Origin of the sequence: Marinomonas sp. BSi20584 (assembly GCF_002792415.1) — a bacterium.
GTDB classification, from domain to species: Bacteria; Pseudomonadota; Gammaproteobacteria; order Pseudomonadales; family Marinomonadaceae; genus Marinomonas; species Marinomonas polaris.
The window spans coordinates 113433-170897 of record NZ_KZ454871.1 but is presented as its reverse complement, the minus strand read 5'-3'; the positions used below and the strand labels follow the sequence as shown (position 1 = coordinate 170897).

Sequence of the window (57465 nt, the reverse complement as noted above, 5' to 3'; positions counted from 1 at the left end):
CGTTAGAAGAGCAAGCGCTTAAAAATAGGGTGATAAATAATAGTCCTAAATACTTTGTCATGCTTTGTCCTTGGGCTGTTAGATCGTTTTAATGCTATTAACATACGCAAGTTTTGCTCTATTTGGGCCATTATTTTTTATCAAATATGTTTTATTTCATGGTTTTTGCCCAGTTCAAAAATTGGACATAAAAAACGCCAGAAGACTGACGTTTTAGGTTTGTTGTTTCAACGAAACAGCAAATTAGTTCATTTCAGTAAATCAGTTTATTTCAGTAATAAAGTCTTCTGCTGAACGACGTACTTTTTTCAGGCCTTTTAACCAGTCACCTTCATCTGCGCGGTAACCTAAAGGAAGTAGAATCACAGAGCGAAGTCCGCGTTCAGTTAGACCTAGAATTTCGTCTACTTTTGCAGGGTCAAAACCTTCCATTGGTGTGCTGTCTACGCCTTCTTCGGCGGCCGCGATCAATGCCGTTCCAAGACCGATGTATGCTTGACGAGCTGCGTGTTGGTAATTCACTTCGGCCTCGCGAGGAGGGTAAGCGCCTAAAATCATTTGACGGTAGTTTTCCCAGCCTTCGTTTTTAAAGCCACGTTCGTCGTTTACTAAGTCGAACATCTTGTTGATGCGTTCTTCTGTGTAGTTGTCCCATGCCGCAAAAACTAATAGATGAGAACCATCAGTAATTTGCGCTTGGTTCCAAGCGTGAGGCACGATGGCTTCACGCAATGCTTTGTTTTTTACTACGATGACTTCGTATGGCTGAAGTCCGCTTGACGTTGCTGTAAGACGAATCGCTTCTAGAATGCGGTCTACTTTTTCTTGCTCAACGGCTTTGCTTGAGTCCATTTTTTTAGTGGCATAGCGCCAGTTCAATTTATCTAACAAATTCGACATTTCAATTCCTTGGTAAGGTTTGTATATGGAAGCAATATGGGTCTAATGTTAGTTAAGTACAAGTGTTGTTTTAAGTAGAAAATGAGGAAGTTGAATGATCGGTTAAATGTCGAACTTTGTTGGTATCTTGCAATAGTTTCTTTAATAACGCCCTAAAATGGTTCATTTTTTTTGCGAGATGCAGTAAGGTGCGATTTCGTAAACTTCAATGGACCCCTTTTAAATGACGTTAAATCATAAATCATCAATATTACAGCGTTATTTGCGCGGTAGCTTAGTACTACAAATTGCTATCGGTATTATCTGTGGTGTCGTGTTGGCATACGTTTCACCTAACACCGCTTTATCGGCAAGTTTACTTGGTGATTTTTTTGTTAAAGCACTAAAAGCTATTGCTCCGATTTTGGTGTTTTTATTGGTAATGGCATCTATTGCTAATCATAAACAAGCTCAACAAAGTCATATTCGTCCGGTACTTGTCCTTTATTTGTTTGGTACGTTTGTTGCCGCTTTAACGGCAGTGGTGTTTAGTTTTGTGTTTCCAACACAGCTGCATTTGGTTGCTCCAGACTTAAGCCAAAGTGCGCCTCAGGGAGTAGGGGAAGTCCTGCGTACACTAGTATTTAAAATGGTTGATAACCCAGTAAATGCACTTGTTCAGGGGAATTATGTAGGCATATTGACTTGGGCTATTGGCTTTGGATTGGGTTTGCGTCATGCCTCCGAAGCTACAAAAGCATTGTTGCAGCATTTAGCGACCAGTGTGACAAGTATTGTGTCGGTGATTATTCGCTTGGCACCATTTGGGATCTTTGGCTTGGTTGCTAGTACAATCGCAGAAACTGGTTTTGATGCCTTATTTGGGTATTCTCATCTGTTAGCTGTATTAATTGGCGCTATGTTGTTTATTGCATTCGTTACCAATCCATTATTGGTGTTCTGGAAGATTCGTCGTAACCCTTACCCATTGGTTTTTAAGTGCTTAAAGGAAAGTGGCGTAACGGCATTTTTTACGCGTAGCTCTGCAGCTAACATTCCGGTCAACTTAGATCTGTGTAAGCGTTTAGACTTGGATGAAGATACCTATTCTGTGTCTATTCCATTAGGCGCGACCATTAATATGGCTGGCGCTGCGATTACCATTACGGTTTTAACTTTAGCGACGGTAAATACTTTAGGTATTACATTGGATTTTGGTACGGCGTTATTGCTTAGTGTGATAGCGGCTGTGTCTGCATGTGGCGCATCGGGCGTGGCTGGTGGTTCATTATTATTGATCCCATTGGCGTGTAGCTTATTTAATATTCCCAATGAGATTGCGATGCAGGTTGTTGCTGTCGGTTTCATTATCGGCGTATTGCAGGACTCCGCTGAGACTGCGCTGAATAGCTCGACGGATGTACTGTTTACCGCAGCGGCTTGTCTTGCTAACGAAAAAGCGAGTTGAAATTGAGGCTTGCTTGGTAAATAGGATCACAAAAAGAAAGGGAAGCATTTGGCTTCCCTTTTTTGTTTGTATGGTTTTCTTGTCAATTGGCTGTTTGTTTTAAAGCTTGAACTGGGTAACCAATTTATCAAGTTGAACAGACAGTTTTTGCAAGTTAGTACTTGATGCTGTCAGTTCATCAGCTATCTCAGAAGTTTCTGTTGTTAGTTGGTTAATCTCTTCGACGTTTTTGCTCATGTCATTTACCACAAGCGCTTGCTCTTCTGTGGCGGTAGCAACCTGTATGTTCATATCGCTAATCTGGCCAATATGTTTGGTGATTTGTTCAAGCGAGCTGTTTGCTTCGTTTGCTTGACCAACTACAGTAGTGCTTTGGTCTTGTCCAGATTGAATGGTCGCGACTGTTTTCGCTGATTGCTCTTGTAGCTTGTCGATCATTTTTTGAATTTCATCAGTGGAAGCGGCAGAGCGACTTGCAAGGTTTCGAACTTCATCGGCAACTACTGCAAATCCTCGACCTTGTTCGCCAGCACGAGCGGCTTCAATCGCAGCGTTTAAGGCTAACAGGTTAGTTTGTTCAGAGATGCTACGAATAGTGTCTAGGATGCTACCAATCGAATCTGTCTGCGTTGCTAATGAACCAATGTCTGAACTGATGTGCTGTATTTCTGTAGACAACGCCGTTACGCCTTGGCGGGCGCGTGCTACCAATCCTGCACCTTGATGGGCTTGTTTATCGGCTTCTTGTGCAGCTCTTGCAGCTTGAGAGGCATTTTCTGCGATGTTTTCTACCGTAGCCCCCATTTCATGAATTGCCGTGGCAATCTGAGTAGTACGATCGCGTTCATTTAGACAGTTAGTGTGCGTCGCCTTGGCTTTCGCTGCGACATCATTTGCGGTGTGAGCTAGCTGACGCGAGTTCTCGGCTACGTTTTCGATGGCGGTACGTACTTTGGTAATAAATTGGTTAAAGTGCTGAGCAATGTCGCTCAGTTCATCTTTGCCATCTAGTTTCATCACGGTGCCAAGGTCAAGTTTGTCACTGGCACTTGAAATGTGTTGCTGAAGATAAGAGACACGGCTATTAAGACGACGTAACATTAGCCAAGCTAAGATAATCGAAGCCGACAATGCTAAGATAATTAAGACAATCATGTTGTTGCGACTGTTTTCGTAATTTACTTGGCTTTGAGCATAGCCTTGCTGACCTTGTTCAAGTAAGTCATCAAGTATTTTGTTGACGGCTTTACGCATTACACCATAGCTGTCTGCGTATTTTGTTTTGTATATTTCTTGAGCTGTGGTCAGGTCATTGTTTTCTATTGCCGTTAGCATTGGAGCTAGTTCATCGCTTTTGACTTTAGCAAATATATCTATGACCTTTTGTACTTCTGCGCGCATTTTAGGGTTCACTTGAGAATCCAACGCTTGTTTAAGAGCTATATCCATCTCAGGAATATCTTCTGCGCGGGTTTCTTTTACGCGAGTGAGTGCGCCTCGTTTATCCTGCATAGCTGGAATTTCTTGCAGCAAAATAATATCGATACCAACACGCATGCGTGGAATGCGCGAAGCAACTTCCGCAAGAGATCTCATTGGTGCACTGGTGTTTTGGGCAAGCTGTTTTGTTTGTTCTTGCACGCTAGAAAGGCCGCGTAAACCAGCCCAACTGACAAGCAAGAGTACAAGGCAGGGGAGTGCGATCACAGATATAAATTGTGTTTTTAGAGACATTTTGTTGAAGATCACGATGTGTTACCTGCTGATTATTTTTTTGAATGTGGAATTACTGTGAAACTTTAAATCTACTGTCGTTTTACAGGATAGGATGTGCTTCGTTAATTGTACAAGAAAGTATCTTTAATAAATGTTTTTTTACTCTCTGTTATTAGTTTGTCTTATGTTATATCCAATAAATGACACTTTTTAAGTGATAAAAGGATATTTCGTTGAATAGTCAAAGGAGTTTGAATTGAGCAGTACATTTCGGTCTCTATCCAATCCGAATTATCGGCTTTGGTTTGGTGGCGCGGCGATTTCGAATATTGGCGCTTGGTTGCAACGTACTGCTCAGGACTGGATCGTCATTGCTGAGTTGTCGGATAAAAATGCTTCGGCTGTTGGTTTGGTGGTCTTTTTGCAATTCGCCCCGCAAATTCTTTTATTGCCGCTTACAGGTTGGACGGCAGACCGTATGGATCGACGTAAATTACTCTTTATTACTCAATCCTTAATGGCGCTACTGGCTTTAGTGCTGGGCGTGTTGGTTCTGAGTGGACAAGTGGTGTTGTGGCAAGTTTGCGTTTGTGCGTTTGCTTTGGGTTGTGTTGCTGCGTTTGATGCGCCTGCGCGCCACGCCTTTGTGTCTGATATTGTCAGTGAAAAAGAATTATCAAACGCGGTGGGGTTAAACTCGGTGGCGTTTAACTCGGCTCGTTTGGTTGGGCCTGCTATTGCTGGGATATTGATTGCGTTGATCGGCAGCGGTTGGGTATTTATGATCAATGTGTTGTCTTTTATTCCGTTATTAATTGCCCTCCATAAATTCAAAACGCGTCTGCCAGCTGTTGTTTCAGATAACGGCAAAGCAACACCTGATATGGCGAAATTTTTTGATGGTTTTCGTTATATTTGGCAGCATCGAGAAATGGCCGTCATATTGGTAATGTCTTTCTTGATTTGTAGCTTAGGGATGAATTTCTCTGTGTACCTATCTGCGATGACGGTGCATGTATTTCAAGGTCACGCGGATCAATATGGTTTCTTAATTTCAATGATGGCGATTGGTTCTATTTCTGGTGCTATGGTGACAGCGAGCCGTCGCTCTTCGCCGTCATTTCGCTTTATGATTTATGTGGCAGCCATGTTCGCTGTTAGCTGCTTTTTGGTTGCTATCAGTACGTCGTTTTGGGCGTTTGCTGTGCTGCTTATTTTCCTTGGGCTCAGTTTGCAGTTGTTTACCACTTCTACTGCGTCTTACATGCAGGTTACAACGGAAAAACGTTATCGAGGCCGAGTAATGGCTGTGGTTCTGGCAACTGCGTTAGGGAGTACCGCACTAGGCGCGCCTTTGGTTGGTTGGATTGCTGATGTATTTGGTGCCCGATGGGCGATTGGCATGGGCAGTATTTCGGGTATTGTCGCGGCTTCGTTAGGCTTTTGGTTTTTGCGTCGACAGGCTCAAACAGAGTTGAAAAACAAAATGCTTTAGTACGGCGTGAATAACTTAAATAAATTGCAGTCGTCTATAGTGATTATTTAGTGTACTTTTTATAAATAGCATCGCATGAAGTGATTCACTCTTTTGCATAATTCTAAAAATATTGATGGAGAAAGCCATGTCACAGCATCTTGTACTGAGTTTCATTGGAGAAGATCGCCCCGGTCTTGTTGAGCGTTTATCCGATACTATCGCTCGCCATAATGGTAATTGGCTGGAAAGCCGTATGGCACATCTAGCCGATAAATTTGCGGGTATTTTAACCGTGACTGTTCCGTTGGAGCATCAAGAAGCACTGGTTAACGCATTACGTAATTTCGAACAACTTGGTCTGCATGTCACGGTAGAAATGGCAAAACAGAGTGTGACGGAAGGATCGACTTTGTCGCTGTCTGTTGTTGGCAATGATCGTCCCGGCATTGTCAAAGAAGTATCTCAGGTGCTGCATTCCTTGATGGTTAACGTCAAAGAACTCACTACCACTTGCGAACCTGCGCCGATGAGTTCCGATATGCTGTTTAAAACCGACATGGTGTTGGCTGTGCCGAAAGATCTACCTTTATCAGAATTGGAAGCTGCACTAGAAAAAATTAGTAGTGATTTAATAGTGGAGCTATCCGTTAATCAGTTTGCCTAGTTACTTAATTTTTATGACATGTTTGTTGGTTTATAGCGGTTTTTCGTTAAACCGCTTAACCATAAAATCGATTAACAAGCGTAACCGAAAGGGCATGTTATCTCGGTCACGATAGAGCATTTGGCAACCGCGAGGTTGGTTGCTCCACTCAGGTAAAACTTGTTGAAGCTCTCCCGAATCGATCAATGGCTGCGCATGATAATCAGGCATAAAACCGATACCTAAGCCATCTTGTATGGCGCGCGTAAGTAAGCTGATGTCGTCTACTTTTAGGCGAATATTATGGTTTGGTTTATGGGTTTGCATCTCTCCAGAGATCGTGTGTTGCAGCTTCCAGGTGGACATGGGCGAGCATAAAACAGTAGGAAAACCTTCCAAATCACAAGGCGTTTTTAGGCTAGACATGTCTAAACGGACAGAACCACAAATAACAAAGCGAATGTTCGTTAAGTGTCTGCCAATCCAATGGTCTGCATTATGGTCACCGACACGAAACGCGATGTCGATGGCTTCTTCCTCAATATCGATGTTTTGATTTGAAAGTCGCAAATCCAAATGGATGTCAGGGTATTCGATCAAAAAAGCATTAAAATGCTGAGCTAAAACTTGCACGCCAAAATTCACCGGCGCAGAAATCCGAATAGTACCTTTGGCTTGGGTTTTGTCCTGCAGAAGGCACACAGCAACATCGTCTAATTCCTCAAAAAGAGACGCGCTCCTTTCGAAATATCTTTGCCCAGAATGGGTGAGCTGGACTCTATGAGCGTCACGGTTTAGCAATCTTATTGCCAAGTCTTCTTCTAATTTAGCGACTCGTCGACTCAATGTGGAAAGAGGAATCTCCAATGCCGCCGAAGCTTGTTTAAAACTGCCGTGTTGGGCAACCGCGCAAAAACAACGCATATCATCTAGTGAATAGTTAAATTTCATATTTGGGATCTATTGTCTCAATTTTGTCTATTCATTCCGTATTTAAAATCTATACACTGCGCCTTATATTTTCAAGTTTTCTTTTAATGGAGAAAGATATGAACCGTTCGGCGAGTACTAATGCCGTATTACTATTGTTGCTATGCACGTTTTTCTGGGGAGCGTGTTTTCCTGTGGGTAAGCATGCGTTGGGAGAAGTGCACGCGCTGACTTTGGTCATTTGGCGTTTTGCCATTGCTGCTGTTTGTTTGTTTATTTATGCCAAGTGGAAAAACATGCCAATGCCTAGCTTAACGGCAAAACAATGGGCGTGGGCTATTAGCGTTTCTATCATTGGTGTTGGTGGATTAAACCTGGGTTTGTTTACTGGTTTGGCGCAAACAGATGCCAGCAATGGCGCCTTGATCATGGCGCTTAGTCCATTGGCCACCTCTTTGATTGGCTCTTTGTTGCAACGTAAACTGCCAGCTCGCGGCGCGGTTTTTAGTTTGGTGGTTTGTTTATCCGGTGTGTTGCTGGTGTTAACCAATGGCGAGCTAAAACGCTTGTTGGGTTTTGAGTTTAACCACGGCGATCAAATGATCTTTCTGGGCATGTTGTGCTGGAGCCTTTATACCTATTTAACGCAAGGTGTGAGCCGCTGGATGCCAATGATTCCTTATACTCTGGTTGGTATGTTATCAGGACTAGGTGTGATCTCTTTGGTCACTGCGTTTAGTGCTGAGGTTCACCCTTTGCAAGAGAGTTTGGCGATCAGTGGCAATGTTTTGGGTGACTTACTGTTCATCGGTGTGTTTGGTACTGTTGGTGGTTACTTGTTGTGGATCTCAGGTGTGAAGCAACTCGGTGCTGCGAACGCTTCCTTGTTCTTCAATTTTGTGCCTGTCTTTGCGGCCTTGACGGCATTCGCTTACGGTCAAACTGTAACAAGCTTGCAGCTATTAGGAGTAGCGATTGTGATTGCCGGTTTGTTGCTGCCAAGAGTCGTTAAATGGCAGCAACAGCGTTTTAATCGCCAAGAAGCTACATCGGTTAATTAAACTTTCAATCAGAAAGTAAAAAGTAGAAATTAGAGCGCTTCAATGTTTTCCAAACACCATTCGGCTCTTTCTAAGACGGCATGCTTTTGCGCGTCGTCTTGCTTATCCCAGTTACCGTAAATCATGCCGATACGATGATTCTTCGCAAGACGTTCTCGATGTTTCACCATAAAGTGCCAATATAGACTGTTTAGCGGGCAAGACTCCGCGCTGGTTTTCTCTTTTACCTTGTAATGGCAATCACCGCAGTAATCGCTCATTTTCTGCATATAGCTGCCGCTCGCCGCATAGGGTTTGGAGGCAATCCAACCACCATCAGCAAATTGACTCATGCCGCGCGTATTAGGTAATTCCACCCATTCCAACGCATCCACGTAAATGCCTAAATACCATTCGTCGACTTGCTGCGGCTGAATTTCGGTTAATAAACAAAAGTTGCCTGTCACCATCAAGCGTTGAATATGATGCGCATAAGCATAATCAAGAGATTGCCCAATAGCGCTAGCGATGCACTTCATTTTGGTTTGTCCGTTCCAGAAATAGCTTGGTAAATCTCGCTCGGCGTTTAGGGCATTTTGTTGTTCATAGTCCGGCATATTGATCCAATACATGCCGCGTACATATTCGCGCCAGCCGAGGATTTGCCTCACAAAGCCTTCGATTTGGGCAATGTCGATATTGTCGTTTTCTTGATACGCCGTAATGGCGGCTTTGATCACATGCTTTGGGCTGATCAATTTCGCATTGAGGGCAAAAGACAGACGTGAATGGTACAAGCTCCAGCTGTGCGGCGTTTGGTTTGTCATCGCATCTTGAAAACGGCCAAAATTCGGCAGCAAGTGTTCGCAAAAAAAGGCGAGTAAATTCCGCGCGTCTTGGCTGGTGACAGGCCAAAGTAAATCGGATTCTGCTTTGCCAAGGGAAGGAATATTGTGACGCTTGATGCGTTCAAGTAAATGTGTCACATCATGCTGAAAACACAAGGGCGCTGGAATGTCGTCTAGATCTTTTGCTTTGAGTTTATTGCGATTGGCTACGTCGTAGTTCCATTGCCCGCCTTCAGGCTGTCTTTCATCGGCCATTAATATGTTAAAGCGCTGGCGCATCTTGCGATAAAAATGCTCCATACGAACGGTGCTTTTCGTCTGAAAAAAGTTAGGTATCTCGTTGAAGGGCAATAAGAAATGCTCGCTCTCGACCATTTTAAATTTAGGCTTTGAGTCACTAGCGATCAACTGATGATATTGCTGTAAGACGCGGTATTCATCGGGGCGTTGTAGTTCTACATGGTCAATATTATGTAGCTTGGTGAGGCTTAAAATTACTTCTTCTAGGCTCTGATTGTGAGTGTCATCCAAAGTGAGGTAACACACGTCATGGCCGTTTTCTTTTAAGGCATTAGCAAAGCGTTCCATCGCGAGGAAAAACGCACAGAGCTTTTGAATGTGATGTGTGACATAGGTGGCTTCTGGGTGCAGTTCGGCGATCAGATACAGAACACCTTGATCTTGTGCTTTAAACCAAGAGTGAGCGGCGTTTAATTGATCGCCAAGAATAATGCGTAACGTATGATATTGAGGTTGGCTTTTTTTCATCATTAATTACTAGATGTCGGGAAAATTGGCCAGTCGGCAGCATCGACCGAATCCAATTGGGTATCAAATATTTGGCCTTGCCATTTATGAATAAAATGCAGGTTTGGGTCGTATTGTTCGGTTTGTTTTTGCAAGTTGAAGTGACGGCCGCCTCTTGGATCAGCTCCTACGCCAGCTATGTATTGCCAATTAGCCCAATTGGAACCGACGCTGTAATCAATCAGTTGTTCTTCAAAGTACGCCGCGCCATAGCGCCAATCGATGCCTAATTCATATATCAAACAGCTAGCGACAATTTGGCGGCCACGATTGCTCATAAAACCAGTTTCATTAAGCTGTTTCATGCAGGCATTCACTAAAGGATAAGGCGTATTGCCCTTGCTCCATTTACGAAAGCGCTCTGCGTAATAACTGCCCTGAGTTTGTTTGCCAGTTACGCCGCCGGGCAAGAAAAGTTGTTTGCCGTAAAGGGTTGCGTACCAATGAAAATACTCGCGCCACAACAGTTCGAAATAAATCCAATACGTCGATTCATTTGCACCATGATCGCGCTCGTAAACGTCGATACTGGCTTTGATTTGCCTGGCTGATAAACTACCTTGTGCTAACCAAGGAGAGAACTTGGTTGAGTTTTCCCAACCGTCTAATTCATTACGAGTTTCTTTATAATGACTTGGTAGATTGGTCGAGAAGTAATCACTTAGTTGATCAACAGCAGCGCGTTCTCCACCAGTAAACACGCTATTGTCTTCTATTTGCTTAAGCTGCCAAGGGCGAATGTGTTGAATGTTGAACGCTGGTACTGGTGGTAGTTTTTGTAATGCAGGCAAGGGGGTTAAAACGTCTAAGTTCTCGATTAAGCGACGGAATTTTGAGAAAGAATCCGGTAACTGCGCTACATCAAATGGTAGCTGGGATGGTGTAAATAAACTCAAACCATGGTCTAGGTGAATACGCACGTCAGTGTATCTGCTTTCGATGCGATTAAGAGTCTGCTGCTCATCCCAACCTCCATGATGATTGCGATATAGGTGGGAGATTGGTATTTCGTTGAGAAGCAAATTCAAGCTGGTGGCCGCATCCATTGAACTGACGAATAAGGTTTGACCTAACGCTTGTAATTGTAGAGCCAAGTCTTGAATGCCTTGGTTTAAAAATCGTCGACGATTTACGGACATGCCTTGTGTTGCATAACGGCTAGGGTGATTGTTATGAGGTTCATCGCAATAAAGGCAGATAAGATAATCCACCTCCTGTACTGCTCTCCATAGCATGTTCTGATCTGCACAACGCAAATCATCCCCGAACCAAACCAATCCTAGTTTCATATAAGTGCTCCCATTTCATCTTCATCATTTGAAGTCTAGTACGTTTTATTCAGGAATTTAGATTGGTTTCAGTCAAGTTCGTTAAACAGGTCCGAAAAGTTAAAGTGATCTAGCAAGGCTGTTACCTTTTGGGGAGAGTATTTTAACTTGCCTGAATACGCATAAAGGACGAGATCTTCCGGTGTCTTTTCAAGCTCGATAGCAACCAGTGTGCCTTGGTGTATTTCTTTTTGGCACGATGGTTCGGCTAAGATCGCCATGCCCAATCCCGCTATAGCGGCTTCTTTTGCCATATTGGCGCTGTTGGCCCGATACTGTGATGTGACATGTACTTTAGTCGAATGTCGGCTGTCTTTGAATATCCATGGCGAACCTTGTAATGCACTGAGGGTCGTGATGCAAGGTAAGGAAGGTAAATTCTGAAATGACAAATGACTATGATGCCGCTCAACAAACTCAGGCGAGGCGACAATGACACTGGGCCAACGAATCAGTTCTTTTGCCACCCAGTCGGAATCCATTAACTCTCCGCGGCCAAACTGCATCACCAAATCGAAACCATCGAGTAAGCCTTGATGTGGAACTAGACCTGTTTCACAGCTTAACTTGAGCTTAGGGTAAAGCGCACAGAAACTAGCAATTTGCTGGGCGATAAAGGGTAAATCCGGCATTAATATACGTAAATGGCCAGAGACTTTGTCACTCTGATCGCTAATGGCTTCGAGCTGATCATCAAGAGAGCGAAGCAGCAGCAAGCTTTGCTCATACAGTGTTTGCCCTGCCTCAGTGGGCGACATTCGTCGAGTGGTGCGTTCTAATAAACGTACGTTTAGTGTCTCTTCAAGCTGGATGATATGGCGGCTGACGGTAGAAGAAGGCTGTCCTAGCTTCTCTGATGCCAGTTTAAAACTGCGCTCCTCAAATACTGTATGAAAGCTGAGTAGCCAAGAGAGTTCTATTTTTTCAATCATAATTATTGCTCTAAATGGGATAGTTAATCCAATAATCCCATATTTATCATTTTAAGATGCTGGTAGATACTGCAGATTCATTTTTTATTAAGGAGTGCTCAGTATGTCGAAACGGATTGCCATCGTAGGTGCGGGAGTGGCTGGTTTAGCCTTTGCTACGTTGGCGGCAAAGCAAGGTAACCAAGTCGATATCTTTGAACGTCGCTCCCAAGCGGGCAGCGACCTAGGGGCAGGTGTGACACTTTGGCCAAATGCCATTTTTGTTTTAACTCAAATGGGACTACTGAAGGCGATTCAAAAGGCATCTGGAGAACCTATGACTATGACCCGCTATGATCTAACTACCGGTGTGCAAGGTGAGCTGTCGCTTCGTGGCCTGAACCAATCAGCGGGTTTTAACACACTCACCATATTGCGACGTGATCTAATGGCAATATTGTTTGCCGGTGCTGATCAAGCGGGTGTGCAAATTCATTTTGGTGAAGCGATTAATCTAGACAAGTTGTCTGAATTGGAGAATCAATACGACTGGGTGATTGGTGCTGATGGAAGGATGAGTTCTACACTACGCAAGAAAATCAGTCCTGTCAGTCAGCCTGTTTATCAAGGATTTGTGAATGTAATTGGTATATCGCATTCAAGCCCGATAAGACCACTTAATAGCCAGTCAATTCAAGATTATTGGGGGGATGGGGAACGTTTTGGCATAGTGCCGATTGATGCATCGGCATGCTTTTGGGCAGCAGGTTGGGCGGAAGTTGAGAAACAGCCAAATAGGATGTTCACGCTTTCAGAGCTAGGCGAGCGTTTCAGAGAATGGCCAAGCGAGGTGCTCACTGTGTTACAGCAGGCAGAGCAAAGCAGCTTGCATACCGTTTATGTTCATGACCTTGATCCAATGACATCGTGGTATCGAGGTAAATGCATGGTGATCGGCGATGCGGCTCATGCGGCATTGCCTACATCTGGGCAAGGTGCCTGCCAAGCTTTAGAAGATGCTTGGTGGCTAGCCAAACTTATGCAAGAGGAAGCCACCACAGACCGTCTGTTTGCTCGCTTTCAACAGCAACGTTTGGAGAAAACAGTTGCCATTCAAATGACGGGAAGACATATTGCCCAAGCCATTTTTCATACCCCCGCCAACCAACGTCCTGCTCAAGGCAGTGTAACAGAAGCGTCACTTGATGCGATGGCTGCATTCTGGATGACTGGCTTGGTTTAATTTAGAACCGGTAACCAAGAGCAAGATGAGTCAGGATCAACAAAGCGGCGATTAACATTACTAAGAAGGTCATCACCATGCCGCTTTGTCGATAAATGAGCGGCTCTTTGGGCTGACTTACACCGTAGGCGTGGGACAAGCGACCAAGACACAGCAAAATGCCCATTATGTTTACTAACAATGTAGAGCCCCCCGTACTTTCGTACATCCAAACCAGCAATAAAGCATAGGGAACGTTTTCCGCGAAGTTGCCATGTACGCGAATCGCTCTGGTCAACATGGACTGATCGCCATCACCAATGCCAACCTTGTACTTCATGCGCAATTTGATCACACGAAAACTCAAGAAAATGTAGAGAAAAACCAGTAACGCCGCGTAAATGGGAGTGATCATTGAGAATCCTTACCTTAACTGAAGGTCTGTTATTGTTGTGCACTCAGTGTTGAGAAAATCCTTAATTTTGTCTATGACTTTTTAAGGAAAAACATCTTTCCGATTAAGCCTAGTGATTAAATAGGATTTTTTTATTCGAGAACAAAAAACCATAGTGAAAATAGGGTTATAATAGGTCAAATTTCCCGTTTTACGTTAGAAGGTAGTGATAATTATGAGTCTTCCAAATTGCCCAAAATGCGATTCCGCTTACGTGTATGAAGATCAAGCTATGTTGATTTGCCCAGAGTGCGCGCACGAATGGAACCCTAATGAAGCTGTAGTAGACGAAAATGCGCTCATTATCAAAGACATGGGAGGCAACTTACTGCAAGAAGGCGATAAAGTTACTTTGGCGAAAGACCTTAAAGTAAAAGGCTCTTCTCAAGTGCTAAAAATTGGCACCAAAGCGACTATTAAGCGCCTTGTAGATGGCGACCACGACATCGATTGTAAATTGGATGGCGGCGGCGAAATGATGTTGAAATCTCAGTTTGTGAAAAAATCGAACATTTAAACGACGAACAATCTGTTCGACGATCTAGATAATATATAGATAAGACAAAAATGCCTTCTCGGTCAGAAGGCATTTTTTTTGTGTTTTTACACGTTTTTAGATTCTTTTTGTCTTCGCAATACATGGCTGGTTTTTATTTGCTTAGCGGTTTATGCTGCCTGCCCTTGGTTGATGTTTAGTCAATCATGACTCTTTCTAAAAGGTGATGGATACTATGTTTAGCCAACTTAAAATTTCTCAGCGTTTAGGGTTAGGGTTTGCTTTTATCTTTGCTCTACTGCTGCTGATTTCAGTGGTGGGCATGCAACGTGTTAACGTAATTGATAACACCTTGACGAGTGTGCGTGATGGCGCCACGTTAAAGCAGCGTTATGCCATTAACTTTCGTGGCAGCGTTCATGATAGAGCCATTGCGGTGCGTGATGTGGTGTTGGCATCGGATCCAGTGCGTTTAAATCAAGAGCTTGCATCAATTAAAAATTTAGATGTGTTTTATCAGCAATCGGCGAAATCCATGAGTCAACTCATGTTGTCTGATGCTTCCACAGCAGAGCGAACCCTGTTAAAAGCGATTCAAGACATCGAAGTAACCACACAGAAGTCGACGGCAGCACTGTTGGATTTGGCTCAACAAGGCAACACAAGTATTGCGACTCAGCTTTTAATGCAAGAAGTTTCTCCTGGTTATACTGAATGGCTAAAACGCATTAACGCTTTTATTGATCATCAAGAAGAAGTCATTAATAAAGATATTGGTATCGTAATGAAGGTTGCCAGCACCTTTGTTAATTTAATGCTTGTAGTGACTCTTATTGCGGCGGTTTTTAGTGTTTTTGTGGCGATTACTTTGATTCGCAGTATACAGGCGCGAATTGGCGGAGAACCTGAAGACGTTGCCGCGTTGGTACAGCGAATTGCCGATGGCAACCTGAATGTCACAATAGAAACACACTATCCGAATAGTATGATTGGCAGTGTACGGACCATGGTCTCACGCTTGCAGCAAATCATCCTAGATGTGCGTAGTGCGGCTGATGAACTCAGCATTGCATCGTCTGAACTGAATAGTACCGCAAGCGAAAACAACCGTCGTCTTCGTCAGCAATCTGCCGATACTACGCTGATGGCTGCTGCGATTAACGAAATGTCTGCCTCTGTTTCTGAGGTCGCCGGACATGCTGGCCATGCTGCCGAAGCCACACAAAAAGTAGATCGAGAAGTTGAAAGTGGTAATACAAAAGTTAATGCTACTGCAGAAGCCATCGTGCATTTGTCAGAAACGTTAGAGTTAGCGTCAAAAACGGTTGAGAAAGTATCTGTTGATAGCGGCAATATTGAAAAAATTACCGACGTTATCAGTGCCATCGCAGAACAGACGAATTTATTGGCGTTGAACGCAGCCATTGAAGCGGCGCGAGCCGGTGAACATGGTCGAGGCTTTGCGGTTGTGGCGGATGAAGTGCGTTCGTTGGCGACACGGACACAGCAGTCGACCAGCGAAATCAGCAACATGATTGTTCGTTTACAAGAAGGATCCAGCAAAGCCGCTGAGATCATGAACACCAGCCGTGAGCGAGCACAAAAAACCGTTGAACAGACTCAAGAAGCTCGTGCTGCCTTGGCGAGCATTCGGACTGAGGTCATGGCAATCAATGATATGAACACGCAAATTGCCCAAACGTCCTCGGAGCAAGAGCGTGTGGCGGAAGACATGAACCTCAATATTACTCGCGTTCACGAAGCCACCATGGAAAGTGCTGCTGGTTCTGAACAAGTGGCTCAATCGAGTGAACGCCTTGCGCAATTATCGAAGAAACTGACCACAAAAGTCAGCTTTTTTAAAATGTAATAACATTAGCGAAATATAACTGAAGGGCCTTTGAACTGTTAAGGCCCTTTTTTTAAAGTGTACAAAGGCTTTAATCTGACGTTGCAAAGAACACGACTATTTGTATTTATTTAAGATCTTCGCTTTAAAGACATAACTACCAAATGGTACCAATGACGCAACAAATCCTATCAAGGCGTGTTTTGACGACACCCCATATCGAGACACACTTAACATCAAAAGAATGTTAAACAAAATAAACAACCCACCATGAATCGGGCCAATAACGCTCACATACTCTGGCATGTCCATCAGGCGTTTTAATGGCACAGCAATGAAGAGCAGCAATAGAAGCGATGTGCCTTCTAAAATGGAGATAAAACGTAACATTTTCATACTATGTCTCTTTTGTTGAAGTGTGTTGAAAGAATGTATTCAGCCCTAATAAGACCCCAGAATAGCATTTTAATTTCATCATAAGGTCGGTTATTTAAGGTGTGGAATAATGCTGGCAGAGTCATTAAGCTTGAGAATCTATACAGTATGTTTTTTTCTATCTAAGCCTTAGTGCCATCACTGCTTTTTCAACACCTTTGTCATTCATTCTGTGTATCACTTCAAAGTCATGCTTTAAATACAGATCGATATTGTGTTGTTCGCATTGCAGATAAAGGTCTGGAATACCTAGGTTTTTAGCATGATTGAGCGTGTGTTGAAGAATTAGGCAGGAATAACCTTGCCCACGTTTATCAGCTGGAACGAAAACACCACCGAGCCAATGCTTGTAATTGGGAAAATCAGGATGTTCATGGAACTTCAGTTCTGCCACCGCAAGCAGCTCGTCATGGTCATGCAAGACAAAAGAGATGGGGGGCGCGGCTCTACTTTCCGCCATCACCGTGACTTTTATTGCAATATCCTCTAGCGATCTGTTGGGCGTTAAACGTCCCCACTCATTGAAATACCACTGAGCAATGGTGGGAATGAAGTGTTTCTGGTCGGCGAGAAGTGAGACTTTCATCATTGTCCTTAAAAGAATAATGGTATTGAATGATATAAAGAGTATTACCATCAATCGTATAGATTAAATAATGTTCTGTACCTATTCATCTTTATTTAGCCCAATCATTTATGGATTGCCGTAAATCAAAAACAAAAAACCGACTCTCAGTGTTACCTGATGTCGGTTTTAGTCTTTATAGTGTTTGTTTTAAATTAGATGTTATTTTTTGGTTTTACAAGTTGAAAAACCAAACGGTAGATAAGCTGGGCAGATGCTAAATACGCCTGTGGCAAGCAGCACAATGCCGATTACCCCCCACCATGAATTGAAATATACACCGATTGCGATGACGACGGCGCCCATTGTGATTCTGACCACTCTATCTGTTGTACCTACATTATAAATCATCGTCTTCTCCTGTTTTTGTTGCCTTAAGTCGTGCGACGAAAAGCGGTATTGCTTATGCACTAGAGTGCAATCGGGAAGATTGGCGTTTTTTAAACGAGGTTTGCGGAGCGTGTTTGCCAATATCACCTTTCTTAGTGTTGCATCGACCATACGCCCTGTTGATGGTTTAAGCTAAGGCTTTAAAATTTGTTTGATTGTTGTTTGATTGTTGTTTGATTGTTGTTTGATTGTTTTTTGATCTGTGTGCTGGTTTAGCAACAAATTCCATTATTGATATAAAACGGTCATTTCTTATTTTCAGCCCATTTAAGTAAGGCGTCTAAAGCAGGGCAAAGCTCCTGTCCCCAATCCGTTAAACTGTATTCTACTTTGGGCGGTACTTGATGATAGATAGTACGCTTTATTACCCCGTCTACTTCCATCTGACGAAGCTGTTGGATGAGCATTTTTTGTGTGATTGCTGGAATGGCTTTCTCTAATTCAGAGAAGCGCTTTACTTGTCCGCCAAAGAGATGGAAGAGGATTACTAACTTCCATTTTCCTTCTAGAATCTTTAGTACTTGCTCTACGCCATCGGCTGCAGAGGCTGGCGTCCATTTTTTTGTCATTTTTTTTATGGCCTTAGCCCTTATGAGATCAAAAACTTACTTCAGAGTAAGTACCCTACTTTTTTGTCGGTTCTTGTTTTCCAGATAGCTTAACGCCATTCTTTTCAGACAGCAATTTGGCGAGTTCTAAGAAAATGATTTTAAGTAGAGGTGTTTTATGATGACTATTGATCTTCCAAGACCAATCGCAAATTATTTTAAAGCAGATAAAGGGGATAGTGAGGCAATTGTTGCCTGTTTTTCCGATGAGGCAGTGGTAAAAGATGAAGGGCAGACTCATACGGGGCTGGACGCAATTAAACAGTGGAAAGCGAATGCATCGACGAAATATACCTATACGGTTGAACCGCAGTTATTAAGCGAAAGCGCAGAGCAAACGATAGTCACGGGTTTAGTGACAGGGAACTTTCCTGGGAGCCCTGTGAATCTTCAATACGCTTTCACGCTGGATGGCGACAAAATCACGGCACTGGAGATCTCCTTATGAGTTTTGATCTTGAATTAAATGGGCGTATAGCTTTGGTTACTGGCGGAACTAAGGGCTTGGGAGCGGCAGTCGTTGAGTCGTTACATGGCGCGGGAGTGCATGTGATTGCCGTGGCTCGTTCTGTTCCTAAAGACGCTCTAGAAGGCATTTCATACATAGAAGGGGATTTGCTGACGGCAGTGGGTTGTAGCGGGCTAGTAAACACCGTACTAGATAAGTTTGGTGGTGTTGATATTGTTGTCAATGTGCTGGGCGGCTCAAGCGCTCCCAGTGGCGGTTTTGCGGCGCTTGATGAGCAAGAGTGGGAAAATGCATTGAGTCAAAATTTACTGTCTGCGGTACGCATTGATAGGGGATTATTGCCCTCAATGATAACAAAAGGCTCAGGTGTTATTGTTCATGTCACATCGATACAGAACAAACTTCCTTTGCCTGAATCGACCACCGCTTATGCCGCAGCGAAAGCGGCGTTATCCACTTACAGTAAAAGCTTATCGAAAGAAGTGGCGCCAAAAGGCGTTCGCGTTGTTCGTGTCTCCCCCGGTTGGATAGAAACGGAAGCATCGGTTCGACTTGCTGAACGGCTTGCAGATCATGCCGGTACGGATTATGAAGGAGGTAAAAAGATTATTATGGAAGCGCTTGGCGGCATTCCTTTAGGGCGTCCAGCACAACCTTCGGAAGTGGCTGATTTAATTACTTTCCTAGTGTCGGCGAGAGCGTCGTCTATCACAGGTACTGAATATATTATTGATGGTGGCACCGTACCTACGGCCTAAAAGCTTTGCTCATCATTTTTACTTAAGGCGAAACATAAAACGCCCTTTTGATCGATAGGGCGTTTTGTTTTCGGTCTTTTAACCGTCTATTATGAATTAGTTGATGTGGTTGAGTGTTTTTTTGTCTTTCTGTTGCTAGTAAAGATAATTTTCCCAAGCCTGCTCAGCCCAATATAATATCATTCCTCAATCTGTTCCCTTGTCTGTGTTCTGCCAGCTTCCACTTCGGTAATAGTAGCGTTTAAACGAGAAGCATTTTTCGGACTCGCCATTAAATAGGCTGTTTCTTCATAGGCCTGGAAATCTTCCAAGCTTATCAGCACAGCCGGTTTCCTGCCCTGACGAGTAATGAGGACAGGCTTATGATCGTCATTTACTTTATCAAACGTGCTAGCAAGATTTGCCTTAAAAGCTGAGTAACTTAACGTATCCATATTTTACTCCTGCAAGTCAGCGTTTAGTTTTTTCGTACGCAAAGATTTTAGCCTGTCTTAGTGGCTGTGAAGCACGAGTAACACTTAGCCATACTTAAAATGAAGAGAGTATTAAACAAGCTCTAATTTGAGCTTTTTACCTAACGCTTTCGCGGCATTATCCAAGGTATGCAGCGTGACAGATGTGTTGTTTGGATCAAGTAGTCTATCCAATCCAGAGCGGCTTGTTTTCATTAGCTGCGCCATTTTTGTCTTAGACAAATGTTCGTGTTCGATTTTCTGTTGAATCTGCCATGCTACCACTCGTTTTATAGCCACAGCGTTGGTTTCAGCTAAGATTCCTTCCTCTTCAAGGAAGTCATCAAAGGAAGAACCAATGTGTTTGTTAGTCATTTTTGGGCTCCTCTTCTATTAGGTCTAACGCAGAAGCCAGTTCGACATAGTCTTGGTATTGTCCTGAAGAGATAGAGTCAACACCATAATGACAGCGTAATATTTTAAACCAGAGTAAACCTATTTCTAAAGACGTATGATTTTTACTGGTTAGCTGGTCGAATAGATTTGTTATAGGATTCTCTTTTGCTTGACCTGAGTCTCTCAATAGAAGGTAGATGCCTATACTGTTTTTGCTAAAAAGCTCCAAGAAACAATATTTTAGGTATTCTTTGAACAAAAACTTGTAGGTGTCTTTCCCAAATTTATTTTCTCTGGGTCTATATTTAGATGGTGAGAGTACAGGTATATGTTCTTTGGGATTTATTCTCATTTCAATAACAGACTCACAATTTTCAAATCGGTTTTCTATATAGCCATTAAGCCCAAGGTCTTTATCTTTATTGTCTTTGTACTCTAATTTACCTGAAACCACTTTCCGAAATAACTCATGATTTTCTTCATAGAAACAAAGCAAAGTCGTCAGCATTAAAATATCAATTTTAGCCCCTTTTGGCATATTGGATATGGTCGCCACAACACGATCTGCAATTTGAATGGCGGTTCTAGGTGGCATTTTAAACGCATCTAAAATCACGGAAATATTACTTAATGTGACTTTGGCATCGTCATTTGGAGGAAGGATTTGAATCCCCGCGCTTGTTAAGTACTCGCCCGATAACTTGCTGATGTCGGTATGTACTTCCAAAAAACTTTTTAGGTCTGGCGCTTTAAGGCTAAAGCGGCTGTTAAAGAAACGACCAAGGTAAAGACGAGCATCGAAGCCTTCGCCATAAATGGCTTTTACTGCATGTTGAAGTTGCTCAGTATCCGTGGCGACAACAAAGACAATGCCTTTTATATCGAAGATGTGCTTGATGGTTTCGAGCATTTCTACCGCATAGCTAGGGCGGCAGCGGTCTAATTCATCAATGAAAATAAAGGCAGGATAGCGTCTTTTTGAGACCTTCGTCACGCAAGAAACCCAATTGGCGACATTTTCTTTTAGGTTTTTGATCGCTATATGTTTTGCATCGTGCTCATCAATGAGGTGTTTGACCATGCTAGAGGCAAGTTCACCCATATCAACAGATTCGCCATTTTCATATTTAATGTCGCCTAATTTGGCTTCTTGATCTTCTTGCATTACTACAACTGGATCAATATCGAAATAGCGTTTGGCAATGCTTCTAGCAAGCCCAGGTGCTGCTGCTTTTAAAAGCCCTAGTAGCTTTCTTGGTAGTTTGAACTCTGGGTTGTCTTCTTCCATACCTGCTTGTGTTCTAAGCTGCTGAATGACAGAAGAAATCACGGTCATTAGTGGATCGTCAGAATAGTCTTGCTGCCATGCATCGATATAAACAACAGGGAAATGCGCTTTTAGATCGTGCGACCAGCGTTTAAGAAAGTAGGTTTTACCAGAACCCCATTCAGAGTTCAGGTTGAGAACATAATTACGCTTTTGATCGTCTTTCTCTCTCGTCTCATCAAAGCCTTGTCCGACCAGAAACTGTGTTAAAAACGTAGCGTATTTGGCGCGGTTTAATGTATCTCTAGGAAAGGACACACCTTCGATGTCATCTTTATTAGACCAATCGAGAGAGATTTTTTCTGGCATCGACGAGTATCCTTACATAAATCAATAGGTTGACATTACATTAGATAGCATCAAATTGACGCTATCTAATGTTTTTATTTAGCCTATTCATTTCTATGCTTTACTGCAATTTAATTAAGATGGAAACAAACTCACGCCGAGCGGTTTTACGCGCTTGCGCGTGGAGCGAGGCGGGAAGTTTGTTTCTAACTTAATTGCAGGAACGCAAAAAAAACCGCCATCTCGCTAAGCCAGAGGGCGGTTTATGTGACGCTAGTTAAGGCGAACCAACCACACCCTACAGCGACTTTTCGCGCTCGCGCATGGAGCAAGGGGCGTTGGTCGGTTCGGGTATTGCTGAAGGCTGGCTCTACCCGCTGCTTAGTTACGAATCAAGTAATCAAATGCACCAAGGGCCGCTGTCGCGCCAGATCCCATGGAGATGATGATCTGTTTGTATGGCGTTGTGGTGACGTCACCGGCAGCAAAGACGCCAGGAATAGAAGTCTCTCCGTGAGCGTTGATGACGATTTCGCCTCTGTTCGTCAATTCCAATGTGTCTTTTAAGAACTCGCTGTTTGGTACTAAGCCGATTTGTACGAAGATACCAGCAACGTCTACAAGGTGTGATTCGTCGGTTAGGCGATCTGTGTATTTTAGGCCAATAACACGCTGACCATCACCGATTACTTCGGTTGTCATGGCGTTCTTGATGATGGTGACATTTGGCAAGGATTGCGCTTTTTTAACCAAAACATCATCAGCACGTAAGATGTCACTAAATTCCAGTACAGTCACGTGCTCTGTGATGCCAGCAAGGTCGATAGCTGCTTCAATACCTGAGTTACCACCACCAATCACAGCTGTTTTCTTGCCTTTGAACAATGGGCCGTCACAATGTGGGCAGTAAGCTACGCCTTTGTTGCGGTATTCTTGTTCGCCCGGTACGTTCATTTCTCTCCAGCGAGCGCCAGTGGCTAGCACAACGGATTTACTTTTCAGGATCGCGCCGTTTTCTAATTCCACTTCGATGAATTCTTTCTTTTCTAGACGAACGGCTTTTTGCAGTTTCATCAGGTCAACATCGTAATCCAATACATGCTGTTCAAGGCCCGCGACCAATTTTGGTCCGTCTGTGGCTTTCATTGAAATGAAGTTTTCAATCGCCATGGTGTCACTGACTTGTCCACCAAAACGTTCAGCAACGACGCCAGTGCGGATGCCTTTACGAGCTGCGTAAATAGCAGCGGCTGCGCCTGCTGGACCACCACCAACGACTAGCATGTCGTAAGGCGCTTTTTCGGCTAGTTCTGCAGCTTGTTTGTCTGCAGCGCCTGTGTCTACTTTGTTGACGATTTCTGCCAATGTCATGCGACCTTGGCCAAATAACTCGCCATTAAGGTACACAGAAGGCACGGCCATGATGTTACGTTCGTTCACTTCGTCTTGGAACAAAGAACCATCGATCATGGTCGCTGTAATGTTAGGGTTCAAAACCGCCATTAAGTTGACGGCTTGCACAACGTCTGGACAGTTGTGGCAAGAGAGGGAAATGTACACCTCAAAATTCAATTTAGAGTCTAGAGACTTAATTTGCTCTAGTGTCTCTTGTGCGGCTTTAGATGGATGACCGCCAGCTTGTAATAGTGCCAATACGAGAGAAGTAAACTCGTGGCCCATAGGAATGCCAGCAAAACGTACACGTGCTGCTTCGCCTTTTGGCGCGATGGCCATTTGTGGCGCACGACCTTGTGAGTTTGTATCAACCGTTAGGGTGATTTTGTCGTTTTTTAGCTCAGTGATTTCATGAGCCAATTCAAGTAATTCTTCTGATTTTGCTGAACCGTTTGTGGACACAGTAATTTCAATCGGATTAACGATATTTTGCAGGTATGTGCCCAACTGCTGTTTTAAGTTTGCTTCTAACATGATGATGAAACCTGTGTTTGATTGAGTGATTTACTGTGCTGAGAGAAAAAGGGGTCTGGTATGACCCCTTTTGGGTTCTTTATTCAGTCAGCTTAGATTTTGCCAACTAGGTCTAGAGAAGGTGTCAATGTTGCTTCGCCTTCTTTCCATTTTGCTGGGCAAACTTCACCTGGGTGAGCGGCTACGTATTGCGCTGCTTTTACTTTGCGAAGTAGGTCTTGTGCGTCACGGCCAATACCTTCAGCAGTGATTTCCATTGCTTGGATAGTGCCTTGTGGATCAATCAAGAAAGTCGCGCGGTCTGCAAGACCTTGGCCTTCACGCATTACGCCGAAGTTGTTAGTGATGTTGCCTGCTTGATCGCCAACCATGTAGTACTGGATTTTGCCGATTGTTTCAGAACTTGCGTGCCATGCTTTGTGAGTGAAGTGAGTGTCAGTAGAAACAGAGAACACTTCTACGCCGCGAGATTGAAGTTCAGCATAGTTGTCAGCAACATCGCCAAGCTCAGTCGGGCAAACGAAAGTGAAGTCAGCTGGGTAGAAGAAGAATACAGCCCATTTGCCTAATACATCTTTTTCAGAAATCTCTACGAATTCGCCGTTTTTGAAAGCTGTTGCATTGAATGGTTTGATTTGAGTGTTGATCATTGTGTTTCTCCTAATGTGTGTTTGAGTGCGTTACCAACAGGACTCATATTAGGGAAAACGATGTAATTAATAAAATTGTTATTAACTAAAGTTTTAATTGTTAAAAACTATTTAGAGATTAGATCTTTCTCTCTATCGGGATATTGTTGTCGAATGGACACAATTTGAGAGCGAAGGTTTTTAAGAATGGGGACTAAATTTGGGTCAAAATGGCTACCTGAGTTTTCTTCAATGTAGGTAAGAGAGTCGTCTAGCGTCCATGGTTCTTTATAAGGACGTTTTGACATCAATGCATCTAGTACATCAGCAATAGCAACAATACGTCCTTCTAATGGTATTTCTTCTCCTTTTAAGCCATTAGGATAACCACTTCCATCCCATTTTTCATGATGGGTGAGAGCGATGGTTTTTGCTATCTGTAGCATTGGGTCGTCATCTTCTGAAAAAATTTCACCACCATAGACTGTATGAAGTTTCATCTTTTCCCATTCTTCTGGTGTCAGCTTTCCGGGTTTTAAAAGAATGGCGTCAGATATGCCGATTTTGCCAACATCGTGCATTGGGGCAGCTTGGAAAATTTGATTAACCCACTCCTCATTCCCACTATATTCTTGTGCAATCATACGAGCATAGTGACTCATGCGAATAACATGAGCGCCAGTTTCATTGTCTTTGAACTCTACGGCACGACCAAGATGATGAATGATGCGAAGTTGGCTGGCTTGCAGTGCTTTGGTGCGCTCGTCTACTTTTTTCTGTAATTGTCTGTTTTGATCGTATAGCGCAAGATGGGTACGGACTCTTGCTCGCACAATAGGCGGACTAATAGGTTTGATAATGTAGTCTACAGCGCCTAAGGAAAGCCCTTTCTCTTCATCTTTTATGTCGTGTTTGGCTGTTACGAAAATGACCGGAATATTGGCCGTTACGGGATTACTTTTTAATCGCTCACAGACATCGTATCCATCCATTTCAGGCATCATAACGTCTAGCAATATAAGGTCTGGGCGTGGCGATAAAGAAGCAATAGACAATGCTTTCATACCATTTAATGCAACTTTGATTGTGTATTCATCAGACAAGGATGCAACTAATACGTCAATGTTTTCTGGCGTATCATCAACGATCAAAACCGTTAATTTGTCTAACGGCTGTTCAGTTTTCGATTGTTTAAACGTCGTTTCTGTCATTGTGTCTACTGCTCAAAGTTTTCAAGATTAATACTAAGACTTTTGAAGTGCTTCGCTGCCTGCTCAAAGTCATAAAGTTTTAGGGCCGAGATGACTTTCACCATACTTTTATTAGCATTTTTGTCGGTGATATTTGGAAGCAATTTCTGCGCGAGAGAAAGTGCTTCAACAACATTTTTATCGATATAAGTAGCTAATATTTTTATGTTATTTCTAAATTCACTTAGCTCCATAGACGATGTTGTTAGGATCTCTTTCTCTGAATTTACATTATTGACCGCATGCCACGCTCTAAGGTCGTTAAATATGATATTCAAATCATGTTCTACGGATATCAGTATAGGCGTTATATTGATATTTTCTTCTTCGAAAGCTTTTTCCAGTTTGGCTGCTGATGCTGCTAGTTCAATCATGCCTAGTGTCGCTGCGGTTCCCTTTAGTGTGTGTGCCAGTCTATTTGCTAATACGAGATCATTTGTTTTTATAGCTGTGTTACATTCATCGATGAAGGAAGTTTGTGTTTCCAGAAAACGCTTTAATAATCGGCTGTAAAGTGGTTTTGTAAGTGTTCTCAGCAAGCCTAATTCAGTATCAATATGAATGCTGTCTGGTAGTTCTATCTTGCTTGTATTGTTTTGCAAGGCAGTGGTTAAAGCCGTGTTGCTGTTGTTTGCGCTGGTTTTAACCCAAGTGCGCAAAGTATTAAACATGGTTTCAAAATGAATGGGTTTGGCGATGTGATCATTCATGCCAGATGCTTTTGCATATTTGATGTCTTCCGGCATGACATTGGCGGTCATGGCGATAATAGGAATATCTTTATATTGCGTCATGGCTCGTATTTTCTGAGTCGCGGTATAACCGTCCATGATCGGCATTTGGCAGTCCATTAAAATACAATCAAAGTCATCAGACCCTATTAAGTCTATTGCCTCTTGACCATTTGTCGCAGAGGTAAAAAGGATGCCACTGCGCGCGAGTAATTCCTCGGCCAATTCTCGATTGATTTCGTTGTCTTCAACCAACAAAACTTTTGCTCCTGCGAGCTCATAAGAGAATGAAATGTCATTGCTATTGCTCCTATGATCAATGAGAGAAACCGATTCAGGGCCACATAGCTGTATGATTTGATCGAACAAGCTTGAGGTGGTGACGGGCTTAGTCAAATAGGCTGAAATGGGTAAACCAGATCCGGCTTTTCGAGCGTCATCTTGTCGATGAGCGGTTACCATGATAATGGTTAGAGTCGTATCGTCGCGGGTTTCAGCAAGGATGGCTTTACATGTGTCTATGCCATCAAGTTCAGGCATTTTCCAATCAATTAGCATCAGTGGATAAGGCTGCGAGCTGGCTTTTAATGAAGCAATATATTGAATTGCTTCGTGTCCACTGCTGCAGGCATGACAGCTAAGCCCGAGCGCTTCTACGCTGGCTTTTAATACGTCTCTTGCGCTGTTGTTGTCATCAACGACCATGACTTGGCTTAAATTGGTATGGCTGTTTAAGGCGTATTGAGAAGGCACATTTTCGGCTGCCTGAAGATTTATTGTAAAGTGAAAGGTACTTCCTTTATTCTCTTCACTTTCTACCCAAATATCCCCACCCATTAGCTGAATAAGTCGTTTTGATATGGCAAGCCCAAGACCTGTGCCGCCGAAGCGCCGTGTGGTTGATGTATCGGCTTGAGAAAAAGATTGGAAGAGATTGTTTTGCTTGTCTTTACTGATGCCTATTCCAGTGTCTTGAACCGAGAAGTGGATAATGTTTTCATCCTGATTATTTTTTGAATACGCGGCGCGGATGATGATTTCACCTTGTTGAGTGAACTTAACCGCATTATTGCCGAGATTAAGCAAAATCTGTCGTAGTCTGGTGGGATCTCCAATGACTTGCTGAGGCACTTCAGCATCAATATCTATAATCAGCTCTAGGCCTTTTTCTTCTATTTTTAGCTCCAGTACGTGCGCTACCTTGTGGATCAAGCTAGGTAGCATGAAAGGCACGTTCTCAATGTCCATTTTACGCGCTTCAATTTTTGAAAAGTCTAAAATGTCATTAATAATGTTGAGAAGTGATTCGGCAGAATGACTGACTTTTTCGATATAACCACGTTGTTTATCATTTAAAGGTGTTTGCAGTGCTAAAGACGACATACCAATAATGGAATTCATTGGTGTACGGATCTCATGACTCATATTGGCAAGGAATTCGCTTTTTGCTTGGTTGGCATTTTCTGCCGCTTCTTTTGCTGTTTGCAGTTCCGCTGTTTGCAATGCAATGTCATTTTCGAGTTTGACTTTATATTGGGCTAATGACTGCTGTGACATGAATTTTTCTGTCACGTCTCGCCAGGAGATAATAGTGGCAGGATGGTTATTAAAAGAAATCGATAGAATAGTCATATCTGCGTAGATCAGCTCGCCATCATGGCGCTGGAAAACCCATTCAGTTCTAGTGTTTCCACATAAGCTTACTTGTTCAAAATGGCTATTTAAACTTGATGACGAAAGCACGCCATTGGTTTGTTTTTCTGGAGAAATGTCATACATTTCTGAGCCTAATAAGGCTTCTTTTGTTGGGTATTGAAGTGCTTTAACCGCGGCGTTATTGCATTCCACCATTTTTTGATTCATTAGAATCCATACAGGGTCTGGTGTGATTTCAAACATCGAGCGGAAACGTTCTTCACTCTCTATAAAACCAGAAAGTTGTCGAGTGACTTTACGAGAAATAGCCCAGGCTAATAGCAATAATATGGTGATAGATATGCCACTAATCCAAAGAATACGAGTTTTAACTTCCGTTAATTGATCTTCGATTTTTTGCTCTAAGTTTTTTGAATTAAGTTGAACGAACTCGCCAATTTGATCCATTAATCTTGGTAAGGGTAAAAATGTTATTTCTAATAAGTTGATGAGTTCAATTTTTTCTTCCTCAAGAGAAATGTGTTCTATTCGCTCTTCAAAAAGACCGCTTTGACCCAATTTTATGACCTGTTCCGTATTATCAAAAAAGTATCCTTCACCAAAAAGTGTATTACCTAAAGCGTTTCTTTCTTGTTGTAATTTTTTGGCCGTTTCTGGATGGATCTTTGCTGACTCTGCAATAACGTAATCGAGACGATCTAGGGAAGACTTGATTTGATTATCTTTGAGGTCTGTAATGACGCTCAATGAATTTGAGACAATCATGACATTGAGCGCAACTTCAAGCGTGCTAATGTCTTCCATAGCGGTATTTAGGGCGGACTCAAGACGTGATAAGCGTAACTTTAAATATTCTCTCGCAAGTTCATCTCTTTTTTCATAAGGAGAAGTGTTGTATTGGTAGATTAGAAAGTTTTCTTGTAAACGATTTTGACCTGTTATGGCGTAAGTTAAACTTTTTAATTGATTTAAGTGACTTAGGGCTTCGTTTTTATAGTTGAGCTGTTCCTCATCTAAAAAATGGCGAGATCGGCGGTTGTACCAGTCAGTAATTAGCTTTGTTGTGTCTAATATTGTTTGTCCTCGGTCTACTAATTGCGAACTGAAGATTTGTGTTTGTGCATCATTAGATTCTGATTCAAGTGTAGCAATAGCTTGGTAATAAAGGTCGATATTATATTTGTTATTTGCTGTGGGATCTGAGCCTTCAAACAATGCCTGGCGAAGTTGGCTGCGGTAGGCTGGGACTATCTCTCTCAATTCTGCGGACGCATTTAATAATTTTGTTTGCTGTGTTCTTAGGTCCAATCTTTGTTTTGTGAGTTCTTGTAGGGTAATGGTTAATATTGTTGCGCCGATGATTGATGATATTAAGGCAACGAAGGCTAAGAGCCACACCAAAGGAGAGATGGATAAGTGATGTCGATCTAATGTCATCATAATATGAATCTACTAAGTTTCTCGTTTAATAACTGGTCACTGTATGTCAGCGTAAGATAATTCTTGTAATACACCATTGGTAATAAGTTGCACCCAAATATGTCGTTTTTTGATGTTTAAAACATACAGTTCGTTTTGTTCCTGAGAGTCATAATTATCCCTCGCAAGTTTTTTTAAGCTGTCTTCAATTTCTTTGCTGGTAGGAATGTCTTTTAATGGCAAAAGAGCTTGTCCAACAATGAGAGCATTAATGTAACCTTCCAATTGCATTGTTGTTGGAGGAGCCATGTCTCCAAAGCGAACCATGTCTTTTCTCAGTTGTTTGATGATTGGCGATTTCCAATTATTTAGCGAAGGGGTTGTTTGAGTCATTAATATCTTTGCCTTAGTGTCGCTAATTTGTGCTTGTAATGCCTCCAATCCCGTAAATGAAAAAGCAGCAAACAGTGGTGAGATGTCAAAGGCCTCAAGCTGCTTAATAAAGTTGGCGCTTGTGTCATAAGTGCTGATCATGATAATGGCTTTTGGTATCGGAAAAACACCTAAGACATCTGCAACCGAATTACTTACTTCGCTACTATTTCGTTGATGTCGAATCTGCAATATTGACGCTGGATCTTTGAGTCCAGCGCCAGTTAAAGCTTCTATTGTGCTGGCTAATCCTGCATCGCCGTAACTGTCCTTCTGTGCAAAAATCGCAATTTCATTCGGCTTTATACCTAAATCATTTACCAGTATGTTGATTAAATAACGGGCTTCTTCTGTGTAGCTTGCCCGAGTGTTAAAAATGAAGGGTGACGACCTCTCGGCTCGAATAGATTGTGCACCAGTGAAAGGCTGAATAAGTGGTATATCGTTTTTTGATAAAACATCAAGAGATGCAAGGTTGGTTGGTGTTCCAACGCTGCCTAACATTGCTTTTACCCCATAATCCTTGATTAGAGTAGTGACTTGGGAAGGCGTTCGACTTGGCTCATAGCCATCGTCTAAGGGAACTAATAAAAGTTGATAGTTCAGTTTCTTGCTGTCATTGATACGTTTAAAGCCTAACTCTATGCCGCGAATCACCTGAGTTCCCGTAAAGGCATTTGGACCTGTTAATGGACCAGTAAAACCAAAACGTAACTCGGATGAATAGGCTTTTTCACCCAATAAAAAAAGCGACAGAGTTAGGCAAACAAGGACTCTTAATATCATAAACAGACTCAATCCCGCCGATACGATAGGCAAAGTAGTGAGTTATCAGTCTAAGATAAAAATACAGGAATGAAATGTAAGTTTGGTAAGTAAATGTCAAAGCTGGTTACCCAGCTTTGTATTGATAAGAAAATATTAACGCCACTGAGTAAGTCGAGCCATTTGCAAATGGCGTTCTTGCTCGGCCTGATCGACAGTGATGGGAGTGAACTGGATAATATCGCCCGGCTTTTGTTGGGCAAGAATGCCACCGCCAACACGGGTTACGCAGCCCATTTTCGGGTAGCCACCGATGGTTTGCCTATCTTGCAATAAGACAATCGGTTGGCCATCTTTTGGAACTTGAATCGCACCATAAGCAATGCCTTCCGAAATAATTCCTTTCAGGTCGCTGTGTACTTCTTTGCCTTCCAAGCGATAGCCCATGCGGTCTGAGTTGGACGATACTGTGTAATCGCTAGAGAAAAAGTTGGCGCGATCTAACGAGGAAAAAGACTGATACTGATAACCTAAAATGACCGGTATTTCTTTGTTGCCATAATTTGGAATCGCTAAGCGAGGCACTGATCTTTTTTCATGGCCCGAGAAAGCTTGATAGGCTAATAGATCGCCTTTTTGCAGTTTGTCACCTTTGCCAGTGAGTCCGCCAATTTTTTCACGCACCACCGTGGCAACACTGCCTAGCGTCGGCTCGCAGTGAAAACCGCCTTTTACTGCGAGGTAAGCTCGCAAGCCCCAAACTGGCTGGTGGAAGGCTAATACATCGCCTTTTTTAATGGCGTAGGTTTGCCAAGGCGTGATGCTTTTGTCGTTCAGCGTTGCTGCAAGATCCGCTCCGGTGATGGCGATGCTGGTATCGGCTTGCGCTTCTAATATGAACATGCCAAAGGTGATTTCGATCTCTGGGCTATTACTGTCGTTATCGAGTAGAGCGTTGGCCCAACGAAAGGCAACTTCATCCATCGGTCCGCCAGTGGTTAGGCCAATAGATTGATGACCGTGGCGACCCAAGTCTTGAATCAGCGCCAACAAGCCGGTTTTGATTACTTTAAAAGCCATCGAGCTGACCTCCTAGTACTAAGAATTCATCCCGAGAAATAGGCTCGAATCGCACCGAATCTCCCATGGCGATTAGTGCGAGATTCTTGCTGCCCCAATCAATCAAATTGACCGGAGTGCGACCGATAATTTGCCATCCACCTGGTGTCACGCTTGGATAAACCGCCGTTTGATTTTCTGCTAACGCCACGCTGCCAACGGGAACTTTTAAGCGCGGCGTGGTTTTTCTTGGCACATGAAGTTCATCGGGTGTATTACCCAAGAAAGCAAACCCCGGCGTAAAACCAATGGCGTAGGCTCGATAGGTTGTCTCTTGGTGACGTTTAATCACTTCGTCTATGCTCAACTTGCAATGACTAGCAACGTCTTCGATATCTGGCCCTACTTCCTTGCCGTAATACACCGGAATCACCACTTCGCGCTGATCTTTGACTGAAAAGTCATTAGGATCAATGGCTTCTATAGTCTGGCGAATGGTTTTAAAAATCGCAAAGCGGTCATAATGATCGTCATCAAATACCACCAAAAGCGTGGTGTAGGATGGCACCAAGTCCACAATCCCCGCCAGCTTCACCAAGTGTTGTGTGACTTGAGCAATGTAATTGGAGGTCGCTTCGCTAATCACCTGACTAAAGGTCAATAAGCAGGCCTGATTACTGACCATTTCTATGTTCGGGAAATCTTCACGGCTCATAATTTATTTCGCGTTTTTCTTACTGGGCTGATTAAGATTTAGTCGATCAACCAGAGTCCGAATGCGTGTAACAGCATCCACTGCATGAGCACCATCGCCATGCACACAAATAGTGTCGGCGTGGATTGCCAGTTGCTTGCCCGAGGTGGTCGTTAATGTGCCTGTTTCGCATAATTGCTCGACTTGCTTTTCGATCAAGTCAAAACTGGCGTGAACCGCGTTTGGTTCTTTGCGTGGCGTCAGGCGACCTTCGTCTGTGTATAAACGATCAGAAAAAGCTTCAAACCAAACTCGGATACCGTATTTTTTTGCCATCTTCTGGATTTCAGGAGCTTCTGGCACGGCCATCACCATCAGTGGCATGGTCGCGTCTAGCTCGCTCACCGCTTGCATCACCGTGTCTAATACAGAGAAATCCGCCATCATGGTATTGTACAAAGCACCATGGGGTTTGACGTAATCTACTTGGGTGTTTTGGCTTTCACAGATACCTTTTAACGCGCCAATTTGGTATTGAATCAACGCCTTTAGTTCAGCGGGTGCGATGTCCATATTACGACGGCCAAAGCCAACTAAGTCTGGATAAGCTGGATGCGCGCCAATGGTGACATTATGCTGTTTTGCCAAGGCAACGGTTTTTGCCATGGTCAGTGGATCGGAAGCATGGAAGCCGCAAGCGATGTTTGCTTGGTCCACAAACGGCATGATTTTATCGTCTAAACCCATTTTCCAAGCGCCGAAAGCTTCGCCCATATCGCAATTTAATTTCATGTTTGGTTCCTCGTGCCTTTTTACTGTTAAAAGAGGTTAGTTTTGAGACATGGTCGTTGGTAAGTACGTGACAATTTCAGGAAAAATACTGATTAACAAGATGGCTACGCCAATCAGTAAAAAGAACGGCAGGGCAGCTTTTGCAACATACAAAATATTTTTCCCCGTCAGAGCCTGAATCACAAAGAGATTGAAACCAACGGGCGGGGTGATTTGCGACATTTCCACCACTAACACTATGAAGATACCAAACCATAACAGATCAATATTCGCCGCTTGTACCATAGGTAAGATGACTGCAACAGTCAGCACCACCACAGAAATACCATCTAAGAAACAGCCTAATATCACAAACAATACTGTGAGGTATAAGATCAATTCCATAGGCGACAAAGACATGCCAGAAATCCACAAAGCTAAGGCTTTAGGAATACCCAAAAAGCCCATCGCCAGCGTCAAAAAGTGCGCGCCAACTAGGATAAAACCAATCATACAAGAGCTTTTCACTGCACCTAATAAGCTGTCCATAAAGCTATGACGACTTAATGATCCAGTGAATGCCGCAAGTACTAAAGCACCCGCCACACCAATGGCAGCAGCTTCGGTTGGCGTCGTAATACCACCGTAAATAGATCCTAAAACAAAGCCGATCAACCCGACGACTGGTAAGAGTTTACGCAAACCTTTGATGCGTGCTGACCAGCTGGTTTCATGACCCGTAGTTTTAGGTAATTCGTCCTTATGTAGATGTCCCCATATCATGGTAAAGCCCATAAACAGGGTGACTAATAACAAGCCTGGCAAAGCGCCAGCGATAAACAAACGTGCGATAGACACTTCTGCCGCCACGCCATACACAATCAAAATAATCGATGGTGGAATTAACAGACCCAATGTTCCAGATCCTGCCAAGGTGCCGATGGCCATGCGGTCGCTGTAACCTTGCTTGCGAAGCTCAGGCAAAGTCATGCGTCCAATGGTCGCAGCCGTTGCCGCAGAAGAACCCGATACCGCAGCAAAAATGCCACAGCTGAGAATGTTCACATGTAGCAATTTCCCCGGTACGCCGCCCAACCAAGGCGACAGACCTTTGAATAAATCTTCTGATAAGCGAGTACGAAACAGCACTTCGCCCATCCAAATAAACAATGGCAAAGCGGTAAGTGACCACGCAGTACTTGCACCCCAGCTAGAAGTCGCGAAAAGCAAATCTACCTGATAATTTTCGGAAAGAATTAAGCCCAAGCCACCAATGGCGATTAGGGTAAAAGACACCCAAACACCAAGCGATAAAAGGGCGAGCATGGCAAACGCCAATAGGATAGAAATCCACATCATATCCATTAGATTTCCTCCAAAGACAGAGCGTCTTCTTGTTCACTATAAGTGGGTTTTTTGCCCCGCAATACTGTGATTAATGCATCTAAAATGGCGAGGTTAAGCGCGATCATACCAATAGCCACAGGCAGTTGCGGAATCCAAAGCGGAATAGGCACATAGCCATAAGACACTTCGTCATAAATATAAGATTCGTACACCATGTAAGAGCAGGCGTAGGATAAATAGCACAGTAACCCGAAGGATAAGATTAGAATCACGACTTCTTGTATCCTGCGAGGTAGCGGAGAAAATCGTTGAATCAGCAAGGTGACACGAATATGGCCGCCTTCACGAAAGGTATAAGCCAACCCAAGAAAGGTTGATGCCGCAAGCGCATAGCCAGCGAAATCTTCCGCAGAGGGGACAATAAAACCGAATAAACGACCGATGATTTGTGCTAATAAAAGCAAGGTAATAATAACGATACACAAACCGGACAACAGGCCAGAACAGAGGTAAAGTTTTTCTTTTAATTGGCTCATAGTGTTCACTTTTTGCTTGGAAGACACCACCTAGCTTCATGTTGTAACCAACAAAAAACTAGGGGTGTTAGGAGGACACGTTTTTATCCAAGAGTCTTTTGTTACCAGTTAAAGACTCTTGATAATCAGTTCTGGTAACGAGTCAGGATTTCACCAATTTCTTTTGGTGCTTCTGCTTTCCATTCTTCTGTCATCGTTTTGCCAATGGCTTTTAGTTCTTCAACTAATTGAGGCGATGGATCCGATACCACCATGCCATTTTCAAGCAAGGTTGCTTTGTCTTTCGCCGCGCGTGCCGCGATTTGAGTCCAGCCTGCCGCTTCGGCATTTTTCGCAGCATCTAGTACTACTTGCTGAGTCGCTTTATCCAAACGACGGAAAGCTCGCTTATTCACTACAACGATGTTTTTTGGAATCCACGCTTTTACATCTGTGTAATAGTTCACGTAATCCCAAGCTTGGCTATCAACGCCTGTTGATGGCGAAGTGATCATGGCTTGGATAATACCAGTACTAAAAGCTTGAGGAATATCAGGCGTTTGAATGGTCATTGGCGTGGTATTCATTAAATCAGCAAGGCGAGATTGCGTTGGGCTGTAAGCACGCATTTTTTGACCTTTTAGATCGGCCAAGCTGTTCACTGGCTCTTTGCTGTAAAGGCTTTGTGCTGGCCACGCTACCGTATAAAGCAGCATCATGCCGTCTTTATCAAGTTCCTTGGCGATAGAGGGTTTAGCCGCTTCCCACAATCTTTTTGCGTCTTCAAAAGACGTCGCTAAAAATGGAATATTATCGTGTTTGTAAATCGGGTTTTCATTGCCCAAAATACCCAAGAATACTTCACCCATTTGTACTTGTCCTGATTTCACAGAACGTGGAATTTCAGTGTGCTTTACCAAAGAACCACCAGAGTGAACCGTTATATCAAGATCACCATTGGTATTGTCTCTGATTTCTTTGGTGAAGGTATAAGCGATTTGTGTTTGTAGGTTGCCATCACCATAAGGCGTTGGCATGTGCCATTTTTCGGCAAAGCTGGCGGTAGAAGTAAAGCCGCCAATAGCGACGCTGCTAATGAGTAATGCGTTGGTTAATTTTGACATAGTATTCGTTCCTATTTTTTGATGTTGTTGTTCGTTTTTTATTATCAAAGACGCGGTAGTTACTACCTGCGAGGTATCATTCAAGGTCCTGAAAAACGCTATAGCACAGCGAGATCCGTATCTAAAATATCTGTCACCAGCATTTTTCCTGGTGCGTGTGTAATGCAAATCGGTGGCTTGGCATTGCGAATGGCAACTTGTGGTGTGACGCCACACGCCCAAAATACAGGGACTTCTCCATCTTTAATGCTTACTGCATCGCCGTAATCTGGCTTGCTTAGATCTGCGATACCAATGTCTTGTGGTGAACCAAAGTGTAGTGGAGCACCATGAGCTTTTGGAAAGCGTGTAGTGATTTGAATCGCTCGAATGGCATCTTTTGGAACATAAGGGCGCATGGTCACGACTGTGTTACCAAAAAAACGACCTGCTGGTACGGTAGCAATATTGGTTTCGAACATAGAGACGTTCACGTCTTCTTCTATGTTTCTTGGTGTGAGTCCAGCTTGTGATAACGCATGTTCAAAAGAAAAAGAGCAACCTAATACAAAAGCCACCATGTCGTTTTGCCATAAATCTTCAATGTCTGAGCGGCTTTCGACTTTTTCACCATTGCGGTACACGTAGTATTCTGGGATGTCGTGGCGCATATCAATGTCGTTGCCGAGTTCTAGCATCCTAAAATCGCCGACTTCAGATACGCCAATCAAAGGACAAGACACCGGGTTTTTTTGGCAATAAAGTAAAAAGTCATTTGCCCAATCGGCTGGTAAAATCACCACATTACCTTGCATCGCGCCTTGAGCTAAGCCGCTAGTAACGCCTGTATGTGCCTTGCTGCGTATCGCTTGGCGTAAATCAGACGTTTGTTGCAGTAATGGTAATGTAGCTTGCTTCATTTATGCTTTCCTTTTTTTTGCCACAATCTAGTTCACTAAGAGTAGATCTAGCTTACCTTAAAAGTCTAATCGTGTTTTTTTGGGTGATTTGATCAATTTTTTTTATCAAATCTGCAGTGATGATTATTCTCCCTTTGACGGAACGTATCAAGCGAGGTAATTTCCTAGACCAAATTAGGATGTGGTTTTATGAAATTATCGTTCAAAAAACATCCAAAAACATCTAGTAGCGAGCTAATTTATGACGCAACCAAAATCATCGAATTTTGCTTGGCAGGATAGAAATCTTATTGCCAAGTGGAAGAGTGCTTTAGATATTATCGATTCAAAAGGCCAAGCGGTTTTTACTGAGCTTTTTGATTATGTTGAGCCTCAACAAGGGCCGTTGAATGGAGCTATTGTCTCGATCAAAGACCTGTTTCAAGTGGAAGGCTATAAGACGCAAGCAGGCTCGGTGTTTATTAGCCAACAACTTGCAGAGCAAGACTCTACTGCTGTTGCTCAGTTAAGAAAAGCCGGTGCAAGTTTCTTAGGTCATACCAATATGACAGAGCTGGCGTATTCGGGATTAGGGTTAAATCCCCATTACGGTACGCCAGATAATCCGATTAAGGCTGGCCGCATTACTGGAGGATCAACCAGTGGTGGCGCGGCGTCGATTGCCTTGGGAATAGCCGATGCCGCACTTGGCACAGATACGGGCGGTTCATTACGTATTCCTGCTGCGTTTTGTGGTTTAACTGGCTTTAAACCGTCACAACAAACCGTATCGAGAAAAGGCTGCTTGCCATTATCAGACTCGCTTGATTCAGTTGGCCCTATTGCCAAGACTGTAGAAGAGTGTGAGTTGCTGTGGCAGGTATTGTCTGGAACAACGACTTCATCTGAGACAGAAAAAAGCTCAGACGCTGATGAATTACGCATTGTCGTACCAAGTAACTTTGGTATGAATGATTTGGATGCGCTGGTTGAAGAAGGTTTTGCCGAGAAACTAGCTCAGCTTGAAGCGGCTGGCGTGGTGGTCGAACGACGTTTTATTGATGCGCTAGAAGTTTACAAAACCTTGCCGGTTTGGCAGTTTTCAGCGTTTGAAAGTCAGGCTTTCTATAGCCAAGATTATGACTTGGAAAAAGCTGACATTGACCCACGAGTGGCTTCTCGTCTCGCCCGAGCTAAAACCATTAATGCTGAGGATTTTCAGCAGACTCAAGCAGCTCGCAAGGCGTTTATTAAACAGGTGTCAGAGGCTGAGCCAAATACGGTTTTCTTGCTGCCGACCGTTGCTGTTGCCGCACCTAAATTGTCTGATTTAGAGCTAGATTCCGAATACGATCGTTTAAACTTATTATGTCTACGCAATACTTCGTTAGCCAATGTGTTAAACGGTTGTAGCATTTCTTTGCCGTTTCGTTTTAAACAAGAGCCGATGGGGCTGCTGTTGACAGCTGGCAATGGTATGGATCAGGTATTATTGGATCTGGCGAAAAAATTGGAGTCTATTCTAAGACGCTAGTTATTGAGTTTGCTTCTTGCTGTATTCCTGGGCGGCGATCACTGCGAGGTCGGTTGCTACTTCTGCGAGAGGGTTAAATGGCTCATCAGAATAGGATGCGGTGAAAGTAAGGTCGCTGGGAGTCCAAACCGCTCTTATTTTGCGTAGGCTTCCAGCCTCTAATTCTTTTGTAATCATGATGTTAGGTAGGGTTGAGATCCCTACTGCATCAATGGCTAAACTGCGGCAAGCGGCCAATGATGTCGAAGCAAAAAAGTGTGCCGGAGGTCCATCGAGCTCGCGGAATTTTTGATTGATTTCTACATAAGGTTTGGTGGCTCGAGCGTAAGTAATGATGGGCCACTTAGCTAACTCTTCTAAATACAAAAGTCGATCCGGCAAGTTCAAATTCGGGCTGGCGACCCAAGATAGAGAAAAAGTACAAAGCTCGCGATTAACGATGTTTGGCTCGGAAATTGGCCCCATTAACAGCCCTAAATCCAAAGATCTGTCTTTTATTCCATTGCTCAAATTGGCCGTAATATCGACTGTCATTTCCACATCAAGGTTTGGCATGTCTTTGTTGAGGCGTGACAAAAAATCAGGCAGCCAAGTGTTCACTATAGTTTCTGACACGCCCAAACGTAATACGCCAGAATAGGCGGTGGAAAGGCCAGCGCGTTTTCGTAATTGTTCGGTTTGATAAAGAATTTTTTCTACGTAAGGGAGTAATTCTTTGCCTTTCGATGTCAGCATAATCGGGCTGGAACCGCCTTCTCGTTCGAAAAGTTTGACGCCTAGCTCGGCCTCTAATCCAGAAATTCGAGCCGAAATGGCGGGTTGCGTAGTATGAAGTCGCTCTGCGGCTTTACGGAAGTTACCTAACGAGGCAACCCAGACGAAGGTTTCTAGGCGTTTGTAGTTCATATTGTTACTCCGTAAGGGCCTTAACTAAGTAGTTATTGCACAAAAGGGTATAAGGATGGCGGTGTTTCGGCAATCTTTTCGTTAAGTCTTGTCAGAGTCATAGGAGTGGCACAAAGCTTGCGGTATGCTGTGAACAATTTTATAGGATCATTTTAAACATGAATAAATTGATTACGTTATTGCTTAAAGGGTTAGTGGCAGTTTTACCAATTGGTTTGACTGTGTATCTGATCTACTGGTTATTGGCGACAGGCGAAGCCATTGCCCAGCCGTTGTTATTATTGCTGATCCCAGATGCGCTGTATTTTCCAGGGTTAGGTCTAATTGCCAGTTTGGCGATGTTGGTCTTGATTGGTTTTTTAGTGAATTTATATGGCTTTCGTTATTTGGTGAAGTTGAGCCATAACATTTTTGAGCGTATTCCGTTAGTGAAGTCCATATATGGTGCCATTAAAGACATGATGATGGTATTTAACTTGGCGGAAAAGAAGGAAATGAAGAGCGTTGTGGCAATTGAATGGAATGGCGCTCAGGTAATTGGTTTCATTACCGGTGAACAAACTGGACAACAGCTCTTTGGCGAACAAGATTTAGTTGGTGTTTATGTGCCGTTAAGTTATCAAATTGGCGGTATGACGCTTTATATTTCCCGTGATCGTTTGACCGAATTGGACATTGGTGTAGAAGAAGCCATGCGCCTTGCCTTGACGGCAGGGGTGCAGAGCCGACCTAAGTCTTAATGGTTTAATGTGTGTTTTTTGCTAGAAATCATTGGGGCGTGAGTCAAAATTCTTTATCATGCGCTTCTTTTTAGTAACTCTTTGAAGTGATGTTGGTAAGTATGCAAGAAGCGGTGCAAACGCAAAAAACAGTCATTGTTGTCGGTGCTGGCCCTGCGGGCTTGATGGCAGCAGAAGGTATTTGTGCCGCAGGTCATCAGGTCCATGTGTACGATGCCAAACCCAGTGCATGCCGTAAATTTTTATTGGCAGGTGTTGGTGGCATGAATATTACTCATTCAGAAGCCTATCCTGAGTTTATTCAGCGTTATTACGACAAAGCCGAGTGGCTGGATACAGCGATTAGCCAGTTTAATGCTGATGCCTTGTGTGATTGGATTCATAATTTAGGCATCGAGACATTCGTCGGCACATCTGGCCGAGTTTTCCCCAAAGACATGAAAGCAGCCCCTTTGTTACGTAACTGGTTAAAGCGCTTACGTGACGCCGGTGTGCAGTTTCATATGCGTCACAAAATGGTCGGCTTGTCGGCAAATGAGGCGGTGTTTGATCATGCTGGAGAAAGCGTGATTGCACAGGCTGATGCGATTGTATTAGCAATGGGTGGTGCAAGCTGGCCGAAGCTAGGTTCAGATGGTGCGTGGCTTCAGGTATTGACTGAAAAGGGCATTGATGTGGCGCCTTTGCAAAGTGCCAACTGTGGTTTTTACAGTGAGTGGAGTGAACACTTAAAAACGAAATTCGCGGGTAGTCCTCTTAAAGACGTGGCGTTTTCTTTTACCTTAGAAGACGGGCAAGTGGTAACGAAAAAGGGTGAATGTATTGTCACGCAAGACGGGATGGAGGGCAGCTTGATTTATGCTTTTTCTAAATACTTGCGCGATGGCATTAACGACTCAGGTCAGTCGTCTTTGTTGATGGATTTTCTGCCGCTGCAAAGTGAAGAGCAAGTTATCAAAAAACTGCGCAATACCAAGCCAAAAGAATCCTTTAGTAAATACTTAAAACGTACGCTGAGTATCACTGGCGTGAAAGCTGTGTTGTTGCATGAATCCTTTCCTAAAGAAGCTTTTCAGACGCCAGAAACCTTAGCTCGATGTTTAAAAGCGGTGCCTGTTAGCTTTTACAAAACTAAGCCGATAGAGGAAGTTATTTCGAGCGCTGGTGGAGTATGTGAAAGCAGTGTTGATGACAAGCTAATGCTAAAAGCTATGCCCGGTGTTTTTTGTGCTGGTGAAATGCTGGATTGGGAAGCGCCAACTGGCGGATATTTATTAACGGCTTGCTTTGCGACAGGGTGTTTAGCTGCCAAAGGGGTCAATGAGCATCTTGCGGCTAAACGCTGATTTTACCTAGCTCTCAAACAAAAAATGCCTCATGGATACATGAGGCATTTTTTTGTCGTACATCCATGTCCGAGAATGATTCGATTATCTTGCGACTAATTAATTAGACGCTTGTTGGTTTGGCATACCGAAATTGTACTGCACACCAACAGAGGTTACGTTATCTAAATGGCTGTCTTCAATATCTTTCACCAAGCGGAAGTCTGCTCGAAGATCCACATCGCTGTTAATCGCATATTTAACACCACCACCAGCGTTAACTAGTAGGTTGTTTGAGTCGCCATCAACGTCTGTTATACCAACACCCGCTGCTACGTATGGCGTTAGATTTACCGTAGTGAACTCAGGAAGGCTGTATAGGCCATCAACTCGGTATTGATTTAGGTCGTTGTCGCGTCCGTGTTTGCTGGCATCTGAATGAAGGTAAACAGCTTCTAGAGCCAATGGGCTGTTAGTTTGGTAACCAACACCAATGGAGTAAGACGTGTCATTGCCTGCTTGTCTATCACCATCTGTATTGTAGTAGCCGATGCTTGGCGTTACGGTGAAGCCTTGTTTTGGTGTTTCAGCATATGCCATTGTAGCGAGAGATGAAGCAATTAGGACACCGCTAAAAAGAGTGCGTTTTTTAAAAGATGTAGACATATTAATTTCTCCTAATGAACATAATGTTTTGTTGTTCGCTATTTAGATTACGCGGATTTTTAGCATTGAAAACCCCACCAAAAATGCGTAAAAAATAGGACATGAACCTCTGCTGCTCAATCATGACGCAAGCTTTACTGAAGTGGTGATATTCAAGCAATTGAGTGATTAAAAAGTGCTCTAAATGGTGTAGGAAATGCGCTGCTTATTACAGTAAGTTTTCACTTAAAAATGGTAAAAAGTAATTGTGACGAGACTAAGTACATTTGGCCACAAAGTTCCAAATGTTCAAACAAGCGTCAGTACAGGATCGTTGAGTTGTGTTTAAATTTTATTATTCAAACAGTAAAAATAAAAAAACGCTCGATATAAAATATCGAGCGTTTTTTTTAAGCATTAGGCTATTTAAGCGAATAAAAACTCATCACAAATAAGAGCCTAGACGAGAGTCTTTTCTATACTTCGCTGGTTGAGATAATAGCGACAACTCGGCGATTGGCTTCACGATGTGCTTCGGTATCATTTTCAACGAAAGGTCTTTCTTCACCGTAACCAATAGCCTCAACGCGTGTTGCTGAGATCTCAAAGGTGTTCGTTAGCACCTCTGCGATGGCTTTAGCGCGTTTTTCAGACAGTTTTTGGTTGTAGCTTGCGGCACCAGAGTTATCTGTATGGCCTTCAATCATCACAGTGCTTCCTGGGTTTTCTTTAAGGAAGATGGCGATTTTTTCTATTTCTGGATAAAACTTCTGCTCAACGTTGGTTTTGTTAAGGCCAAATTGAATATTAATTTTTCCTGGTGGTTCAGCAACTATCTCAGGCTGTTGGGTCGTTTCTTCCGTCATAGGTGATGCTGCAATAGGTTCCTCTTGAACTTGTTCAGCTGGTTCTGAGTTAATGACTTCCGGTTGCTCGGCTTGTTGTGGCTGTGCAGCTGGTTCCGGCTCTGCTTGAGTATAAGACTGTTCGTAAGCTTCGACAGAATCATTTGTGGATGGTGTTGAATTGTTAGAAGAGCCACCAAAGGTCATTTGTACGCCCAGAGAGGTAACATTATCGAGATGATGATCTTCGATGTCATCGACCAGACGGAAGTCCGCACGTAATGAAACAGTATCATTGATAGCGTATTTCAAACCGCCACCGGCATTTACTTGTGTGTTGTTATTACTGCCGTTACTGAAATCAGCCGTACCAACACCTGCAGCTAAATAAGGTGTTAGGTTAAGCGAGTTGATACTAGGCAAATGATATAAGCCATCCAAGCGGTATTGATCTACATCGACGTCACCACCTCCACTAGATTGTTTAGAGTCTGCATTTAGGTAAACAAACTCTACAGCCCATGGATTGTTGAATTGGTAACCTAGACCTAAAGAGTAAGCTGTATCATCCTTGGTATCTCTATCGCTGTCCATGTTGTAATAGCCGATGCTTGGGGTGACGGTGAACCCTTCCTGTTGTTGTGCAAGCGCTAATGTTGATACTGAAGACGCTGCAATAATACTGCTGAGAAGCGTGCGTTTTGCTATGTTAAAAGACATGTTTTATCTCCTGATAAATATCTATGTTGGTTGTTCTTTTCATTAGCATAACGCGTTTTTTCATGCTTAAAAAATGACATGAAAAATACCTATGGTTCTTATGTCATCTGATATTGCCCAATCATGACGTGGTGTTTACTTAATAAGCGCTATCAACACGGATAGAGTAGAAAGTAGGCGCTTAAAAGCGCAGAAAAGGAGATATTCATTACACGAGATTTTCACTCTAGTATCTAATAAAAGAAGATAGGAATAGAAGAATTAAGCCAAGGTGGATATTTATAATCCACCTCTAAGATAAACCAAAGGTTTAATCGTGCATTAATGATTGATGAGCTCCGACTCCAGCCATTACGCCAGAAGCCGATGCTAAGGTAGCATTTTGCATTGGGTTGGATACATCACCAGCAGCAAAAACGCCCTCCACAGAAGTCTGCTTAAATGGATCAGTTTTAATCACTAGACCTAGCGGACCTTCTTCAAATTCGCATCCAAGTTGTTCTGCAAACGGGCTTGCCATGTGAGTTTTTGGCCCTACAAATAGAGCCGCTAAACGAATCGTACGACCATCTGCAAGATAGACCGATGACATTTCCGGCGCTCGTCCTAGTACTTCTAATACTGGAGTGCTTTCAATAGTAACACCACGTTTTAGTAAAAAAGCGCGCTGCTCTTCATCCGGTTCGTATAGACCTTGAGTAAAGTAGGTTGTCGGCCCCCAATCCGGAATCATTCCAGCCTGATGGGTAGATAGCGGACTGGTTGCTATAACTCCAAGTGGCTGGTTACGTACTTCATAGCCATGACAATAGGGGCAGTGAATCACCGTCGCCCCCCAGCGTTCTTTTAAACCTGGTATAGCCGGCAATTCATCTCTTAATCCTGTGGCTAATATGAGTTTTTTACTGTGAAGGCTTGTATTGTCTTCAAGCGTTACATGAAATGCTGAAGGTTTTTTTTCGACCGCCACGGCTTTGCCTTTGACGATGTCCACTGTGGGATATTTTAGTAGCTGACGATAGGCTTCTTGTTGAATGGCGAAAGGTGATACGCCGTCTAGTCCGAAAAATCCATGAGATTCATCAGAGAAACGATTTCTCGGTTCTCCAGCATCAATTACAGTAACTTTTCTTTGTCCTCTTGCTAGCTGCATGGCGGCAGACAATCCAGCAAAGCTTCCACCAATTACGATAACGTCAAGTTGCATTGAGTTGTTCCTCATTCCTGTTAAACATAGAGATATTAAATAACATCATAAGTTACATGAAATTCTAAAGTCAACTCACGATACTTTTAATGTTTCATGAAAATCTGAGTTAGAATATACATATTGTTATTCGCCATGAGACCCCTGATGAGAAAAGACAGCCGTTTATCCCGCATGTTGCACGTACTGATTCACATGAATCAGCTGGATGCGCCTGCCACTTCTGAAAAAATTGCCAGTATGCTCAATACCAACCCTGTTGTAGTGCGTCGCACCATGGCTGGCTTGCGAGACAAAGGTTACGTCACCTCGGTTAAAGGTCATGGCGGAGGTTGGTCATTGGCCATGGCTTTGTCTGATATCACTTTGTTAGATATCCATAATGCTCTGGGTGAAAGCTCAGTGTTTACCATTGGACTCTCTGATGAACATACGTCATGCCCGATTGAAATCGCCGTTAACCAAGCTATTAGTGATGTATTGATTGAAGCCGAAGCGTTATTGCTAGAACGCTTTCGAGAAGTAACATTAGATGTGTTAGCAGCTGGCTTTGCGGATTATCCGCTTAATCAACAAGCTTCTAGCGGAAAGTAACAACGTGGTTCGTTCCCAGCGTTTGCTTACTTTAATTGGTTTACTGCGTAGCCATCGATATCCGGTGTCTGGGAAAACGTTGGCTGAAAAACTCAATGTGAGCTTACGTACCTTGTATCGAGACATTGCGACGCTGCAAGAGCAGGGCGCGAATATCGAAGGCGAAGCGGGTGTGGGATACGTACTCAAACCGGGTTTTCTTCTGCCGCCGTTAATGTTTACTGAGGAAGAAATAGAAGCCTTGGTGTTAGGTGCCCGTTGGGTCGCGCAACGTACCGATAGCCAATTAAGCAATGGTGCGCAAAACGCCTTGAATAAAATTGCTGCCGTACTACCAGTAGAATTAAAAGACATCCTTGATGATACGACTTTGCTGATTGGCCCGAGTAAAGAATCGACCACAGATACGGTTGATATGGCCGAAGTTCGCCAAGCCATTCGTGACGAGAAAATCCTCTCTATTGATTATCGAGATTTGAAAGGCAAACACACTCAGCGCCGTATCTGGCCATTTGCTTTGGGCTATTTTGACGAGGTTCGTGTGTTGGTTGCTTGGTGTGAACTGCGCCAAGAAATTCGTAACTTTCGTACTGACCTAATTCTGTCGAGTGAGTTAATCGACACTCGCTACACTACACCTCGTCATTTATTGCTCAAGCAATGGCGCGCAACCTTTCATGAGTCCAAGCCTTCTTAATAAAACCCCCGGTGTTTTGCATCACTGCTGACAAGATCTGACACTCTGTCTGTTTATTCTCATTTTATCGGGTGAAAGCCCGATTTGAAGTACTAAACTTTTAACGTGAAATATAAACAGCAAATAGGAATATCAGTATGGATCTCTCAAATTTCACCATCTTATATGTAGATAATGTTCAGCGCAGTGTAGATTTTTATCGTCCTTTGTTTGGCCGGGAGCCTGTCGAGTCGACCGAAGGTTTTGCTTTGTTTGTCTCGGAAACGGGAACAAAATTTGGCTTATGGGCGCGAGAAAGCGTATTGCCAAAAGCCAACGATGTACCAGCAGGTAGCATGGAAGTAGCACTAGCTCTTGATAATCTGATTACTCTACAAATCCATTACACCAAATGGAGAGAGCTGGGCGTCGACATTATTCAAGAACCAACCGAAATGGACTTTGGCACGACGTTCACCGCGCTCGATCCTGATGGCCATCGTCTGCGTGTCTATACCTATGAAAAAGGCAAGCATGAGAAAGCCTAATGGCTAAGAAGATACCTTCATCGATCAAATGATGAAGGTTTTCTTTTTTTAATCGAAAAGAAACTCAAGCAGTCTTTTTTATTAGATTGTTGATTAAAATGAAATGATGGGTTAACTGGATGTATATTGATCAAGTTGAGTCGCAAGCCTAGACTGATTACATCAAATAAAGCCAATTCAGCTTTTAGCGAGTTGGCTAATTATTCCAGTTTTAGAGGTGAATGATTATGTTACCCACTTATTTTATTTCTCATGGCGGCGGCCCTTGGCCTTACATGACAGACATGCGCGCCATGTTTTCTAATCTTGAAGCGTCTTTGGTTCGAATGACGGAAGAATTGCCTGAAAAACCAAAAGCCATTTTGATGATTTCTGGCCATTGGGAGCGCAAAACTTTTGGTGTTCAGTCTAGTCCAGCTCCGGGAATGGAATACGATTATTACGGTTTCCCAGCTCATACCTATGAAGTGAAATACCAGGCTCCGGGCGCGCCAGACGTCGCAGCTCGTGTCGCTGAACTCATAAAAGGTGCAGGGTTTCCTGTGGATTTGGATGATAAAAAAGGTTTCGACCACGGCGCATTTGCTCCCATGGCAGTGATGTATCCAGAGGCTGATATGCCACTGGTTCAATTGTCACTTAAATCGAACCTAAACCCTGAAGAACATATGGCGCTAGGTCGTGCATTGGCACCATTACGTGAAGAAGGCGTGCTAATTGTTGGCAGTGGTTTGAGCTTTCATAACCTAGGATTAAGAGGCCCGCAAGCTAAAGTGCCATCTAGTGCGTTCGATGCTTGGTTGCAAGAAACCTTATTAGAGTCTGAGCCGACAGAGCGCAGCGCAAGCTTAGTCGAATGGGACAAAGCACCGTATGCGCGTCTTTGTCATCCAAGAGAAGACCACCTAATTCCCTTGATGGTTGCTCTTGGAGCGGCTGAAAATAGCAAAGCAACCTGTGTGTATCACGATGAAGGGATCTTTGGCGGCTGGACTGCTTCAAGCTTCCGCTTTGATTAATCGCTCTTAGGCTTTTTTGTCGTATATTTTTTGGTGGCTCTGGATCGAAAGCCTGATCTAGCGCCAACCTGTTTGATACGACCTTTCATTTCCAGCATGGCGATTTTTATCTTTTTATTCGAAGCCGATAGTTTCTTTAGCTGTTCTATTTCTTTTAACGCTTCGGCAAACTGCTTTTGTTTAAGCAAGATCTCAACAATTTCCTGCATGCGGCTGATGACTTCCGTGTGATCCGTTGTGAAATTAGACAAGCTGATTTCAAGTGCCTTTCGACATTGTTCTAACGCTTCATCTGGTTGATCTGTCTGTTCGTCGTTGCGTGTCATTGTTGTCATGAAAGCCTTGGGAGGAATGGAGTGAATGCCGCATTTTACTGGGAAATCATCGAGTTTGCCTGCTTATTCATTGTCTGAATAAAAAGACGAATAAGGGTATTGGCCGATTGGTTATATTTGGCGCCTGAAATCGAGTCGTAATACTTGTCGAGGCAGGCCTGAAACATTGGCTGAAAAAGTGTGAAGGCAGCGCGGATCAAACACAATGATGTCGCCTCCTACTCCGGTTAAGGTGACAGCCTTCTGTTCGATGCCATGCAGCGAACTGCCTTCTTCAATGAATCGTTGGATTCGTTGATCAGCGGAGCCTTCTTGAACCAGCTCTTGGAACCAAGGGTCTTCTTGAATAAGGGAGTCTAAGACCTGATCCATAGGCAGTAGCGTTACGTCTTTAGGGTTATCAAACAGTCCGCTATTCACCGATTCAAAGGCGTTTATTAATGCCTCGTTACCGGATGTCCCAAATATTTTGGCAAGACGCTCTGCTCGTCGATGCGACCCAGAAATGACGGTTGTTGCTCCCATGTCTGCACTCACATCATCGAGAAATACAAACACAAATAAACTCCAAGGCTCGGCGTCTCCTACCACACAGGGTTCATCGCTGTGCCAAGATTTATGAGGCACATTCCAAACCGACTCTGAACCTGGAAAGCTTAATAAAGAATACCAAAGATCCAACGGGCGCCAAGTGTGAGTGCCGAATACCTGATCTAAAGACGATTGGATCGCACTTTCTATCTCGTCTAATTTCCCCGAGGCTTTGAGCTCTCGCATTATCGACCCCATGCCGTTTAGCCGTCTTGCACGAGTGTCTCCGACAGGGTTACTGGCATTGGAAAACCATGTGCTAGGTTCGTCAATATGAATACTAAACTTGCTGTTAATTTCCTGCCAAAGATAGGTCTGCACATTTTTAATTTGGTCAATATCGATGACACTGGAAAGTTTAAGGACACCCTTGTTTCGGAAGTCTTCACGTTTAGATAATGTCATCGAATTGGTTTCCCGTTCAGCGTTAGTGTCTTAGTGATTTTAGTCTTAGGTCCATAATACCATTGGGCTCTCTTGAGAGAAGTCCTGTAATCTAAAAACACTTGTCTCAAAATGACGTTTTTTGAGACAGTCATGATTACTTCACCACCTAAAGACTTAATAGATAAGCCTCATCTTTTGTTTGCTTCTCATTTGGCTGCCAGTATTAGTCAGCACTTTTTTTTAAATTATTAACTGCCAGATAGCTTGATGAGATTTGTAAAGCTATACGCTGAGCCAAAGACACTTTGTTAAGCTCGCTTGATTCTAAATATTGAGGAGAAAAGAATGAGAGCCGCTTTTTTTATGATGGCTATCAGTTCATTGTCGTTAACTGGTTGCGAGATAAACTGAGTAGGCGGAAAGTTTGCTGGTGTTGATATTGAAGCCAAAAGTGAAGGTTCGCATCAAGATGGCGGTAAAAACGGAGTATTTTGTCCGCCTGGTCAAGCTAAAAAAGGCGGCTGCTAATATTTGGATAGTTTTTTCTTTAAGAGCGAGAATGATTATTAACCGTAATATTTTCTGAAAATACTTCAATTTTTTACATAACTTTTCTCATTTATGACAGAGTAAATTGGAAAAGTTGTCTATGGTTAGAAGTCACCATGCATCTACGGAGAGAACCCGCATGAACAGAAAAGATGACCGTATACAACATTTGGTTAGTTTGCTCGAAAACTTAGAAAAAGTATCGCTTCAGGATATTGCCCAAATTCCCCCTTCACAGCAGCATATATTGGCCGAAAAAATCGAAAGCTTGCAGGATGAGCTAAAGGCTTTAATGATGGACGATGAACCAATGACGCATTGATTCTATTGTTTAGTTACGTCATCTCAAATATTAACAATGCAATTTGACTCTCTCTATTGCCCAAGCAAAAAAAGACCGGCCTAAGCCGGTCAAACGCTATTAGATTTTTTCATCTCAATTTTCTATTTTTTTGAGACAATTTTAGTTTGTTTTGCTATTCTCATCTCAATATTTTCTATTTTTGAGATAGTTATGATTGTTTTTCCACCTAAAAAGCTCATAGGAAACCCTACTCTTAAAGCCTTTGAGTGTGGAGGTGAGTTAGCGGCTAAATACTTTGAGTTTTATCGTCCCGTTGATACAAAAGGACGATATTTTCATTTTGATGAGCTAAAGCATCGATTGCCCAAGAAATTGGATGCATTGTTAGTTTGGTCATTTATAAAAGAAGCCAGAAATAACCAAAGACAAACGGTCTTTTTTAATGGAAGTGTTGTTTATCCTAGTCTATATCTCACTCCAACCATCCACAAAGCCATCAGCGAGACCGATAGAAATACCACCACAGCTGCGCTGGAGTGGATGTGTAATAAGATCGGTGAGCAGAAACATTTAGACTATTTGTTAAACGATTTAGTGGAAGACGAAGCCATCAGCAGCAGTCAGCTGGAAGGAGCGGCTACCACAACGAAAGTCGCAAAAGATATGCTGAAAAGGGCCAGAACCCCTAGAAGCATTGATGAAAAAATGATCCTTGGTAATTTCAATATGATGAAGTTTGCGTGGGGAAATAGACATAAAGATTTGTCCATCGAGCTCATCGAAGAGCTGCATCAAATCGGTGTTGAAGGCATTGATGATGGCAAATATAAGCCAGGTGTTATTAGAACCACAGATGATGTTGTGGTTGAAAATAACGATGGTGAGGTTGTGCATACACCGCCGAAAGCTGATGATCTTGAAACACGGCTAAATATGTTAGTAGAGTGGGTTAATGAATCCCATCATGATGCTGAAGGTTCTGATTATATACATCCTTTGGTGAAGGCTATTACGCTGCATTTTCGGATTGGCTACGAACATCCTTTTCACGATGGCAACGGACGTGTCGCTAGAGCACTATTTTATTGGTACATGTTTAAAAATGAGTTCGCGGCTTTTCGTTATATTGCGATTAGTCTTTTGTTGAAAGAGGCGCCAGTACAATACGGAAAGAGTTATCTCTACACCGAAACAGATGAGATGGATTTGACCTATTTTGTCGATTACCAATGTCGCATCATCATTAGGGCGATAAATAAGTTTAAAGAATCTTATACAGAGTCAGTGCAGGAATTAGAAGCGTTTAATAGATGGTTGTTGGACTCAGGTCTTTATCGCAAACTTACAGATAAACAGCAAACCGTTTTGCAAGTGGCGAAAAATGGCTTAGCAAAGATATTCACTATCAATAATGTGAAAGACAACCTTGGCTGTTCGTACAATACCGCGGCGACTGTGTTGAATGGTTTAGTTGAACTTAAGTTATTTGAAAAAGTTAAAGATGGGCGCGAGTGGGTCTATAAAATGATAAATCAAAAAGATCTGGTTAGCTCTTGGCAGCCAAGCAAAAAAAGACCGGCCTAAGCCGGTCAAACGTTCAGAGAGTGTAGAGTGATATTATTCCCAAGAACGAAGTAGATCGTCATAGGAAACCGTAACACCCTGTGGTTTTTCGTTCGCCAATTTTGGTTTTGGAGAACCTGGTTGAGCCAACCAGTAAGCTTCGTCACGCGGTTTGTTCATTTTTGGTCCACATAGAGGTTGTACGTTAGCACGCTCTAAACGTTCCATGACTTTGTCCTGTGCTTCTGCTAGACCGTTAAGGGCTTCTTGTGGAGTTGCTTCACCGCTTGCCGCTTGAGAAATGTACTGCCACCAAAGCTGAGCTAGCTTAGGATAATCAGGTACGTTAATCCCAGTTGGCGACCATTGTTTACGCGCTGGTCCTTTGTAGAATTCAACCAAACCGCCCAGTTTAGGTGCCGCAGCTGCCATTTCTGGAGAGTTAATGTCTGATTCACGAATAGGTGTTAGACCTACTAGTGTTTTCTTCAAAGAAACGGTTTTTGCTGTGGTGAACTGAGCGTACAACCAAGCCGCTAGACGACGGTCTTCTGGTGTTGAATTCATGAAAGTCCAAGCCCCAACGTCTTGATAACCTTTCTTCATACCTTCTTCCCAGTATGGCCCAACTGGAGAAGGCGCCATGCGCCATTTTGGCGTGCCGTCTTCATTCACAACAGGAAGACCTTTGCTCGTCATGTCAGCAGTAAACGCGGTGTACCAGAAAATTTGCTGAGCCACGCCACCTTGTGCTGGCACTGGGCCAGATTCAGAGAAAGTCATGCCTTGCGCTTCTGGTGGCGCGTACTTACGCAACCATTCTACGTATTTTGTCGTCGCATAAACCGCAGCAGGGCCGTTTGTTGCACCACCACGAGAGACGCTTGAACCAACAGGTGAACACGCATCTTTGATACGAATACCCCATTCGTCTACAGGCAAGCCGTTTGGAAGGCCTTTATCGCCAGCACCTGCCATAGAGAACCAAGCATCGGTGAAACGCCAGCCTAGTGATGGATCTTTTTTACCGTAATCCATGTGGCCGTATATACGTTCGCCGTCGATGGTTTTTACTTTATCGGTGAAGAACTCAGCGATGTCTTCGTAAGCAGACCAGTTAACTGGCACGCCTAGCTCATAACCATAGATAGATTTGAATTTGGCTTTTAGATCAGGACGAGCAAACCAGTCAGCACGGAACCAATAAAGGTTAGCAAACTGCTGCGTTGGCAGCTGGTAAAGTTTGCCATCTGGGCCTGTGGTGAAATCCAAACCGATGAAATCTGCAAGGTCTAGAGTTGGTGAAGTGTAATCTTTACCGTCGCCTTGCATCATGTCAGAGATTGGTACCACTTTGCCGTAGCGGAAATGGGTACCGATCAAGTCGGAATCGTTGACGTAAGCATCGTAGATGTTACGGCCAGACTGCATTTGCGTTTGCAGTTTTTCGACCACATCGCCTTCTTGGATCAAGTCATGGTTGACCTTGATGCCAGTGATTTCAGTGAAAGCTTTAGCCAACACTTGAGACTCGTATTTGTGAGTTGTTAAGGTTTCAGACGCTACATTGATCTCCATACCGCGGAATTTTTTAGCGGCTTCGGTGAACCAGTGCATTTCGTCAAGCTGTTGTTGCTTGGTTAGTGTAGAAACGGTGAATTCGGTATCTACCCATTTTTCTGCAGCGTCTGAGTATGCGTCAGCCCATAACGTGGCTGAATGCATCATGACAGCAAAGGGTAAGGCGGCGAGTGCAATTTTTTTCTTATTGTAGTGCATGTTTTACCTCAACTAAGTTTGGTTTTTCTTTTTGGATTTTTAGGTTTGGCTTCCATGCCTGTCGTACTAGATAGTCCATCAGTTCGTACTGAGAGAAACGCTGACTAGCCCCAACGCATCAGGATGATCATCCAAAATGCGCATAGGACGGTTGCCACCGCGATGTTCACATCCGTTAACGCAACGAATGCAAGGTGGATAAAAGCACTGCTAAGCAGGCCAATGAATAAGCGATCACCACGCGTGGTTGCCAGTGGCAAAAAGCCACGGCGTTCTACGCAAGGCGAGACCAGTTGCCATGTGGTCATGCCGACCAAGATCACAGCAATGCCGATAAAAAACAGGGCGGTAGGTAATGTCCAAGACATCCAAACCATAATAATTCTCCTTACACTCGACCAAGGGCAAAGCCCTTCGCCACATGGTTACGAACGAAGTAAATGACCAACATACCCGGCAGGATAGTGAGCACTCCTGCGGCTGCGAGTAGTCCCCAGTCCATCCCCGACGCCGAGACGGTTCGAGTCATAATGGCCGCGATAGGTTTTGCATCAACAGACGTTAACGTCCGTGCTAATAGCAACTCTACCCAAGAGAACATGAAGCAAAAGAAGGCTGTCACACCGATACCAGAGCGGATCAAGGGAATGAAGATACGCACGAAGAATTTCGGGAACGAATAGCCATCTATATAAGCCGTTTCGTCAATTTCACGAGGTACACCACTCATAAAACCTTCCAGTATCCACACGGCTAAAGGCACTGTGAAAATACAATGGGCTAGCGCTACGGCAATATGGGTATCGAATAAACCAACAGAAGAATACAGCTGAAAGAACGGCAGTAAGAATACGGCTGGTGGCGCCATACGGTTAGAGAGCAACCAAAAGAACATGTGCTTATCACCAATGAACTTATAGCGGCTAAACGCATAAGCAGCAGGCAAAGCAACCACTAAGCTGATGACCATGTTCATGGACACGTAAAATATCGAGTTTACGTAACCCATGTACCACGTTGGGTCGCCAAATATCTTGGCGTAGTTTGCTAAAGTGAAATCTTCAGGGAAGAAAGACAATCCGCTCAGAATTTCAGTATTGGTTTTAAATGACATGTTGATTAGCCAATAGATTGGCAGTAGTAACAGCACCAGATACAGCACCAAACCGAAGCGTCCACGTAGGTGGGCATTACGCGTCTTACGCTCAGCTTTGCTGTAAACCGGGGCTTGTTCTTTTTTACCTGTATTGCGTGTGCGTGTCATAGATGTATTTGATTGCGTCATGATCCGCTCCTACTTGTCTTTTTGCATGTTCATGATGGTGGTGTAGAACACCCAACACACGAGCAAGATGATTAAGAAGTACACCAGCGAGAACGCTGCAGCAGGACCAAGGTCAAACTGACCGATGGCTTGCTGTACCAAGGCTTGGCTCAAGAAGGTTGTGGAACTACCTGGACCGCCACCGGTGAGTACAAAAGGTTCGGTGTAAATCATGAAAGAATCCATAAAGCGCAATAACACACCAATAATCAGTACGTTAGTGAGTTTAGGCAGCTGGATGTATCGGAATACCGCCCAGCGTGACGCTTGGTCGATACGTGCTGCTTGATAATACACTTCAGGAATCGCCCGTAGACCGGAGTAGCACAACAAGGCAACCAAGGGAGTCCAATGCCAAACATCCATCAAGACAACCGTTAACCAAGCGTCGGTAGGATCAGAGGCATAGTTATAATCGACACCGATACTGCTCATAAAGGCACCGAATAAACCGATGTCGGCACGGCCAAAGATTTGCCAAATGGTGCCCACTACGTTCCATGGAATCAGCAAAGGAATAGCAACCAGAATCAAGGCCAAAGACGCGCCTCGGCCTTTGGTCGGCATCATCAAGGCAACACAAATCCCCAGTGGTACTTCAATGATGATAATCGTGAAAGAATAGATAAATTGACGCAGCAAGGCTTCTTGCAAGCGGCTGTCTAGCATCACTTGCTTGAACCATTCTGTGCCGACAAAGTAGCGTGTATAAGGATCAAAAATATCCTGTACCGAATAGTTCACTACCGTCATTAAAGGAATGATGGCAGAGAAGGCAACGATGAGGAAAACAGGCATAACAAGGAACCACGCCTTGTTATTTTCGACTTTAGTTTGCATGGTCGGTCTCCTTATTCTTATCTACTGTGTCCGTTTGATCGTCTACGTCAACGAGATAGTCGTCCACATAGACCTTGGTCCATTGTTCCGGAAAGCTCACATAGATTTGCCCAGATGGGACTTTTTGATCTTCACTTAGACGGGCTTTCATTATTTGTCCATGGAATAAGAAAGACAGAATCTTGTAAGTACCAAGGTCTTCTACGTAATCCACTTCGACAGAAAAAGCGTCGTTGTTTTTGCCATCCCAAACATGAACAAACTCTGGGCGAATGCCTAAAGTAACCTTGCTCGCTCCCATAACTTTTAAGCGCGCTAACATGGCATCACTGATGGCGATTTCATGTTCACCAAACATCAGCGATTCTTTTTGATCGTCTTTGGCCTTCAGTTCCGCTTCAAAGAAATTCATACCCGGACTACCGATAAAGTAGCCAACAAAAGTGTGGGCTGGTTTTTCGAATAATTCTCGTGGCGTACCGAATTGGACGATTTTTCCGTTGTACATCACGGCGATTTTATCGGCAAAAGTAGACGCTTCTAATTGATCGTGCGTCACATACACCATGGTGATGTTGAACTGCTCATGGATCTGTTTGAGCTTACGACGCAATTTCCATTTCAACTGAGGGTCGATAACGGTGAGTGGTTCATCAAACAAAATCGCAGATACATCGTCACGAACCAAGCCGCGGCCCATGGAGACTTTTTGTTTCTGATCCGCTGACAAACCCTTGGCTTTGCGTTTTAGCTGGTCAGACAATTCAAGAATCTCGGCGACTTCGTATACTTTCGATTTCACCTTGTATTCAGGCACGCCGATGTTTCGTAACGGAAAGGCCAAGTTATCAAACACCGTCATAGTGTCGTACACCACAGGGAACTGGAAAACCTGAGCGATATTGCGTTCTTCTGGCTTTAATTCGTTCACGCGTTTGCCGTCGAATAAGACTTCCCCATGGGAAGGCTCAAGCAAACCAGAAATAATATTCAGTAGTGTGGATTTTCCACAGCCAGATGGACCAAGTAGCGCAAAGGCGCCACCTTGCTCCCAAACATGAGACATTTCGCGGATGGCGTAGTCTTCTGGCTTGGTTGGGTTGTCTGTATAAGTATGCGCTAAGGCATTTAGAGTAATAGAAGCCATGATTATTGATCCCTCATTCGTGCAGGGGAATGCACCATCTTGCCTTGAGCGTCAAAGGCGTAAAGTTTGTGCGTTGGAAAGTAGACCTTAATTTCTTGATCCACTTGGTAGGCATGAACTCCTGATAAATGTAGTACCAAATCAAAATGCGGATTGTGAACATGCAGAAAGGTTTCTGAGCCACTTATTTCAGCTAAGTCCACTCGCACTGGCAGCTCTAAATCATCGTCAGAGTGCGGCACTAAACCAATGTGAGAGGCGCGCACACCGAACTGATATTCACCAGGAGTAAGGCGACGCAAATCGCTGTTTAAACGAAAATGTACAGTGTCGTCAAAGGTGACTTCTTCTTCACTGACGCGACCGGGAACCACGTTGATTGGCGGTTCTGAGAACATCTCTGCGGTAATAATGTCTTTTGGCTGATGGTAAACCTCGGCGGTTGGTCCCATTTGCAATAAACGACCTTCGTTTAATACCGCCGTGTTGCCGCCCAAAGCCAAGGCTTCGTTCGGTTCTGTTGTTGCGTAAATAGCGATGCAATTACGTGCTTTGAACAAGGCGCGCAATTCTTGGCGCAGCTCTTCACGTAACTTGTAATCGAGGTTAACCAATGGTTCATCGAACAGGATGATTTGTGAGTCTTTAACCAGGGCTCTTGCCATCGCAGTACGTTGTTGCTGACCACCAGAAAGTTGTAGCGGAAGACGATCAAGATAAGGATCGATGCGCAACATTTCAGCGGTTTCACGTACACGGCGGTCGACTTCTTTTTCATCCATCTTTGCTAAGCGAAGCGGCGATGCGATGTTTTCGTAAACCGTGAGGTTGGGGTAATTGATGAACTGTTGGTACACCATGGAAATGTTGCG

The 57465-nt window shown here is 43.5% G+C and carries 57 protein-coding genes (2 of these 57 running past the window's edge); 18 read left to right on the top strand and 39 right to left on the bottom strand.

Annotation, left to right across the window (positions count from 1 at the left end; all coding sequences use genetic code 11):
• Both TY87_RS04770 and TY87_RS04765 read right to left on the bottom strand, forming a co-directional pair.
• Positions 1 to 61, bottom strand: the 5' end (the start) of a protein-coding gene (locus TY87_RS04770; protein WP_072838482.1) for a DUF3750 domain-containing protein. Its footprint begins 476 nt before the window's first position; only the first 61 of its 537 coding nucleotides appear in the window; its start codon is at positions 59 to 61; its stop codon lies off the left edge, out of view.
• A gap of 200 nt (positions 62 to 261) precedes the next feature.
• Positions 262 to 900, bottom strand: coding sequence for an NAD(P)H-dependent oxidoreductase (locus tag TY87_RS04765; RefSeq protein WP_100186187.1), 639 nt, complete (start codon positions 898 to 900; stop codon positions 262 to 264).
• 223 nt (positions 901 to 1123) lie between these two features.
• On the opposite strand from TY87_RS04765, the gene sstT reads away from it, so the two are divergent.
• Positions 1124 to 2347 carry a serine/threonine transporter SstT gene (gene sstT / locus TY87_RS04760; RefSeq protein ID WP_072838480.1) on the top strand — a complete coding sequence of 408 codons (1224 nt, stop codon included), beginning with the start codon at positions 1124 to 1126 and terminating at the stop codon, positions 2345 to 2347.
• Between the two features lie 99 nt (positions 2348 to 2446).
• On the opposite strand, the gene TY87_RS04755 is transcribed toward sstT, so the two are convergent.
• Positions 2447 to 4096: a methyl-accepting chemotaxis protein gene (locus tag TY87_RS04755; protein WP_198432034.1), complete on the bottom strand. Its 1650-nt coding sequence runs from the start codon at positions 4094 to 4096 to the stop codon at positions 2447 to 2449.
• Positions 4097 to 4319: 223 nt separating this feature from the next.
• Between TY87_RS04755 and TY87_RS04750 the strand changes: the two genes are divergently transcribed.
• On the top strand, positions 4320 to 5558 hold the full coding sequence (locus TY87_RS04750; RefSeq protein ID WP_100186186.1) for an MFS transporter: 1239 nt from the start codon (positions 4320 to 4322) through the stop codon (positions 5556 to 5558).
• 127 nt (positions 5559 to 5685) lie between these two features.
• Entirely contained in the window at positions 5686 to 6204 is a 519-nt protein-coding gene (locus tag TY87_RS04745) for a glycine cleavage system transcriptional repressor (RefSeq protein WP_072838478.1), read from the top strand.
• Positions 6205 to 6234: 30 nt separating this feature from the next.
• Here TY87_RS04745 and TY87_RS04740 read toward each other — a convergent pair whose 3' ends face one another.
• The gene (locus TY87_RS04740) at positions 6235 to 7134 is read right to left on the bottom strand and encodes a LysR family transcriptional regulator (RefSeq protein ID WP_100186185.1); all 900 of its coding nucleotides are present in this window, start codon (positions 7132 to 7134) and stop codon (positions 6235 to 6237) included.
• A 98-nt stretch (positions 7135 to 7232) separates the two neighbouring features.
• Here TY87_RS04740 and TY87_RS04735 point away from each other — a divergent pair, with 98 nt between their 5' ends.
• Entirely contained in the window at positions 7233 to 8174 is a 942-nt protein-coding gene (locus TY87_RS04735; RefSeq protein WP_100186184.1) for a DMT family transporter, read from the top strand.
• 29 nt (positions 8175 to 8203) lie between these two features.
• Here the strand turns inward: TY87_RS04735 and TY87_RS04730 are convergent, their stop codons facing one another.
• From TY87_RS04730 to TY87_RS04720, 3 genes are all read right to left on the bottom strand, one after another.
• Positions 8204 to 9769 carry a cryptochrome/photolyase family protein gene (locus tag TY87_RS04730; protein ID WP_100186183.1) on the bottom strand — a complete coding sequence of 522 codons (1566 nt, stop codon included), beginning with the start codon at positions 9767 to 9769 and terminating at the stop codon, positions 8204 to 8206.
• 2 nt (positions 9770 to 9771) lie between these two features.
• Positions 9772 to 11097: a DASH family cryptochrome gene (locus tag TY87_RS04725; protein WP_100186182.1), complete on the bottom strand. Its 1326-nt coding sequence runs from the start codon at positions 11095 to 11097 to the stop codon at positions 9772 to 9774.
• 68 nt (positions 11098 to 11165) lie between these two features.
• Positions 11166 to 12068 (bottom strand): LysR family transcriptional regulator, encoded by a 903-nt coding sequence (locus TY87_RS04720; RefSeq protein ID WP_100186181.1) that lies wholly within the window; start codon positions 12066 to 12068, stop codon positions 11166 to 11168.
• A gap of 103 nt (positions 12069 to 12171) precedes the next feature.
• On the opposite strand from TY87_RS04720, the gene TY87_RS04715 reads away from it, so the two are divergent.
• Positions 12172 to 13290, top strand: a complete 1119-nt coding sequence (locus TY87_RS04715; RefSeq protein WP_072838470.1) for an FAD-dependent monooxygenase — start codon at positions 12172 to 12174, stop codon at positions 13288 to 13290.
• Between the two features lies 1 nt (position 13291).
• On the opposite strand, the gene TY87_RS04710 is transcribed toward TY87_RS04715, so the two are convergent.
• Positions 13292 to 13684 (bottom strand): MAPEG family protein, encoded by a 393-nt coding sequence (locus TY87_RS04710; protein WP_011978172.1) that lies wholly within the window; start codon positions 13682 to 13684, stop codon positions 13292 to 13294.
• Positions 13685 to 13898: 214 nt separating this feature from the next.
• Here TY87_RS04710 and TY87_RS04705 point away from each other — a divergent pair, with 214 nt between their 5' ends.
• Positions 13899 to 14240, top strand: a complete 342-nt coding sequence (locus tag TY87_RS04705; protein ID WP_100186180.1) for a zinc ribbon domain-containing protein YjdM — start codon at positions 13899 to 13901, stop codon at positions 14238 to 14240.
• 214 nt (positions 14241 to 14454) lie between these two features.
• Entirely contained in the window at positions 14455 to 16089 is a 1635-nt protein-coding gene (locus TY87_RS04700; RefSeq protein WP_100186179.1) for a methyl-accepting chemotaxis protein, read from the top strand.
• Positions 16090 to 16185: 96 nt separating this feature from the next.
• Here the strand turns inward: TY87_RS04700 and TY87_RS04695 are convergent, their stop codons facing one another.
• The 4 genes from TY87_RS04695 to TY87_RS04680 all read right to left on the bottom strand — a co-directional run bounded on the left by TY87_RS04695 (position 16186) and on the right by TY87_RS04680 (position 18087).
• A complete protein-coding gene (locus TY87_RS04695; RefSeq protein ID WP_100186178.1) occupies positions 16186 to 16464 on the bottom strand; it encodes a DUF3817 domain-containing protein in 279 nt (92 codons plus the stop codon).
• Between the two features lie 157 nt (positions 16465 to 16621).
• Positions 16622 to 17089: a GNAT family N-acetyltransferase gene (locus TY87_RS04690; protein ID WP_157789866.1), complete on the bottom strand. Its 468-nt coding sequence runs from the start codon at positions 17087 to 17089 to the stop codon at positions 16622 to 16624.
• A gap of 201 nt (positions 17090 to 17290) precedes the next feature.
• Positions 17291 to 17479: a YgaP family membrane protein gene (locus TY87_RS04685; protein ID WP_011978180.1), complete on the bottom strand. Its 189-nt coding sequence runs from the start codon at positions 17477 to 17479 to the stop codon at positions 17291 to 17293.
• A 284-nt stretch (positions 17480 to 17763) separates the two neighbouring features.
• On the bottom strand, positions 17764 to 18087 hold the full coding sequence (locus tag TY87_RS04680) for a winged helix-turn-helix transcriptional regulator (RefSeq protein ID WP_100186176.1): 324 nt from the start codon (positions 18085 to 18087) through the stop codon (positions 17764 to 17766).
• Positions 18088 to 18244: 157 nt separating this feature from the next.
• Here TY87_RS04680 and TY87_RS04675 point away from each other — a divergent pair, with 157 nt between their 5' ends.
• Complete coding sequence (locus TY87_RS04675; protein WP_100186175.1) at positions 18245 to 18574, top strand: nuclear transport factor 2 family protein; 330 nt, start codon at positions 18245 to 18247, stop codon at positions 18572 to 18574.
• Entirely contained in the window at positions 18571 to 19353 is a 783-nt protein-coding gene (locus TY87_RS04670; RefSeq protein WP_100186174.1) for an SDR family oxidoreductase, read from the top strand. The genes TY87_RS04675 and TY87_RS04670 overlap by 4 nt, the downstream gene beginning before the upstream one ends.
• 179 nt (positions 19354 to 19532) lie before the next feature.
• Here TY87_RS04670 and TY87_RS04665 read toward each other — a convergent pair whose 3' ends face one another.
• The 15 genes from TY87_RS04665 to TY87_RS04595 all read right to left on the bottom strand — a co-directional run bounded on the left by TY87_RS04665 (position 19533) and on the right by TY87_RS04595 (position 37036).
• Positions 19533 to 19787 (bottom strand): type II toxin-antitoxin system Phd/YefM family antitoxin, encoded by a 255-nt coding sequence (locus TY87_RS04665; RefSeq protein WP_100186173.1) that lies wholly within the window; start codon positions 19785 to 19787, stop codon positions 19533 to 19535.
• Positions 19788 to 19898: 111 nt separating this feature from the next.
• On the bottom strand, positions 19899 to 20180 hold the full coding sequence (locus TY87_RS04660) for a helix-turn-helix domain-containing protein (RefSeq protein WP_011978185.1): 282 nt from the start codon (positions 20178 to 20180) through the stop codon (positions 19899 to 19901).
• Positions 20173 to 21837, bottom strand: a complete 1665-nt coding sequence (locus TY87_RS04655) for a KAP family P-loop NTPase fold protein (protein WP_100186172.1) — start codon at positions 21835 to 21837, stop codon at positions 20173 to 20175. The genes TY87_RS04660 and TY87_RS04655 overlap by 8 nt, the downstream gene beginning before the upstream one ends.
• 360 nt (positions 21838 to 22197) lie before the next feature.
• Positions 22198 to 23745 (bottom strand): alkyl hydroperoxide reductase subunit F, encoded by a 1548-nt coding sequence (ahpF, locus tag TY87_RS04650; RefSeq protein WP_100186171.1) that lies wholly within the window; start codon positions 23743 to 23745, stop codon positions 22198 to 22200.
• A gap of 92 nt (positions 23746 to 23837) precedes the next feature.
• Positions 23838 to 24395, bottom strand: coding sequence for an alkyl hydroperoxide reductase subunit C (gene ahpC / locus TY87_RS04645; RefSeq protein ID WP_100186170.1), 558 nt, complete (start codon positions 24393 to 24395; stop codon positions 23838 to 23840).
• Between the two features lie 107 nt (positions 24396 to 24502).
• Complete coding sequence (locus TY87_RS04640; RefSeq protein ID WP_072838462.1) at positions 24503 to 25585, bottom strand: response regulator; 1083 nt, start codon at positions 25583 to 25585, stop codon at positions 24503 to 24505.
• Between the two features lie 5 nt (positions 25586 to 25590).
• Positions 25591 to 29451 (bottom strand): hybrid sensor histidine kinase/response regulator, encoded by a 3861-nt coding sequence (locus tag TY87_RS04635; protein WP_100186169.1) that lies wholly within the window; start codon positions 29449 to 29451, stop codon positions 25591 to 25593.
• Positions 29452 to 29487: 36 nt separating this feature from the next.
• On the bottom strand, positions 29488 to 30648 hold the full coding sequence (locus TY87_RS04630) for an ABC transporter substrate-binding protein (RefSeq protein ID WP_100186168.1): 1161 nt from the start codon (positions 30646 to 30648) through the stop codon (positions 29488 to 29490).
• A gap of 135 nt (positions 30649 to 30783) precedes the next feature.
• Positions 30784 to 31707: a 5-oxoprolinase subunit C family protein gene (locus TY87_RS04625; RefSeq protein ID WP_100186167.1), complete on the bottom strand. Its 924-nt coding sequence runs from the start codon at positions 31705 to 31707 to the stop codon at positions 30784 to 30786.
• A complete protein-coding gene (gene pxpB, locus TY87_RS04620; RefSeq protein WP_100186166.1) occupies positions 31697 to 32401 on the bottom strand; it encodes a 5-oxoprolinase subunit PxpB in 705 nt (234 codons plus the stop codon). Before pxpB ends, TY87_RS04625 begins: the two co-directional genes overlap by 11 nt.
• A gap of 3 nt (positions 32402 to 32404) precedes the next feature.
• Positions 32405 to 33172 (bottom strand): 5-oxoprolinase subunit PxpA, encoded by a 768-nt coding sequence (locus tag TY87_RS04615; protein WP_100186165.1) that lies wholly within the window; start codon positions 33170 to 33172, stop codon positions 32405 to 32407.
• Between the two features lie 36 nt (positions 33173 to 33208).
• Positions 33209 to 34516: a TRAP transporter large permease gene (locus TY87_RS04610; RefSeq protein WP_100186164.1), complete on the bottom strand. Its 1308-nt coding sequence runs from the start codon at positions 34514 to 34516 to the stop codon at positions 33209 to 33211.
• Positions 34516 to 35034, bottom strand: coding sequence for a TRAP transporter small permease (locus TY87_RS04605; RefSeq protein WP_100186163.1), 519 nt, complete (start codon positions 35032 to 35034; stop codon positions 34516 to 34518). The genes TY87_RS04610 and TY87_RS04605 overlap by 1 nt, the downstream gene beginning before the upstream one ends.
• A gap of 125 nt (positions 35035 to 35159) precedes the next feature.
• Positions 35160 to 36137, bottom strand: a complete 978-nt coding sequence (locus TY87_RS04600; RefSeq protein ID WP_100186162.1) for a TRAP transporter substrate-binding protein — start codon at positions 36135 to 36137, stop codon at positions 35160 to 35162.
• A gap of 98 nt (positions 36138 to 36235) precedes the next feature.
• Complete coding sequence (locus TY87_RS04595; protein WP_100186161.1) at positions 36236 to 37036, bottom strand: putative hydro-lyase; 801 nt, start codon at positions 37034 to 37036, stop codon at positions 36236 to 36238.
• Between the two features lie 241 nt (positions 37037 to 37277).
• Between TY87_RS04595 and TY87_RS04590 the strand changes: the two genes are divergently transcribed.
• Positions 37278 to 38549: an amidase family protein gene (locus TY87_RS04590; RefSeq protein WP_100186160.1), complete on the top strand. Its 1272-nt coding sequence runs from the start codon at positions 37278 to 37280 to the stop codon at positions 38547 to 38549.
• On the opposite strand, the gene TY87_RS04585 is transcribed toward TY87_RS04590, so the two are convergent.
• Positions 38550 to 39455 (bottom strand): LysR family transcriptional regulator, encoded by a 906-nt coding sequence (locus TY87_RS04585; RefSeq protein ID WP_100186159.1) that lies wholly within the window; start codon positions 39453 to 39455, stop codon positions 38550 to 38552. It lies immediately after the preceding gene.
• Positions 39456 to 39613: 158 nt separating this feature from the next.
• Here TY87_RS04585 and TY87_RS04580 point away from each other — a divergent pair, with 158 nt between their 5' ends.
• Together TY87_RS04580 and TY87_RS04575 are read left to right on the top strand one after the other, a co-directional pair.
• The gene (locus TY87_RS04580) at positions 39614 to 40195 is read left to right on the top strand and encodes a DUF502 domain-containing protein (protein WP_100186158.1); all 582 of its coding nucleotides are present in this window, start codon (positions 39614 to 39616) and stop codon (positions 40193 to 40195) included.
• A gap of 101 nt (positions 40196 to 40296) precedes the next feature.
• Positions 40297 to 41541, top strand: a complete 1245-nt coding sequence (locus TY87_RS04575) for a TIGR03862 family flavoprotein (RefSeq protein ID WP_100186157.1) — start codon at positions 40297 to 40299, stop codon at positions 41539 to 41541.
• Between the two features lie 99 nt (positions 41542 to 41640).
• On the opposite strand, the gene TY87_RS04570 is transcribed toward TY87_RS04575, so the two are convergent.
• The 3 genes from TY87_RS04570 to TY87_RS04560 all read right to left on the bottom strand — a co-directional run bounded on the left by TY87_RS04570 (position 41641) and on the right by TY87_RS04560 (position 44937).
• Complete coding sequence (locus TY87_RS04570; RefSeq protein ID WP_100186156.1) at positions 41641 to 42186, bottom strand: porin family protein; 546 nt, start codon at positions 42184 to 42186, stop codon at positions 41641 to 41643.
• A gap of 455 nt (positions 42187 to 42641) precedes the next feature.
• Positions 42642 to 43730 (bottom strand): OmpA family protein, encoded by a 1089-nt coding sequence (locus tag TY87_RS04565; protein WP_100186155.1) that lies wholly within the window; start codon positions 43728 to 43730, stop codon positions 42642 to 42644.
• Between the two features lie 310 nt (positions 43731 to 44040).
• Complete coding sequence (locus TY87_RS04560) at positions 44041 to 44937, bottom strand: NAD(P)/FAD-dependent oxidoreductase (protein ID WP_100186154.1); 897 nt, start codon at positions 44935 to 44937, stop codon at positions 44041 to 44043.
• Positions 44938 to 45084: 147 nt separating this feature from the next.
• On the opposite strand from TY87_RS04560, the gene TY87_RS04555 reads away from it, so the two are divergent.
• The 4 genes from TY87_RS04555 to TY87_RS04540 all read left to right on the top strand — a co-directional run bounded on the left by TY87_RS04555 (position 45085) and on the right by TY87_RS04540 (position 47774).
• Positions 45085 to 45531 (top strand): Rrf2 family transcriptional regulator, encoded by a 447-nt coding sequence (locus tag TY87_RS04555; protein WP_100186153.1) that lies wholly within the window; start codon positions 45085 to 45087, stop codon positions 45529 to 45531.
• A gap of 4 nt (positions 45532 to 45535) precedes the next feature.
• The gene (locus TY87_RS04550; protein ID WP_100186152.1) at positions 45536 to 46228 is read left to right on the top strand and encodes a helix-turn-helix transcriptional regulator; all 693 of its coding nucleotides are present in this window, start codon (positions 45536 to 45538) and stop codon (positions 46226 to 46228) included.
• Positions 46229 to 46365: 137 nt separating this feature from the next.
• Positions 46366 to 46755: a VOC family protein gene (locus TY87_RS04545; RefSeq protein WP_100186151.1), complete on the top strand. Its 390-nt coding sequence runs from the start codon at positions 46366 to 46368 to the stop codon at positions 46753 to 46755.
• A gap of 227 nt (positions 46756 to 46982) precedes the next feature.
• Positions 46983 to 47774 carry a DODA-type extradiol aromatic ring-opening family dioxygenase gene (locus tag TY87_RS04540; RefSeq protein WP_198432031.1) on the top strand — a complete coding sequence of 264 codons (792 nt, stop codon included), beginning with the start codon at positions 46983 to 46985 and terminating at the stop codon, positions 47772 to 47774.
• On the opposite strand, the gene TY87_RS04535 is transcribed toward TY87_RS04540, so the two are convergent.
• The gene (locus TY87_RS04535; protein WP_232617067.1) at positions 47771 to 48109 is read right to left on the bottom strand and encodes a tetratricopeptide repeat protein; all 339 of its coding nucleotides are present in this window, start codon (positions 48107 to 48109) and stop codon (positions 47771 to 47773) included. The genes TY87_RS04540 and TY87_RS04535 overlap by 4 nt on opposite strands.
• Before the next feature lie 111 nt (positions 48110 to 48220).
• Complete coding sequence (locus TY87_RS04530; RefSeq protein WP_100186148.1) at positions 48221 to 49105, bottom strand: phytanoyl-CoA dioxygenase family protein; 885 nt, start codon at positions 49103 to 49105, stop codon at positions 48221 to 48223.
• Between the two features lie 670 nt (positions 49106 to 49775).
• Here TY87_RS04530 and TY87_RS04525 point away from each other — a divergent pair.
• Entirely contained in the window at positions 49776 to 49958 is a 183-nt protein-coding gene (locus TY87_RS04525) for a hypothetical protein (RefSeq protein WP_100186147.1), read from the top strand.
• Between the two features lie 192 nt (positions 49959 to 50150).
• A complete protein-coding gene (locus TY87_RS04520; protein ID WP_100186146.1) occupies positions 50151 to 51524 on the top strand; it encodes a Fic family protein in 1374 nt (457 codons plus the stop codon).
• Positions 51525 to 51557: 33 nt separating this feature from the next.
• Here TY87_RS04520 and TY87_RS04515 read toward each other — a convergent pair whose 3' ends face one another.
• From TY87_RS04515 to TY87_RS04490, 6 genes are all read right to left on the bottom strand, one after another.
• Complete coding sequence (locus tag TY87_RS04515; RefSeq protein ID WP_100186145.1) at positions 51558 to 53282, bottom strand: ABC transporter substrate-binding protein; 1725 nt, start codon at positions 53280 to 53282, stop codon at positions 51558 to 51560.
• Between the two features lie 104 nt (positions 53283 to 53386).
• A complete protein-coding gene (locus TY87_RS04510; RefSeq protein WP_072838434.1) occupies positions 53387 to 53659 on the bottom strand; it encodes a DUF2160 domain-containing protein in 273 nt (90 codons plus the stop codon).
• Between the two features lie 11 nt (positions 53660 to 53670).
• Positions 53671 to 54567, bottom strand: coding sequence for a carbohydrate ABC transporter permease (locus TY87_RS04505; RefSeq protein WP_232617066.1), 897 nt, complete (start codon positions 54565 to 54567; stop codon positions 53671 to 53673).
• A gap of 9 nt (positions 54568 to 54576) precedes the next feature.
• A complete protein-coding gene (locus TY87_RS04500; RefSeq protein WP_072838433.1) occupies positions 54577 to 55446 on the bottom strand; it encodes a carbohydrate ABC transporter permease in 870 nt (289 codons plus the stop codon).
• Positions 55436 to 56593, bottom strand: coding sequence for an ABC transporter ATP-binding protein (locus TY87_RS04495; RefSeq protein ID WP_100186144.1), 1158 nt, complete (start codon positions 56591 to 56593; stop codon positions 55436 to 55438). The genes TY87_RS04500 and TY87_RS04495 overlap by 11 nt, the downstream gene beginning before the upstream one ends.
• A 2-nt stretch (positions 56594 to 56595) precedes the next feature.
• A protein-coding gene (locus tag TY87_RS04490) for an ABC transporter ATP-binding protein (protein ID WP_100186143.1) crosses the window boundary here: on the bottom strand, positions 56596 to 57465 show its 3' portion. The gene runs 219 nt beyond the window's last position; only the last 870 of its 1089 coding nucleotides appear in the window; the start codon falls outside the window, past its right edge — the gene reads right to left on this strand; its stop codon occupies positions 56596 to 56598.

Bases quoted from the DNA above. Each gene is read 5' to 3' on its own strand.
- TY87_RS04765 (WP_100186187.1), bottom strand. From the start codon at position 900: ATGTCGAATTTGTTAGATAAATTGAACTGGCGCTATGCCACTAAAAAA.
- sstT (WP_072838480.1), top strand. From the start codon at position 1,124: ATGACGTTAAATCATAAATCATCAATATTACAGCGTTATTTGCGCGGT.
- TY87_RS04745 (WP_072838478.1), top strand. From the start codon at position 5,686: ATGTCACAGCATCTTGTACTGAGTTTCATTGGAGAAGATCGCCCCGGT.
- TY87_RS04740 (WP_100186185.1), bottom strand. From the start codon at position 7,134: ATGAAATTTAACTATTCACTAGATGATATGCGTTGTTTTTGCGCGGTT.
- TY87_RS04735 (WP_100186184.1), top strand. From the start codon at position 7,233: ATGAACCGTTCGGCGAGTACTAATGCCGTATTACTATTGTTGCTATGC.
- TY87_RS04730 (WP_100186183.1), bottom strand. From the start codon at position 9,769: ATGAAAAAAAGCCAACCTCAATATCATACGTTACGCATTATTCTTGGC.
- TY87_RS04725 (WP_100186182.1), bottom strand. From the start codon at position 11,097: ATGAAACTAGGATTGGTTTGGTTCGGGGATGATTTGCGTTGTGCAGAT.
- TY87_RS04720 (WP_100186181.1), bottom strand. From the start codon at position 12,068: ATGATTGAAAAAATAGAACTCTCTTGGCTACTCAGCTTTCATACAGTA.
- TY87_RS04715 (WP_072838470.1), top strand. From the start codon at position 12,172: ATGTCGAAACGGATTGCCATCGTAGGTGCGGGAGTGGCTGGTTTAGCC.
- TY87_RS04710 (WP_011978172.1), bottom strand. From the start codon at position 13,684: ATGATCACTCCCATTTACGCGGCGTTACTGGTTTTTCTCTACATTTTC.
- TY87_RS04705 (WP_100186180.1), top strand. From the start codon at position 13,899: ATGAGTCTTCCAAATTGCCCAAAATGCGATTCCGCTTACGTGTATGAA.
- TY87_RS04700 (WP_100186179.1), top strand. From the start codon at position 14,455: ATGTTTAGCCAACTTAAAATTTCTCAGCGTTTAGGGTTAGGGTTTGCT.
- TY87_RS04695 (WP_100186178.1), bottom strand. From the start codon at position 16,464: ATGAAAATGTTACGTTTTATCTCCATTTTAGAAGGCACATCGCTTCTA.
- TY87_RS04690 (WP_157789866.1), bottom strand. From the start codon at position 17,089: ATGAAAGTCTCACTTCTCGCCGACCAGAAACACTTCATTCCCACCATT.
- TY87_RS04685 (WP_011978180.1), bottom strand. From the start codon at position 17,479: ATGATTTATAATGTAGGTACAACAGATAGAGTGGTCAGAATCACAATG.
- TY87_RS04680 (WP_100186176.1), bottom strand. From the start codon at position 18,087: ATGACAAAAAAATGGACGCCAGCCTCTGCAGCCGATGGCGTAGAGCAA.
- TY87_RS04675 (WP_100186175.1), top strand. From the start codon at position 18,245: ATGATGACTATTGATCTTCCAAGACCAATCGCAAATTATTTTAAAGCA.
- TY87_RS04670 (WP_100186174.1), top strand. From the start codon at position 18,571: ATGAGTTTTGATCTTGAATTAAATGGGCGTATAGCTTTGGTTACTGGC.
- TY87_RS04665 (WP_100186173.1), bottom strand. From the start codon at position 19,787: ATGGATACGTTAAGTTACTCAGCTTTTAAGGCAAATCTTGCTAGCACG.
- TY87_RS04660 (WP_011978185.1), bottom strand. From the start codon at position 20,180: ATGACTAACAAACACATTGGTTCTTCCTTTGATGACTTCCTTGAAGAG.
- TY87_RS04655 (WP_100186172.1), bottom strand. From the start codon at position 21,837: ATGCCAGAAAAAATCTCTCTCGATTGGTCTAATAAAGATGACATCGAA.
- ahpF (WP_100186171.1), bottom strand. From the start codon at position 23,745: ATGTTAGAAGCAAACTTAAAACAGCAGTTGGGCACATACCTGCAAAAT.
- ahpC (WP_100186170.1), bottom strand. From the start codon at position 24,395: ATGATCAACACTCAAATCAAACCATTCAATGCAACAGCTTTCAAAAAC.
- TY87_RS04640 (WP_072838462.1), bottom strand. From the start codon at position 25,585: ATGACAGAAACGACGTTTAAACAATCGAAAACTGAACAGCCGTTAGAC.
- TY87_RS04635 (WP_100186169.1), bottom strand. From the start codon at position 29,451: ATGATGACATTAGATCGACATCACTTATCCATCTCTCCTTTGGTGTGG.
- TY87_RS04630 (WP_100186168.1), bottom strand. From the start codon at position 30,648: ATGATATTAAGAGTCCTTGTTTGCCTAACTCTGTCGCTTTTTTTATTG.
- TY87_RS04625 (WP_100186167.1), bottom strand. From the start codon at position 31,707: ATGGCTTTTAAAGTAATCAAAACCGGCTTGTTGGCGCTGATTCAAGAC.
- pxpB (WP_100186166.1), bottom strand. From the start codon at position 32,401: ATGAGCCGTGAAGATTTCCCGAACATAGAAATGGTCAGTAATCAGGCC.
- TY87_RS04615 (WP_100186165.1), bottom strand. From the start codon at position 33,172: ATGAAATTAAATTGCGATATGGGCGAAGCTTTCGGCGCTTGGAAAATG.
- TY87_RS04610 (WP_100186164.1), bottom strand. From the start codon at position 34,516: ATGGATATGATGTGGATTTCTATCCTATTGGCGTTTGCCATGCTCGCC.
- TY87_RS04605 (WP_100186163.1), bottom strand. From the start codon at position 35,034: ATGAGCCAATTAAAAGAAAAACTTTACCTCTGTTCTGGCCTGTTGTCC.
- TY87_RS04600 (WP_100186162.1), bottom strand. From the start codon at position 36,137: ATGTCAAAATTAACCAACGCATTACTCATTAGCAGCGTCGCTATTGGC.
- TY87_RS04595 (WP_100186161.1), bottom strand. From the start codon at position 37,036: ATGAAGCAAGCTACATTACCATTACTGCAACAAACGTCTGATTTACGC.
- TY87_RS04590 (WP_100186160.1), top strand. From the start codon at position 37,278: ATGACGCAACCAAAATCATCGAATTTTGCTTGGCAGGATAGAAATCTT.
- TY87_RS04585 (WP_100186159.1), bottom strand. From the start codon at position 39,455: ATGAACTACAAACGCCTAGAAACCTTCGTCTGGGTTGCCTCGTTAGGT.
- TY87_RS04580 (WP_100186158.1), top strand. From the start codon at position 39,614: ATGAATAAATTGATTACGTTATTGCTTAAAGGGTTAGTGGCAGTTTTA.
- TY87_RS04575 (WP_100186157.1), top strand. From the start codon at position 40,297: ATGCAAGAAGCGGTGCAAACGCAAAAAACAGTCATTGTTGTCGGTGCT.
- TY87_RS04570 (WP_100186156.1), bottom strand. From the start codon at position 42,186: ATGTCTACATCTTTTAAAAAACGCACTCTTTTTAGCGGTGTCCTAATT.
- TY87_RS04565 (WP_100186155.1), bottom strand. From the start codon at position 43,730: ATGTCTTTTAACATAGCAAAACGCACGCTTCTCAGCAGTATTATTGCA.
- TY87_RS04560 (WP_100186154.1), bottom strand. From the start codon at position 44,937: ATGCAACTTGACGTTATCGTAATTGGTGGAAGCTTTGCTGGATTGTCT.
- TY87_RS04555 (WP_100186153.1), top strand. From the start codon at position 45,085: ATGAGAAAAGACAGCCGTTTATCCCGCATGTTGCACGTACTGATTCAC.
- TY87_RS04545 (WP_100186151.1), top strand. From the start codon at position 46,366: ATGGATCTCTCAAATTTCACCATCTTATATGTAGATAATGTTCAGCGC.
- TY87_RS04540 (WP_198432031.1), top strand. From the start codon at position 46,983: ATGTTACCCACTTATTTTATTTCTCATGGCGGCGGCCCTTGGCCTTAC.
- TY87_RS04535 (WP_232617067.1), bottom strand. From the start codon at position 48,109: ATGACAACAATGACACGCAACGACGAACAGACAGATCAACCAGATGAA.
- TY87_RS04530 (WP_100186148.1), bottom strand. From the start codon at position 49,105: ATGACATTATCTAAACGTGAAGACTTCCGAAACAAGGGTGTCCTTAAA.
- TY87_RS04525 (WP_100186147.1), top strand. From the start codon at position 49,776: ATGAACAGAAAAGATGACCGTATACAACATTTGGTTAGTTTGCTCGAA.
- TY87_RS04520 (WP_100186146.1), top strand. From the start codon at position 50,151: ATGATTGTTTTTCCACCTAAAAAGCTCATAGGAAACCCTACTCTTAAA.
- TY87_RS04515 (WP_100186145.1), bottom strand. From the start codon at position 53,282: ATGCACTACAATAAGAAAAAAATTGCACTCGCCGCCTTACCCTTTGCT.
- TY87_RS04510 (WP_072838434.1), bottom strand. From the start codon at position 53,659: ATGGTTTGGATGTCTTGGACATTACCTACCGCCCTGTTTTTTATCGGC.
- TY87_RS04505 (WP_232617066.1), bottom strand. From the start codon at position 54,567: ATGACGCAATCAAATACATCTATGACACGCACACGCAATACAGGTAAA.
- TY87_RS04500 (WP_072838433.1), bottom strand. From the start codon at position 55,446: ATGCAAACTAAAGTCGAAAATAACAAGGCGTGGTTCCTTGTTATGCCT.
- TY87_RS04495 (WP_100186144.1), bottom strand. From the start codon at position 56,593: ATGGCTTCTATTACTCTAAATGCCTTAGCGCATACTTATACAGACAAC.